The following is a 55,565-nucleotide window of genomic DNA, read 5'->3' on the forward strand; positions in this document are numbered from 1 at the left end:
GCGCGGCTCCAGTTCGGGGTGCGCGAAAGGGCGTCGCGCATCGCCTCGGCGTCTTGGCGGTAGGTCACATCAGGCTCGGCAGGTAGAGGATGAAGGCGGGGAAGGCGATCGACAGGATCACCACGACAAGGTCGGCGCCAAGGAACGGCACCACGCCCTTGAAGATCTGCGTCACCGTGGCGTATTGGCTGGCCACGTTGCGGATGACGAAGACGTTCATCCCCACCGGGGGCGTGATCATCCCGATCTCGAGCAGTTTCACCAGCAGGACGCCGAACCACACCAGGTCGATGCCTTCGGCGCGGAAGATCGGCAGCAGCACCGGCAGCGTCACCATCATGGCGCCGAAGGGCTCCATGAACATGCCGAGGATCAGGTAGATCACCACGACCACGGCCATCAGCTGCCAATAGGGCAGGTCGGCCCCGGCGACGAAGTTGGACAGGAAGCCGGACAGGCCGGTGAGGCCCAGGAAGCGGGTGAACATCGCCGCGCCGACACCGATGATGAACAGCGAGGCCGAGGTCTGCAGCGTCTCGATCATCGAGATGCGGAAGATGCTCCAGGTCAGGCGTTTCGTCACCAGACCGATGACCAGCGATCCCAGCGCCCCGACCGCGCCCGCCTCGGTGGCGGTGAAGGTGCCGGTGAAGAGGCCGCCGAAGACGACGCCCATCAGCAGCAGAACCGGCCAGATGTTGAGCAGCGCCTTCTTCGTGTCCAGCCCCTCGGCATCCAGCGGCCGGGGCGGGGCGATGTCGGGGCGCAGCCAGCAGGTCAAGAGCACGATCACCGAATACGAGATCGCGGTGACGATGCCGATGGTGATGCCGCCGACGAAGACCTTGGTGATCGAGGTCTCGGCGAAGACGCCGTAGACGATCATCAGGATGGACGGCGGGATCAGCGCGCCGATGGTGCCGCCCGCGGCGATGGAGCCCGCGGCGAAGCTGGGCGAATAGCCCGAACGCACCATTTCCGGGATGGCGATCCGGCCCATGGCGGCGGCGGTGGCCAGGGACGAGCCGCAGACCGCGGCAAAGCCCGAACAGGCGAAGATGGACGAGATGGCGAGCGCGCCGGGCACCCGGCGCAGCACCGCCTTTGCGGCCTCGAACAGCCCGGCGGTCAGGCCCGCGTGGTAGCTGACGAAACCCATCAGCAGGAACATCGGCACGGCCGAGAGGGTCCAGTTGGCGATGAACGAGAAGGGCGTGTTCGAGACGATGCCGATGGCGGGCGTCAGCCCCAGCATCCAGGCCACGCCCCCGAACGAGACGCCGATCAGCCCGATGGCCACCGGCACCCGCAGGGCCAGCAGCACGAAGAGGACGGCGACGCCCATGAAACCGACGGTGATGCTCATACGCGCGGATCCTTGAGGGGCGAAACGAGACGGATGAAGGTGACCAGCGCGGCGAGGCCGAAGCCCAGCGGCGGGATCCAATAGGCGGGCCAGGTCAGCACGCGGACGTTATTGGCCATCAGGAAGCTGCCGGTCGCGGAATTGCGGATGGCGACCTGCCAGGTGACATAGGCCAGCACCCCGTAGACGATCATCGAGATCAGCGAGACGATGCGGTCCGACAGGCGCTTGACGAAGGGGCTCATGAAGCCCTCCAGCACCTCGACCTGCACCATGCCGCCGGATTTCTCGACCCAGGCGAGCGGGATGAAGGCGAGCGCGACCATGTAATAATTGGTCACCACCTCGAAGGTGGCGGGGATCGGGCGATTGGTGAGGTTGCGCAGGGTGATGTCGGCGGCGACATGCAACATGAGGGCGATGGTGGCGATCGCTCCCAGCAGCGCGAGCAGCGACAGTGCCGCGTCCTCGATCCGTTCCAGACGGTTCATCGGAAGCTCCGGTTGCCTTGCGGGCCAAGCAGGACAGGGAACCGCCGGGCCCGGAAGGGGCCCGGCGGTCGGGGATCACTGGCCGTAGGTGGCGTAATCGACGTTCGCCCAGACCGCGTCATAGACGCGCTGCGCCATCTGCACCGGGTCGTTGTCGACCTCGATGGCCACGGCTTCCCACTGGGCATAGAGCTCCTGGAAGCGGGCGATGCGCTCGGCGGCATCGGCGATGCCGAAGCGCTCCTGGGCGATGGTCGCGGCGGTCGCGGCCTCGGTGGCGACGAACTCCTGCACGGCGGCGACGAAGGCGTCATCGGCCTGATAGAGCTCGATCCCGGCGGCGCGCGCGGCTTCTTCCGCCTCGGCCGGCATGGTGTGGCCCCAGCGGTTGGTGAAGTCGGCGTTGGCGCGGTTCGCGGCCCGGGCCATGGCGGCGCGGTCCTCGACCGAGAGTTCCGACCAGGTCTGGCCCGAGGTCATGAAGTTCGAGGTCGCCTGATAAAGGCCCAGCGGCAGGAAGGTCACGTGACGGATCACGTCGACCAGCCGGAACGAGATCAGGTCGGCGATCGAGGCCATCGAGCCGTCGACCACGCCCTGGCTCACCGCCTCGAAGGTGTCGTTGACCGAGATCTGCGCGGGCACGGCGCCGAAATGCTCGGCGAAGCGGGCCCAGGGGCTGCCGCCCGAGCGCAGGCGCAGGCCTTGCAGGTCCTCGACCGAATGCACCGGGCGGGTCGAGAGGATCTCGTAGACGTCGGACGCGCCCGAGCCCAGATAGACGAAGCCGAAATCATGCAGCTCCTGCAGGCAGGGCTCGCATTCGACGATCCACTGGGTCATCGCCGCGGCGGCGGCCTGGCTGTTGCCCGAGGTGAGCGACAGCTCGCCCGCCAGCGACATGTGCGGCAGTTCGGCCGGGAAGTAGAGGGGCAGGAAGTTGCCGACCTCGGCCACCTGGCTTTGCAGCGCGTCCTTCATCTGGCCGAGGTTCACCACCTCCGGGCCCAGCATCGTCGTGCCGAGGCGGCCTTCGGATTCCTCGGGCAGGTATTGCGCGAAGTTGGTGTAGAGCACGCCGTTCGCGGGGTGCGCGGGCGGTGCGGCCGGGGCGATGCGAAGGACGCGGTCCTGCGCGGCGGCGCTGAAGGCGAGGACCGACGCGGCCAGCGTCAGCCCGGCAAGTTTCGTGAGTTTCATCATTGGTCTCCTCCCAAGGACGCCCGATTGCTCAGAGGTTCAGCAACCTCTTCGCGTTTTCTTTCAGGATGAGGGGGCGCACCTCGTCCCGAAAATCGGCTTTCTCGAAATCGGCGAGCCACCGGTCGGGGGTGATGGCCGGCCAGTCCGATCCGAACAGCATTTTCTTGCGCAACATGGTGTTGGCGTATTGCATCAGGATCGGCGGGAAATACTTCGGCGACCAGCCCGACAGGTCGATGTAGACATTGGGCTTGTGCGTCGCGACAGACAGCGCTTCCTCCTGCCAGGGGAAGGAGGGATGCGCGAGGATGATCTTCAGGTCGGGGAAATCGACCGCCACATCGTCCAGATACATCGGGTTCGAGAATTTGAGCCGCATCCCCATGCCGCCCCGCATCCCCGATCCGACGCCGGTCTGCCCGGTGTGGAAAAGGGCAATGGCGCCCTCGTCCTGGATCGCCTCGTAGAGGTCATAGGCCATGCGGTCGTTGGGGTAGAAGCCTTGCATGGTCGGGTGGAACTTGAAGCCCTTCACGCCGAAGTCGCGCACCAGCCGCCGCGCCTCGCGCACGCCGACCTTGCCCTTCCAGGGGTCGATCGAGGCGAAGGGGATCAGGATGTCGTCGTTCTCGGCGCAGATCTGGGCGACTTCCTCGTTGTGATAGCGCCGGAAGCCCGTCTCGCGCTCGGCATCGACCGGAAAGATCACCGCGGCGATGCGGCGCTCGCGGTAATAGGCGGCGGTATCCTGCACGGTCGGCAGCATGCCCTCGGCGCCGGCCGGGTTCTTGAAATAGGCGGCCATGCCGGACTGGAACTCGTTATAGCCATCATCCCGGCACGAGTCGCAGGGCTCCTCGGCATGGGTGTGGATGTCGATGGCGATGATATCGTCGAGATTCAGGGGCATTCGGGATCCTCGTTGAAGGACAGTTTCTTGAGCAGCGCCAGAAGCGTTGCATTCTCGGCATCGGTCAGCCCGATGCGTTCGGCGCGGTGGACCGACAGGAACCGCGCGTGATGCCGGTCGACATGGGCCTGGCCCGCTTGCGTCAGCGCCAGCCGGACCGAGCGGCGGTCCTCGGGCGGGACCGTGCGCTTGAGGTATCCCGCGCGGACCAGTCGCTGCACCAGCTTGGTCATATGCGCGGGCTTGATGTTCAGCGTCCGGGCCAGCGAGCCCTGTTTCAGCCCGGGGTTCATGCCCACGACCTGAAGCACGGTGTATTCGCCGGGCCGGACATCGGTCCCGGCGAAATCGCGGAAGAACTGGTCATAGGCCCGGGTCTGGGTCATGCGCAGCATGAAGCCCACCGACTCGTTCAGCGCGCCCAGCTCGACCGTTTCCTCGTCCGTCAGGGGGAAGGGCGCGTTCATCGCCTCACCCGTTCGGGTTGGTGACCTTGCCTGCCTTTTTCGACAGGAAGGCATTCAGCCGCGCTTCCGCCTCGGGCGAGGTTGCCGTGAACGAGGCGATGAAACTTTCGACAAACAGACCGTCTTCCGAGCCCATGTCATTGATCCGCGGCAGGGCGTGGATGATGGCATAGGTCGAGATTTCGGCATTGGTGGCGGCATGCTTGGCCAGCTCGATGGCCTTGGCCAGCGCCTCGCCCGCATCGACCACGTAATTGGCGATGCCCCAGCGTTCGGCGGTGTCGGCATCGACCGAGCGGCCGGTGAGCATCAGGTCGGTCATCCGCGACACGCCCATCAGCCGCGCCGAGCGCACCGAGGCGCCGCCGCCGACGAAGATCCCGCGCTGCCCCTCGGGCAGGGCGAAGAACGCCGTCCGGTCCGCCACGCGCACATGCACCGACGAGGCCAGCTCCAGCCCGCCGCCGACCACCGCGCCGTGCAGCGCCGCGAACCACGGCAGCTTGCCGCGCTGGATGCGGGCGAAGACCTCGTGCCAGCGGCGCGAGCCGTGCACGCCTTCGAACGGGGTCTTCTTGACGTGTTCGGCCAGATCGAGCCCGGCGCAGAAATGCGGGCCATGGCCGTGGATCACCGCGGCTTTGGCGCGCGCCTCGACCTCGGTGATGACGTCGTTCAGTTCTTCGATGAACGCGTCCGAAATCGCGTTGCGCTTCTGCGGACGATTCAAGCCCACAACGGCGACATCGCCGTTATACTCAAGTGTGAGGTATTCCATGTCGTGCCCTGTCGCCCTGACGTGTCTGTGGTGGCGAACCGCTCCCCCCGGGCCGATTCCCGAGGAAGTATCCGCGCAAAAAGTATCCGTGTAAACAAACATTCGCTATCCGGGGAAATTGTATCCATGTAAACTTTCTCTCGGGAGGAAGGCATCATGACAGAATCACCCTTGCGCGCCGTCAGGCTGTGGCAACCGGATATCGACTGGGAGCGCCGGGACGACGGCTCAATCCTGATCTGGCAGAACGGCAAGCTGGGCGCGTATCCGCACCGGATCTCGGACCGCATTCATCACTGGGCCGAGCGGACGCCCGAGCGTACCTGGATGGCCGAGCGCGGCGCCTCGGGCGATTGGGAGCGGGTGAGCTTCGCCGAAATGCTGGCGCGGGTGCGCGCCATCGGTCAGGCGCTGCTCGACATGGGGCTGTCCACCGAGCGGCCGCTCATCATCCTGTCGGCCAATTCCGTGGCCCATGCGCTGATGGCGCTGGGCGCGCAATATGTCGGCATCCCCTCGGCCGCCATCGCCCCCGCCTATTCGCTGGTGGCGGGCGAGTTCGGCAAGCTGATCTCGATCCGCGAACAGATCACCCCCGGCGCCGTATTCGTCGAGGATACCGCCCCCTTCGCCCGCGCCGTGGGCGAGGTCTTCGGCGATCTGCCGCTGCTGGCGGTGCGGGGCGCGGGCGTGACGCTCGACTGGGCCACGCTCAATGCCACCCCGGTAACGCCCGCCGTCGACAAGGCCAATGCCGCGACCGGGCTCGATACGGTGGCGAAATTCCTCTTCACCTCGGGCACCACGGGCAGCCCCAAGGCGGTCATCACCACGCAACGCATGCTCTGCGCCAATATGGAGCAGGTGGTCGATTGCTACGCCTTCCTCAAGGACGAGCCGCCGGTGATCCTGGACTGGGCGCCCTGGAACCACGTTGCGGCCGGGAATCTGGTGTTCAACGCGGCGATCTGGAACGGCGGCACCTTCTATATCGACGGGGGCCGGCCCACGCCGCAGATGATGCCCGAGACGATCCGCAACCTGCGCGAGGTCGGCACCAACTGGTATTTCAACGTGCCCTTCGGCTACGAGATGCTGGTCGAGGCGATGGAGGACGATCCCGACCTCGCCCGCGCCTTCTTCTCGAAGCTGAAGTTCAAGTATTACGCCGGCGCCGCCATGGCGAGCCACACCTGGGAGGCGCTGGAGCGTCTGGCCCAGAAGGCCACCGGCGAGCGGATCCAGCTGGGCACCGGGCTCGGATCGACCGAAACCGCGCCCTTCGCGCTTTTCAACACCGATCCCGATGCGGCCCCCGGCAATCTGGGCGTGCCCGCCAAGGAGATCTTGCTGAAACTGGTCCCGACCGAGGGCAAATGGGAGGCCCGCGTCAAGGGCCCGAACGTGACTCCCGGCTATTGGCGCAATCCCAGGCTGACGGCCGAGGCCTTCGATGACGAAGGCTTCTATTGCCTCGGCGACGCGCTGCGTTTCGCTGATCCCGAGGATCCCTCGAAGGGCTTCTTCTTCGACGGCCGCGTGGCCGAGAACTTCAAACTCTCGACCGGGACCTGGGTCGGCGTCGGTGCGCTGCGCGCCAAGCTGACCGACGCGCTGGGCGGCTATGCCCGGGACGCGGTGATCGTCGGCGAGGGCGAGGATTGGCTGGGCGCGCTGCTGGTGCCCTTCCGCCCCGCCATCGAAAAGCTGGTGCCGGGCGGCGAGGCGATGGCGGATGCCGATCTCTTCACCCATCCGACGCTCAGCGCCGAACTGGCCAAGCGGCTCGCGGCCTATAACGCCACCGCCACCGGCTCGTCCCTGCGCGTGCCGCGGGTCATGATGATGGTCGATCCCCTCAGCATCGACCGGGGCGAGGTGACGGACAAGGGCTCGGTCAACCAGCGCGCCGTGCGGGCGCATCGGGGTGATCTGGTGGCGGCGATCTACGCGGGCGATGCGCGGGTGATCGAAAGCGGAAAGGCATAAGCGATGCAGATCGAGGGAATATCGGCGCTGGTCACCGGCGCGGGCTCGGGCCTCGGCGAGGCGACGGCGCGGATGCTGGCGGCGCGGGGCGCGAAAGTCTGCGTGCTGGACCGCGACGCCGGGAAGGGCAGGGCGGTGGCCGAAGCCATCGGCGGGATCGCCGCGGCCGGGGACGTGACCTCCGAGGGCGACGTGAACGCCGCGCTCGACGCGGCGGGGGCGGCGCATGGCGTGCCGCGGATCGTGGTGAATTGCGCCGGCATCGGTACGGCGGGCCGGGTGCTGGGCCGCGAGGGGCCGCTGGCGCTGGAGGTCTTCCAGCGCACCATCACCGTCAATCTGGTGGGCAGTTTCAACGTGCTGCGGCTTGCCTCGGCGCGGATGGCCACGGCCGACCCGCTGGAGGATGGCGAGCGCGGCGTGGTGATCAACACCGCCTCGGTCGCGGCCTGGGACGGCCAGATCGGCCAGGCCGCCTATGCGGCATCGAAGGGCGGGATCGTGGCCATGTCGCTGCCCATCGCCCGTGAACTGGCGCGGGTCGGCGTCCGGGTCAACGTGATCGCGCCGGGGATCTTCCTGACGCCCTTGCTCTACACCCTGCCCGAGGAGGCGCAGAAGGCGCTCGCCGCCGACATCCCCTTCCCGCAGCGGCTGGGCGATCCGGCGGAATTCGCCGATGCGGTTTGCTTCATGGCCACCAACCGCTACGTCAACGGCGAATGCCTGCGTCTGGACGGCTCGGTCCGGCTGAAGGCGAAATGACCTTGCCGCGCCGTCGCGCGGGTTGAGAGACCCGGGAGGGTTTTCCACCCTCCCCCAGCCGCGCCACGGGCGCGGCCTTCTCGGCTGAAACGTGCCACTGGCACGTTTCCGAGACGCCGATCACCCACCCGGAGGATATTTAGGGAACAAAGATGCGCGGTTAAGAGGTCCTTAACGCCCCATCTTCGTTCTGCAAATATCCTCGGGGGTGAATTCGGCGTAGCCGAAGAGGGGGCAGAAGGCCCCCTCACGCCCTCACGCCCCGCGCGCCGGAAAGGGTTTGCGGCGCCTTCGGGAATGTATACATTCACTGTATACACCGGGGGGAACCATGGCCGAATCCAAATCCGTCAACCTGACCAAGCGCGCGACCTACGAGCTGCGCCAGCGGATCATCCACGGCGGATTGCCCGGCGGCACGCGGCTTTACGAGGTGGCGCTGAGCGAGGATCTGCAGATCTCCCGCACCCCCGTGCGCGAAGCCATGTCGCGGCTGGCGGAGGAAGGCCTGCTGGAGCGCGCGCCCGGCGGCGGCTTTCAGGTGCGCAGTTTCACCCTGCGCGATGTGACCGACGCCATCGAACTCAGGGGCGTGCTGGAGGGCACCGCCGCCCGCCTCGCCGCCGAGCAGGGCGCCGAGCCCCGCGCGCTGGCCGAGATCGGGGCGATCCTCGACCGGCTCGACGCCTGTTTCGCCACCGGCACCGTGGGCGCCATCGATTTCGACGGCTACAGCGAGCTGAACGCGCAATTCCACACCCGGCTGGCGGAATTGTGTCAGAGCCCGGTGATCCTGCGCGAGCTGGAGCGGGTGAAATCGCTGCCCTTCGCCTCGCCCTCGGCCTTCGTGCTGGGCTCGAACGAGAACGCGCGCTCGTTCCATTCGCTGGTCGTGGCGCAGGTGCAGCACCGGGCCATGGTCCAGGCCATCGAACGGCGCGAGGGGGCGCGGGCCGAGGCCATCGCCCGCGAACACGCCCGCATTGCCCGGGCGAACCTGGAATCGACCTTCGTCACCGATGCGCAGACCCCCGAGGCGATGCCCGGGATCGCGCTGATCGTGCGCGAGGGGCGGCCGGGGTGATGCATACAAATTGATGCCGATCCGCCGCGGATCGGTCGAATCCGCTTGCAAAGGCGGCCCCCTCTGAGCAATGTGTATACATTCTTGCCTTGGGAGGAGAATCGAGATGGCTGCTACCAGCCTTGAAGCCCTGATCGCGGAGAAGGGCGGCAACCCCGTCGACATCCTGCGCAACTCGAAGATCGGCATGTATGTCTATCCGGTCGTCGCGCCTGAATTCTCGAACTGGCGTGTCGAACAGGAAGCCTGGCGCCACAGCGCGGTGCTGTTCGACCAGTCGCACCACATGGACGAGGTCATCGTCGAAGGCCCGCAGGCCACCGAATTCCTCGCCTATCACGGCATCAACGCCTTCGGGAATTTCGGCCTGAACCGCGCCAAGCACTATGTGCCCGTGACCCCCGCCGGCCATGTCATCGGCGACCACATCATTTTCCGCGAGCGTGAGGACAAGTACGTTCTCGTCGGCCGCGCGCCGACCTCGAACTGGCTGATGTTCGCCGCCGCCTACGGCAAGTGGAACGTCCGCCTGCGCTATGACCCCCGTTCGCCGAGCCGCCCCGAGGGCGAACGCGTCCTGCGCGAGCATTACCGCTTCCAGATCCAGGGCCCCGATGCGGGCGCGATCTTCGAGAAGATGAACGGCGGCCCGATCCCGGACATCAAGTTCTTCCACGTTGACTGGATCAACATCGGCTCGAAGAAGGTGCAGGCGCTGCGTCACGGCATGTCCGGCGCGCCGGGTCTGGAGATCTGGGGTCCCTACAAGGACAAGGATTACATCCACTCGACCGTGATGCAGGCCGCCCGCGACGCCGGCGTGAACCTCGTGCAATGCGGCTCGCGTGCCTATTCGACCAACACGCTGGAATCGGGCTGGATCCCCTCGCCGCTGCCCGGGATCTACACCGGCGACGGCATGACCAAGGCCTTCCGCGAATGGCTGGGCACCGATATGTACGAAGCCGCGGGCGCCATCGGCGGCTCGTATGTCTCGAACAATATCGAAGACTATTACGTCAACCCGTTTGAGCTGGGCTACGACTTCTACATCGGCTGGAAGAAAGACGATTTCGTCGGCAAGGCCGCGCTGGAGAAGATCAAGGCCGAGGGTCCGAAGCGCAAGAAGGTCACGTTCGAATGGAACCGTGACGATGTGCTGAAGGTCATCGCCTCGTCCTTCGAGCAGGGCACGCCCTACAAGTGGATCGACTTCCCGCAGCCGAACTACGCCTCGTCCTCGGCCGACATGGTCTGCAAGGAAGACGGCTCGATGGTCGGCATGTCGATGTTCAACGGCTATTCGTTCAACGAACGCTGCCTGCTGAGCCTCGGCGTCGTGTCGACCGACGTGCAGGTCGGCGACGTGCTGACGCTGAAATGGGGCGAGCCCGAGCCGACCGGCAAGACCTCGACCGAGAAGCACAAGCAGGCGGATATCCGCGTTCGCGTCTCGCCGACGCCCTATTCGGCGGAAGCGCGCACCAACTACGCCGACAGCTGGCGGACCCGCAGCTAAGACCGGACAGGACGGCGGCGGGTCACCCCGCCGCCGTCTCCGCTTTGGCCGGGCGGCGTTCTGCGCCGTCCACGCCGCATCGGGCGGGCGCCCTGCCGGGGAGGCAGGTATAGCCCGGTCTTATGCCCGGTGCCGCGAAATCGATTTTGTCGCGCGCCGTTTCCGGTGATAGTGGCGCGGACGCACGTCGAACCGGGGCATCGAGGCCCCGAACCTGGGAGGAACTGCCATGCTTGACTTCACCACCCTGCGCACCGCGGGTGCGGCGCTGGCCGCTGCCGCCGTCCTGGCCGCCCCGGCCACCGCCACGACCCTGCGCCTGGCCCATTGGGTGCCGCCGCAGCACACGCTGACCGCCTCGACCATCGAACCGCTGCAGGCGGCCGTGTCGGGTGCCGGCGTCGAGATCCAGGTCTATCCCGGCGGCGAACTGGGCGCCGGTCCCCTGGAGCAATATGTCCGCGCCGTGACCGGCGTTGCCGACATCGTCTGGGGGCTTCAGGGCTATACCTCGTCGCAATTCCCGCGCACCATGATCTCGGAACTGCCGGGCGCGCTGCCCGAGGGCGTGAACGGCTACGACATGCTGTGGAACGCCCAGGAAGCGGGCCTTCTGGACGGCGAGTTCCCCGGCACCCGGCCGCTGGCCCTGTGGCTCAGCGAACCCAACGTCTTCATCATGCGCGACCATGACATCCGCACCCCCGCCGATGTGGCCGGGCTGAAGATCCGCGTCTCGGGCTCGGCCGCCGCCGCCGCCGTCGAGGCGCTGGGCGCGACCCCGGTGCAGATGCCCGCGGGCGAGATCTACAACGCCCTGCAGACCGGCCTGATCGACGGCGTCATCACCGGCGCCTCGGCGATCGGTGATTTCCGTCTGGACGAGGTGGCGAACAGCTACACGCTGGGCGCGCCGCTCGGCCGCATCTCGTTCTATCTGGTCATGAACCAGGGCGCCTATGACGGGCTATCGGATGACGAGCGCGCCGCGCTCGACGCCATCGCCGGCCGTGCGCTGTCGCAATCGGCCGAGGAAGGCTGGAACGCCCGCGCCCAGCAGGTGATCGACCAGATCAGCGCCACCGGTGACAACACCGTCTACACGCTGACCCCGGAAGAGGCCGAGGCCTTCGCCGCGCTGACCCTGCCGGTCCGTGACGCGGTCGTCGCCACCGTCGATGGCGGCGCTGAAGTCCTGAGCGTGATGCAGGGCCAGTAAGTGCTTCGCACTCTTGACACTTTCGCGGGCAGGGTCATCGCCCTGTCCGCGATCCTCGGCACGCTGGGGCTGATCGGCGAAGTCGTCGTGATCCTGATCGACGTGGCCGGGCGCTATTTCGGCTCGCCCCTGAGGGGCGCGCAGGATCTGACGCAGATGGGGATGGTGGTCCTTGTCTTCGGCGGCATGGCGCTGTGCGACCGCCAGGGCGGGCATATCGCCGTCGACCTGTTCGAGCGCAAGATGCCCGATTGGATGATCCGTCTGACCGACCTGCTGGCCGCGGGTGCCGGGGCGCTGATCTTCTCCGGCATCGCCTGGCAGATGTGGAAATCCGCCGCCATCAGCCGGATGCTGAACCTCGCCACCAATATCATCTACCTGCCGAAGGCCTGGTTCCAGTACTACATCGTCGTCTGCTGCATCATCACCGCCGTCGGGATGCTGCTGCGCGTGGTGTCGCTGCTGATGGGCGGGCCGATCCGGCGCTCGGAAGGTCACCAATCATGAGCGAACTCGCCATTGGCATCATCGGCATGGCGAGCCTCTTCGTCCTGCTGGGTTTCCGCATTCCGGTCGCCTTCTCCATGTTCGTGGTGGGCTTTCTGGGCATTGCCGCGATGCGCGGATTCAATGTCGCGGTCAATTACCTCGCCTCCGAACCCTTCACGCTGGGCGCCTCGGCCGAACTGGTCGTCGTGCCGCTCTTCATCCTGATGGGCAATGTCGCCACCGAGACCGGCATGAGCCGCCGGCTCTATGACGCGGCCTATGCCATCATCGGCTCGGTCCGGGGCGGGCTTGCCTCGGCCACGATCATCGGCTGCGGCGGCTTTGCCGCGCTTTCCGGCTCGTCGGTCGCCTCGGCGCTGACCATGGGCCGGGTGTCCCTGGGCGAGATGGAGCGCTTCGGCTACGACAACCGCCTCTCGACCGGCTCGGTCGCCGCGGGCGGCACGCTGGGCATCCTGATCCCGCCCTCGACCGGCTTCGTCATCTACGCCATCCTGACGCAGGAATCGATCGGGCGGCTGTTCCTGGCGGGCGTGCTGCCGGGGCTTCTGCTGCTGGCGATGTTCGTGCTGACCATCATCCTGATGTGCTGGATCTGGCCCGAGATGGGCCCCGCGGGTCCGCGCACCACCCTGACCGAGAAGATGCGCGCCATGATCGGCGCGGTGCCGATCCTGTCGGTCATCGTCGTCACCATCGGCGGCATCTATACCGGCATCTTCTCGCCGACCGAGGCCTCGGCCGTCGGCGCGGGCCTGATTATCGCCATCGGCCTCATCAGCCGCACGCTGACGCTCAGGGTCTTCTGGAACGCGGCCAAATCCTCGGTCACCACCACCGCCACGGTGATGCTGATCCTGATCGCGGCCCATATGATTATTCCCTTCCTGGCGCTGACGCATATCCCGCAGCAGCTGGGCGCCTTCCTCTCGGGCCTCGACGTGCCGCCGCTGGTGGTGCTGGGTCTGATCCTGTTCTGCTACCTGATCCTGGGCTGCTTCCTGGAAGGCTTCGCCATGCTGGTGCTGACGATGCCGATCTTCTTCCCGGTGATCCAGCAACTGGGGCTCGACCCGATCTGGTTCGGCGTCCTCGTGGTGCTGACGCTGGAAATGGGGCTGATCTCGCCTCCCGTCGGGGTCAACGTCTTCATCGTCAAGTCGCTGGTGCCGCATGTCACGCTGGGCACGATCTTCCGCGGCGTGGTGCCGTTCTGGATCGCCATGATGGTGACGCTGGGCCTGCTGGTGGCTTTCCCGCAGATCGCGCTCTACCTGCCCAACACGATGATCAACTGATGAACGTTCTGCTGATACCCGGCCTCCTGTGCGATTCCTATTGCTGGGGGCCGGTCGTTTCGCGTCTGCCCGGGGCCCGCGTCGCTGATCTGTCCAGCCAGGACAGCATCACAAGGATGGCCGAGGATCTGCTGGCGCAAAACCCCGGGCCTTTGCGCGTGGCCGGGCATTCCATGGGCGCGCGCGTCGCCATCGAGATGACCCGCCTCTCGCCCGAGCGGATCGAGCGGCTGGCGCTGCTGGATACCGGCATCCACCCGCTGAAACCCGGTGAGCCCGCCAGCCGGGCCGAGATCGTGCGCTATGCCTATGACCACGGGATGCAGGCGCTGGCCGCGCGCTGGCTGCCGCCGATGGTCTGGGAGGGCAACCAGTCGAATGCGCAGCTGATGGCCGACCTCACCGCCATGGTCCTGCGCATGGACCCCGACCTGCACGCCCGCCAGATCAAGGCGCTGGTCGAGCGCCCGGATGCCGAGGCGGGGCTGGCGCGGGTCGCCTGTCCGGTTCTGCTGATGGTCGGCCGTCAGGACCAATGGTCGCCCGTGTCGCAGCACGAGGACATGCTGCGCCTCGTCCCCGGCGCGCGGCTGGAAATCATAGAGAACGCCGGCCATTTCGCCCCGGTCGAACAGCCCGAGGCTGTCGCCGACCGTCTGGTCCCCTTCCTGTCGGAGTAACCCCATGTTCTTCCTGATGGAATGCCTGCACAACGAGGGCGTCGCCGAGGCCCGCGACCGCCTGCGCCCGGTGCATCGCGATTGGGTGAAATCGGGGGGCGCGGGGCTGGCGTCGGTCCTGATCGGCTCGGCACTCTGGGCCGATGACGGCAGCGCCATCGGCCATTGGGGCATTCTGGAGGCCGAGACGCCCGAGGCCGCGCGCGCCTTTGCCGGGGGCGATCCCTTCGCCCTTGAGGGCGTGGTGCGCGAAATCAAGGTCACGCGGCTGGCCGACACCTTCATGGCCGACCGGGTGAGCCCCCGGATGACCCTCTAGACCAGCCCGAGCGCCGCGATATGACGCCTCAGGCATGCCACGAACACCTCGACCGCCGCCGGGTTGGGCGTGTCGGCGCGGCGGGTCAGGCCGATGGGCACCCGGGGATCGGGCAGGGCCACGTCGAGGCGCTTCAGATCGGGATTGAGCCGCGCCAGACGCTCGCGGCTGTAGCACAGCATCGCCACGGATTCGCTGCCGAGGCTCATTTGCTCGGCATTGGCGAAGGAAAAGATCTCGACCGACTGGGTTTGCGGCGGGCGGGGCGCGTCCAGAAAGAACGCCTCGAAATAGCGCCGGACCGGCGTGCCATGCGGCGCCACGCTCCAGTTGAGCGCGGCCAGCGCCTCGCGCGTGAAGGGGCCGGCGTGGCAGGGATGGTCGCGGCGCGCGATCATCACGTATTCCTCGTCATAGAGCCATTCCTCGGTCAGGCCGGGCGGCGGCGGGACGCGCAAGGTGCCCATGATGAGGTCGATCTCGCCCCGCAGCAGGGCGTCGACCAGCATGGAATAGCCCCCCGGCACCGCCACCAGCCGCAAGCGCGGATGGTCGCGCGTCATCTCGGCGAAAGCCTCGACCACCAGATTCTGCCCGGAAAACGGCAACATGCCGACCGCGACCCGCCCGCTGAGGCCGGTGGTGCTGCTGTCCAGAAGCCCGGCCAGCGCGCCCAGCTCCTGAGCCACCTCGTGCCACAGGAAGGCCAGATCCCGCGCCACCGGCAGGGCCTGCAACCCGTCGGGGCGCCGGGCGAAAAGCGGCTGTCCGGCATAGCCCGCGACCTCGCCCAGGGCCTGGCTGACGGCGGGCTGCCGCATCCCCAGCGCCTGCGCCGCGGCCGAGGCGCTGCCCGCCCGGACGCAGGTAGAGACGGCGCGCAGATGGCGCCAGCGGGCCAGCGCCGCCAGCCGGGCCGGGGGATGGGCGGCATCAAACGCCTCGATCCGGTTCAGCACCCGCTGGCATTGCCGCGCCACCACATCGCCCGCCGCTGTGGTGTCGGTCCCCGACCAGCCGCGCTGGAAAAGCGTGACGCCCAGCCGTTCCTCGGCGGCGCGGACATGGCGCGACAGCGCCGACTGGCTGAGGTTCAGCGCCTCGGCCGCCTGCGCGGTGCGGCGGTGCTCGGCCAGCGCCCGGACGGCGCGGATCTCGGCGGCGGAAAGGGGCAGGGCGGGGTTCATGGCGCGGATATAAGCAAAGTGACGGGTGATATTCAAATCGAACATAAGCGGGTCGGCGCGCGCCCTGCTACTGACGGGTCACAGGTTTCGCAAGGGAGGATTCCGTGACCGTCAGATCGCTCACCGACAAGCTCAACGCCGAGGGCAACCCGGCCCGCATGATGTACAACGCCCCGACCGGGCGCTACGCCTTCCCCATCGCCTCGGAATTCACGCATTGGGCCGAAGAGCAGCGCGCCTGGCGCGAGGGCGTGGCGCTGATGGACCAGTCGTTCCACATGACCGACCTCTATGTGTCGGGGCCCGATACGATCCGGCTGCTGGAACACCTCGCCGTCAATTCTTTCAAGGGCTTCGGGCGCAACAAGGCCAAGCAGATCGTCTGCTGCAACGAGGACGGCTACCTGATCGGCGATTGCATCGTCTTCGGGCTGGAGGACGATTCGGTCAACATCGTCGGCCGCCCGCCGGTGCCGAACTGGGTGCAGTTCCACGCCGAAACCGGCGATTGGGATGTGACGATCACCCGCGACCAGCGCAGCCTCGACGATCCCGACAAGCCGCGCCTCACCTACCGCTACGAGGTGCAGGGCCCGAAGGCGCTGGACCTGCTGAACGCGGTGAACGAGGGCGGGCCGCTGACCACCAAGTTCTTCAACATGGGCGAGATCACCATCGCCGGTTGCGTCGGACGGACGCTGTCGCACGGCATGGGCGGCTCGCAGGGGTTGGAGATCTTCGGCCCGGCGGCGGATGGACCGAAGGTCAAGGCGGCGCTCCTGAAAGCCGGTGAGGCGTTCGGGCTGCGGCAGGTCGGCTCGCGCGCCTATGCCTCGGCGGCGGCGGAATCGGGCTGGGTGCCCTCGCCCCTGCCGGCGATCTACACCGGCGACGGCACGCGCGCCTATCGCGACTGGCTGCCCGCGCAAGGCTTCGAGGGGATGAGCACCATCGGCGGCAGCTTCGTCTCGGACCGGGTCGAGGATTACTACTTCACGCCCTGGGACCTCGATTACGGCCGGGTGGTGAAATTCGACCACGATTTCATCGGCCGCAAGGCGCTGGAGGCCATGGCGCCGGGGCCGCACCGGCAGAAGGTGACGCTGGTCTGGAACCCCGACGATGTGGCGGACCTCTTCCGCGGCCTTCAGGATGCCGAGGGGCTGGCGCCCAAGATCATGGAAATGCCCGCGGCGCATTACGCGGCCCATCCCTATGACCGGGTGGAAAAGGACGGCGCGCTGGTCGGTGTCTCGATCACGCCGATCTATTCGGCCAACGAACGGGCCTTCCTGTCGCTGGCCATCGTCGCGCCGGAACAGGCCGTGACCGGCACCGAACTGTCCGTGGTCTGGGGCGAGCCCGATGGCGGCAGCCGCAAGCCGGCGGTGGAGCGCCACCGGCAGGTCACGCTGCGCGCCACCGTCCACCCCTGGCCCATTCACGAGGCCTCGCGCCTCACCTACCGAAACCAGAACTGAGGAGATCCGAGATGGCCCTGTTCAACCTGCGCCCCACCAAGGGGACTGCACCCAAGTCCGACGCGCTGGCCGCGCTCTTGGACGGGGCCTCGCTCGAGGTGATGCCCCGCACCGCCGCCAAGATCGACAGCTTCGCCGAGATCCTGCCGGCGGGCACGCGGGTCTATGTCGCGCATATCGAGGGCACGCCCATCGACGAGATGGTGGCCACGGTGAAGCGGCTGACGGACGAGGGCTTTGCGGCCATGCCGCATGTCCCCGGCCGGATCATCGACAGCCGCGCCACGCTGGAAACCTGGCTGAAGCGCTACCGCGAGGAAGCGGGCGCCGAGCAGGCGCTGGTTCTGGCGGGCGGCGTGCCGACGGTGGCGGGCGAATTCACCTCGGCCATCGATCTCTTGAAGACCGGGCTTTTCGACCAGCTCGGCTTCAAGCGGCTGCATGTCGCGGGGCATCCCGAGGGCAACAAGGACATCGACCCGGCGGGCGGGACGAAGGTGGTGGACGAGGCGCTGATGTGGAAACAGGGATTTTCCCAGCAGACCGACGCCGAGATGGCGATCGCCACGCAATTCGCCTTTGAATCGGGTCCGATCATCGCCTGGGCCGAGCGGCTGGCGGCGATGGGCATCACCCTGCCGATCCATCTGGGCGTGGCGGGGCCGACGAAGCTGCAGACGCTGATCAAATTCGCCATCGCCTGCGGGGTGGGGCCGTCCTTGAGCGTATTGCAGAAGCGGGCCATGGATCTGACCAAGCTGCTGGTGCCCTTCGAGCCCACCGACCTGCTGACCGAGATCGCCGCCTACCGCGCGACGAACCCGGACAGCCTTTTGCAGAAGGTGCATCTGTTCCCGCTGGGCGGGATCAAGACCTCGGCCGAGTGGCTGGGCGAGCATAAGTAAAAGGGCGGGGGGCTGCCGCCCCCCGCACCCCCTGCTTCAAGGGGGGAGCAGGCTCCCCCCTTGAAAATCCCCCCTGCGTATTTGGAGCAGAATGAAACCTGCGGGCGGTCGGGGCGGGCTGCGGCAGGTGGAGCCCGAAGAGCGAGGGCATCGCTGCGGAAAGCGGGAGACAGGGCGTATTTTCAACAAGATGATAGGCGGGTGAGCCAGTCGAGCGAGGCCTCGGTGGCGCCGTTCGGGCGGTATTCGGCGCCGATGAAGCCCGGCCAGTCGAGCTGCGGCAGGAGGCTGGCGTAATCGACGCTGCCGTGATCGGGCGGGCCGCGATCCGGGACGGCGGCGAACTGCACATGCCCGATGCGGGTGCGGTGGGCGCGGAAGGTGGCGGCGATATCGCCCTCGGTCCGGCCGACATGGTAGCAGTCGAACATCTGTTTCAGGTTGGGGCGGTTCAGGGCGGCGAGGGTTTCCGCCGCCTGCGCCTGGCTGGCGAGGTGGTAGCCCGGCACGTCATGGGCGTTGATCGCCTCGATCAGGATGGTGACGCCGGGCGGCGCCCGGTCGCAGGCATGGGCGAGATTGGCGCGGAAGGTGGCCTCGTCGCCGTGCCGGCCTGCCATGACATGCACGGCGCCAGTCCCGGTCGCCGCGGCATAGGCCAGCGCGTCGTCGATGGCGGCGCGGGCCTCGGCCTCGCGGCCCCTGAGCGCGGCGAGGCCGAACTCGCCCGGGCCGCCGGGACGGGTGTTGAGGCTGACCATGGGCAGGCCGGTCTCGGTCAGGGCGGCGGCGACCTGCGCGGCCGGGATGGCATAGGGGAAATGGCATTCGACCGCGGCGAAACCCGCCGCCTTGGCGGCGCGGATCGCCTCGGGCAGGGGGCGGTCGGTCCAGAGGAAGCCGAGATTGGCCGAAAAGCGCCTCACAGCGTCACGACATGGTTGTCCCAGGCGCGCGGCCGCAGGCCGAGGGGGCGGGCGATGCCGCCCTCGACCCGGAGGATGCCGCCGCCGCCGTCGGTGGTCAGGAACCCGCTCTCGCAGGGGGCGAGGCCGCAGACATCGGCGCGCGTCGTGGCGCCGAGAAACGCGCCCTCCAGCGAGAAGCGGTGCATCCGGCCGCCGCGGGGCGAGGTGATCGCGACCTCCGCCCCCGAGATGGCGACCGAGCCCGCGTAGCCCTGCATCATCGCCTGTTCGGGGCCGGGGGCCATGGCCAGCACCGGCGCCGCGCCCCGGCGGTGCAGGCCGAGGAGGGGGACGGTCCGCGCCGGATCGCCCTCCCATTGCAGGGCGAAGGCGAGCCTGCCCTCGGCATGGGCCAGATGGCGGATCGAGTTGGAATGCAGATCCGCGGGCAGGGTGATCTGTTCGGCGAGGCGGTCGCCCTCGATATAGACCAGCGACGGCGCCATCGTCGGAAGGTTCAGCTTGGTGCGGTCCGTGGGATCGGTGGCGATGCCGCCATTGGCCACGGCGAAGACGTCACCCGGAAGGCGCAGCACCTCATGCGGGCCGATGCCGCCGGTCTCGATCTGGCCGATCCGGCGATAGTCGCTGTCCCAGAGGCCGAGGAAGCCCTGGCTGTCCGAGGCCCGCTGCTCGACCGTGTAAAGGCGGGTGCCGTCCTCGGTGAAGGCGCCATGGCCGTTGAACTGCATGCCCTCGGGCGGGGTCAGCTGCCTGAGCCGCGCGCCCGAGCCGCAATCGAGGACCAGCGCCCAGGCGCCGGGGCGGCGGGCGAAGACCACGGCTTCGGGGCGCGAGGGATGGGCGGCGCCGGCATGGCCGCGCGCGGGCAGCGGCAGGCGGAACGTGTCCGCCCCCGCGGTGTCGAGGCCGAAAAGCGCGTGCCCGCCATCCGCTTCCCGCGCGCAGGCCAGCCAGCGCGGGTTTCCGGCATCGGCCCAGGAGGGCAGGGGCGCGGCGAGGGCCGCGAGCCCGGCGAGGAAGGCGCGGCGCGATCCCATCTCAGTCGCCGTCCAGGGCGTTGAACCCGGGGGCGATGCCCATCGAGGTGCCGATCTCGGAGATCAGCACCTCGCCGATGGTCCGCACCCGCCCCTGCAGCGATTCCAGATGCAGGCGGCCTTGCGGATCGCTGATGTCCTGAAAGGCCGGGTCGGTGATGGCCAGCGAGAAATAGGCGGCGGCGTCGAAGGCGCTGTCCACGGCGTCGACCGGATGACCGGCGAGCGCGGTCGCCATCGCATGCAGCGATTCAAGCGACAGGGTCAGGTTGCGCAGGCTGCGGCCCGAGCGCCAGTTTTCGGCCCGTTGCGGGCGGGGGCGGTCCTCGGTCCCCATCGGCTGGCCGAGGCGCTGGTCGGCGTCGAACTCGACACCCCCGTGCAGCGCGGTGAAAAGCGCGCGCTCGGCCTCGGCCATCGACAGGAAGGTGGCGTTGCCGGGCTGCCCGGCGGTGCGCAGCTCGGGCGCGAATTTCTCGCGCCAGGCCGCGTCCAGCGCGGCGGCCTGGGTGGCGAGGTCATGGGCCATGACCGAGACCAGCGTGCAGGAATAGCTGTCGGGCTCGTACCCGTTGAAATCGGGGTCGTAGAGCAGGGTCTCCAGCGCATAGAGCCCGCGCGCCGCGGCCGAGACCTGGGGGAAGTCGTCGCCATGCACGCCCATCGGGTCCTGCGCGGCGATCATCCGGGCCAGCGTCCGGCGCCCGGCGCTGCGCGCGTCTGGCCAGAAGGCGATGGTCAGCGCCGCCTGTTCCCCGGGGCCAAGCCGCAGATGGCCGATGCGGACCCAGGCATCCATGGCGCTGTTCCACAGCGGCGCGAGGTCCTGCGGCTGGCAGAAGTCGATCGCCTGATCGTCAAGCGCCTGCGTGGCCTGGGCAAAAGCGGCGGTGCCGGGCAGCACGTGATCGTCGAGGACCGCGTCGACACCGGCCAGCGCGGGTGCAGCGACAAGGGTCAGGGCCAGAACGGCGGGGGCAAGGCGCATCACAGGGACTCCAGAAAGCGCAACAGGGCGGCGCGGTCGTCGGGGGCCAGCGCGACGATCTCGTCGCGCGCGGCCTGCGCCTCGCCCCCGTGCCAGAGGATCGCCTCGAGCAGGGTGCGGGCGCGGCCATCGTGCAGGAACTGGGTATGCCCGCTGACCTGCCCGGTCAAGCCGATGCCCCAGAGCGGCGGCGTGCGCCATTCCCGGCCGCTGGCGCGCCCCTCGGGGCGGTCGTCGGCCAGACCCTCGCCCATGTCGTGCAGGAGGAGGTCCGTGTAGGGCCAGATCAGCTGGAACGAGCGTTCGGGCTGGTCGGGCAGGGTGGCGGTGACGAAGGCCGGGCGGTGACAGGCGGCGCAGCCCGAGTCGTGAAAGATGGTGCGGCCGCGCAGGACTTCGGCATCCTCGACCTCGCGGCGGGCGGGCACGCCCAGCGTGGCGCTGTAGAAGGTCACGAGGTCGAGCACGGCGTCGCCCACCTCCAGCCCGCCCTGTTCGGCGTCGGCGCCATCGGGGGCGGCGCGGCAATCGGCCTGCACCACGGTGCAATCGCCCCAGCCCTGGCGGTGGAGCGTGCTGGAGAGGCCCATGTCGCGGTGGAAAGCCGAGGCGACCTGCGCCCGCAGGGTCGGCATGCCCGCCTTGTGGCCGAAGCGTCCCAGCATCGGCGCGTCGAATTCCGCCGACCAGACGAAGGCGGCGCGGCCGGAAATACCGTCGCCATCCGCGTCGTCAGGATCGGCCAGCGCCAGGATCTGGGCCTCGGGGATCGCCTCCAGCAGGCCCAGCCCGATCAGCGGCGGCGCCACGCGCGGGCTGAGCATGGCATCGGCGGCCAGCGGGCCATGGGCCGGATCGGCGACCGACCAGAGGGGGCGGCGCAGGGTCACGGTCTCGCCGCCCGACAGCTCGACCGGGACCTCTTGCCAGGTGACGGCGACCTGACCCTCGGCGGCATGGCCGGGCAGGGCATGGTCCTGCAACTGGTCGCCATAGGTCGGTTCGGGCAGGGTGGCGATCCACTCGGCGATGCCCTGGGGGCCGGAAGTGCCCGAGGGCGCGGGGATCGAGAGGTGCAGCACCAGACCCGAGGGCTGGTCGCTGCCATCGGGCACCTGGCCGCGGCCGTCCTGCCGGTGGCAGAGCACGCAGGCCCGGGCGTTGAACAGGGGCCCCAGCCCGTCCGAGGCGATGGTCGAGGAGGGGGCCGAGACCCAGGGCCGCTGGAACAGCGCCTCACCCAGCACGAAATCCATGCGCTGTTCGGCGCTCAGATTGGCGGCGGGTTGGGAAAAGGCGTCGGCGCCGTCCCGCGCGCGGACCGTGCCCGCCCCGCCCGAACGCAGCTCGAAGCGTTGCGCCTGTGTCGGATCGGATGGCGGGCCAACGACCAGCGCCGCCCGCCGCGCCTCGCGCGGGTCATGCGGCGGGACGGCGAGATGCAGCGCTGACGGCTCTTGCGCGGCGGTGCCGAGGGGAAGGGCGGCCGCGAACAGGGTCGCGGCCGCGAGGACCTTACTCGGCGGCATCCATCGAGGCGGCGTTGAGCAGCGCATAGCGTTCTTCCCCAAGCCGGTCGTGCAGCGCGATCTGCGTCTCGAGGAAGTCGATATGGCCTTCCTCGTCCGCCAGCAGCTCCTGGAACAGCTCCATCGACACGAAGTCGCTGACCGACTGGCAATAGGCGCGGGCCTCGCGATAGAGCGCGGCGGCCTCTTCCTCGGCGGCGAGGTCGGCTTTCAGCGTCTCGATCGGGGTCTCGCCGATGCGCAGCGAATCGAGCTTCTGCAGGTTCGGATGGCCACCGAGAAAGATGATCCGGGCGATCAGCTTGTCGGCGTGCTGCATCTCCTCGATGCTTTCCTCGCGGCTCTTCTTGGCCATCTTGGCCAGGCCCCAGTCTTCCTGAAGGCGGAAATGCAGCCAGTACTGGCTGACCGCGGTCAGTTCCGAGCGCAGAGCGCGGTTGAGATACTCGATGACCTTGGCGTCACCCCTCATGAGCGTTCCTCCTGTGTGGCCGCGCGGCGCAATCCGCGCAGCTGCATGGGAACCTGCGTATGCGGATTCGACCGCAGCGTCGAGAGGAACAGGGACATGCAGCCCCCGCAATCGGCCGATTTCCCCAAGGCGCGATAGACCTTGCCCGGGGTGACGATGGTCATCGGGTCGGCGGCGCGCATCCAGTCGACCGCGGCATGGATGTCGCGGTCGGTGATATGCTGGCAGGAACAGACGATCATCGCCGGGGCCTCACTGGAAGACGGACGAGGGGTTGTCGAGGCTGTCCGACCCTTCGAGCGAGACGCCATCCAGCCCCAGCGCGGTGATCGCGCGTTCGATGTCGCGGGTCTGGGCAACCAGCGCGTTGACGGCCGCCATGATGACCGTCTCGCCCTCGGCATTGCCGGGCGCCAGCATCATGTCATAGGCCATGCCGCCCTCGGCGGTGTCGACCATGGTCTGCAAGGCCGCGACCGAGGCATCGAGCCCGCCGCGCAGCGCCGTATCCAGCGCCGGATCCGCGGCCGCGACCAGCGTATCCAGTCCCGCGCCGCTGACCACGCTGCCGTCGATGCGGGTGTAGGTGCCGACATAGACGTTGCGGATGCCGACGCCGTCGTAGAAATGGCTCCAGGGCGTGTTGTCCGAGAAGCAATCCTGCTCTTCCTCGGGGTCGTTCAGCAACAGGCCCAGCCGGATCCGCTCACCGGCCAGCTCGCCGTAGGACAGGCTGCCCATGCCGGTGAGGATGCTGGCAAGCCCGGCGCGTTCATCGGCCATCAGCGTGGCGCGGGCCTCGCCTTCCTCGGTCCAATGCCCGGCCATCTCGGCCAGATCGGCGACCAGAAGCCCGGTCGCGGCGCGCAGGTATTCGGCGCGGCGGTCGCAATTGTCGTTGGTGCAGGCCTCGCCCTGGGCGTAATCGGTCCAGGGGCGGTCGCCGGCGCCCGGCCCGGTGCCGTTCAGGTCCTGACCCCAGAGCAGGAATTCCACCGCGTGATAGCCGGTCGCCACATTGGCGTCGACGTCATCGGCCTCGTGCAGGACATCCTGCAACAGCGCCGCGTCGATGGTCGCGGCATCGACCGTCTCGCCGCCCAGCGTGAAGCTGGGATTGGCGACGACGTTGAGGTCCGCCAGCCCGTTGTCGTCGCCGCCGACATAGCCGCGCGCCACATAGTCGATCAGCCCCTCGTCCAGCGGCCAGGCGTTCACGCGGCCTTCCCAATCGTCGACGATGGCATTGCCGAAGCGGAACACCTCGGTCTGCATGTAGGGCACGCGGGCGGCGCGCCAGGCGGTGCGGGCGGCCTCGAGCCCCTCGGCCGAGGGGGCGGCGAGGAAGGCCTCGATGGCGGCCTGCAGGGTCTCGGCGCTGCTGTGGGCGTCGGCATAGGCGGCCTCGGCGATATCGGCATAGGTGGTCAGCACCTCGCCCGGGGTGGCGGCCTGTGCCGTCAGGGGCGCCGAGACGGGCAGGGCGATGGCGGCGGCAAGAAGCAGGGGCGAGATCGGGCGCATGGGATCCTCTGGCTGGCACCGCGCGGGGCGCGGAAGGGCATGCCGGGCTGGCCATCGCAACGAGAAAACGGCTTGGCTTGGCGCGGGCACCATGGCGCCGGTCAGGCCGAAAGTCAATCCCGATATCTTTAGTTGGGTATTCCGGGCGGGCCGCCGCCGCCGCGTCTTTCCGCCGCGCGTCTCCCTGCTATGCTGGGCGCAAGCAGGCGCAGGGGGAGCCATGACATCCTATCAGATCGAGCCCGTCGGCCATGTCCGGGGCGGCCGCACGCTGCCCGAGGACGACGCCTGGGGCCCCAGCCGCGCGGTGATCGAGCTGGACGCAAGCCGCTTCGGGCCCGAGGCGCTGGCCGGGCTCGACGCCTTCAGCCATGCCGAGGTGATCTTCCTGTTCGACCGCGTCCCGCCCGAGAAGATCGAGACCGGCGCCCGCCATCCCCGCAACCGCGCCGATTGGCCGCTGACCGGGATCTTCGCCCAGCGCGGCAAGAACCGGCCCAACCGGCTGGGGGTGACGATCTGCCGGATCCTGGGGGTCGAGGGGCGGGCGCTTAGCGTCGAGGGGCTCGACGCCATTGACGGGACGCCGGTGATCGACATCAAGCCGGTGATGCGGGAATTCCTTCCGCGCGGCCGGGTCGAACAGCCCGACTGGGTGACCGAGATGATGGCGCGCTACTGGTAGGGGGGCTCAGCCCAGCAGATGCGCCATGTGCCGCATGGCCAACACATAGCCATGCACCCCGAACCCCGCCATCACCGCATCGGCCCGGTGGCTGACATAGGAATGGTGGCGGAAGGCCTCGCGCTTGTGGACCTGGCTGATATGCACCTCGATCACCGGGCCTTCGAAGGTGTTCAGCGCATCCAGTACCGCCACCGAGGTATGGGTCAGCGCCGCCGGGTTGATGATGATCCCCGCCGCCGACTCGCGTGCCTCGTGGATCCAGTCGACGATCTGCCCCTCCCAGTTGGATTGCAGAAGTCGTGTCTCCAGTCCCGCCTCGGCGCCGATCGCGGCGCAGGCGGCGGCCACGTCGTCCAGCGTCTCGCGCCCGTAGATCTCGGGCTGGCGGCGGCCCAGCAGGTTCAGGTTGGGACCGTTGAGGATATGGATCATGGGGGTCATTGCGAAAGCGCCTCTGCAGCCCGGTTCGGTTTGCAGCCAGCTTAGGCAAGGCCCGCGCCCCATGCCAGAGCACTTGCCCGCGCGCAGGCCGCTGCTCGCACGTTTTTGTGCGCCTCGGAACGCTACCCGGACGGGCAGAACGCGGCTAGGATGGTCCGAGGCCAGCGCCGCCGCCGGAACCGGAGCCCCGCATGCGCGATATTGCCAGTTTCATCGCCCTCAACCGCTTCGGCATGGGCGCCGGGCCGGAGGATGGCGCGCGCCCGGGCGATGACCCGCGCGGCTGGCTGAAGGCGCAGATCGGCCCGCTGGCGCCGGTCCCGGGCGATTTCCGCTCCTCCGAGGCGATCATCGCCGGGATCTTTGCCGCCCGGCTCGAACGGCCCAACCGGCAGGCCGAGGCGGTACGCGAGGCGATCCGGGACGATTTCCGCCCCGCGGTCCAGGCCCGCACCGCGCTGGCCATCGCCACGGCCCGGCCGCTGCCCGAACGCATGGCGCATTTCTGGTCCAATCATTTCACCGTCTCGACCACGCGCCGGATCACCGCACCCGCGATCCCGGCCTATGAACGCGAGGCGATCCGCCCGCATGTCTTCGGCCGCTTCGCCGACATGCTGAAGGCGGTGACGCGCCATCCCTGCATGCTGACCTATCTGGACAACATCGCCTCGATGGGGCCGGACTCGCCCGCCGGCCGCAACCGGCGCGCGAACCGCGGTGTCGAGACAACGCTGAACGAGAACCTCGCGCGTGAGATCCTGGAACTGCACACGCTGGGCGTCGATGGCGGCTATGGCCAGGCGGATGTGATCCAGCTGGCGCTGGCGCTGACCGGCTGGAGCCATGGCGGACTGCGCCGGGGGGGCGAGGACGATCCGGTGCACGGCCGCTTCCAGTTCTTCCGCCGCCAGCACCAGCCCGGCGCCAAGACCGTCCTGGGACGCCGCTACGACGAGGCGGGCGCGGAGGAGGGGCTGGCGATCCTCGACGATCTGGCGCGGCACCCGGCGACGGCGCGCCATCTCGCCACCAAGCTGGTGCGCCATTTCGTGGCCGACGACCCGCCCGCCGCCGATGTGGACCACATCGCCCGGGTGTTTCAGGACAGCGACGGCGATCTGGCCGAGGTGACGCGGGCGCTGATCGACCTGCCCTCGGCCTGGGCCGAGCCGCTGGCCAAGGTCAAGACGCATTACGAATTCATCATCGCCGTGCACCGCGCCATCGGTCCTGATGTGCCCCGGGCGCGCAACCTGTTCCGCCCGTTGCGGATGATGGGCAACGAGCCCTTCACCGCCCCCTCGCCGCAGGGCTGGGGCGACCGGGCGGGCGACTGGATCAGCCCCGAGGCGCTGATGCTGCGCCTCGAATGGGCGCAGCAATACGCGGCCGGATTGCCGGGCGGCTATGTTCCCCGGGCGTTGTTGCAGGCCACCATCGGCCCGGTCGCGCGGCCGGTGACCGAGACCTGGCTCCTGCGTGCCCCCTCGGGCGATCAGGCGCTGACGCTGCTGTTCGGCAGTCCCGAGTTCCAGAGGAGATGAGCATGCTCAACCGCCGCCTCTTCCTGCAGATGTCGGGCGCGAGCCTGGCCGCGACGCTTGCCGCCTCGGGCGTGGCCTTCGCGGGCGCCCCGACCGACAGCCGCTTCGTCTTCATCTTCCTGCGCGGCGGGCTCGACGGGCTGCACGCGCTGATCCCCTATGCCGACAGCGATTTTCAGCGCCTGCGGCCCCGGCTGGCCCCGGGGGCGGAGGATCGGCTGGACCTCGACGGTTATTTCGCGCTGCATGCCGCGCTGGGCGGGCTGATGCCGCTGTGGCAGGCGGGTGAACTGGCGCTGATCCCGGCCGCGACCACCCGCTACCGCAACCGCTCGCATTTCGACGGCCAGAACCTGCTGGAGAACGGCACCGCCCGGCCCTTCGGCGCCCGCGACGGCTGGCTGAGCCGGGCGATCCTGGGGCTGAACGCGGGCGACCGGCGGCTGGGGCTGACGCTGGGCCCCTCGCTGCCGCTGATCTTGCAGGGCGGCGCGCCGGTGCAGGCCTGGACCAACGCGCAACTGCCGGATCTGGATGAGGATTTCCTGACCCGGCTCGCCATCGTCTACCGCGACGATCCCTTGTTCGCGACGGCGCTGGGCAATGCCGCCAACTCGCCCGAGCCGATGATGGGGGCCAATCCCCCCGACAACGGCTTCCTGCTGTCGGCCACCGCCGCCGCCGACCTGCTGTCGCGCGCCGAAGGCCCGCGGATCGCGGTGATGGACCTGAACGGCTGGGACACGCATGCCAACCAGACCGGCCGCCTGCGCGGGCTCATGAACCTGCTGGCGCAGGGCATACTGACCCTGCGCGAGGGGCTGGGGGCGGAATGGTCGCGCACCGTGGTCATGGTCGCCTCGGAATTCGGGCGCACCGCGGCCGAGAATGGCGCCGGCGGCACCGACCACGGCACCGGCGGGCTGGCGCTGCTGGCCGGGGGCGCGGTACGGGGCGGACGGATCCTGGGCGACTGGCCCGGCCTCAGCCCGACGGCGCTGAACGACGAACGCGACGTGCGCGCGGTCAATGCCTATGAGGCGATCTTCAAATCGGTGCTGATCGGGCATCTGGGCCTCGACCCCGGCTATGCCGAGCGCGTGGTCTTCCCCGACAGCGGCGGGCTGGAGCCCTTCACCGGCCTGTTGCGCGTCTAAAGCGCGTCGAGCCCCGCCAGCCCGCCCGGCACCAATGCGCTGAACTCCGCCACCACCTTCTGCGCAGCCGACAGATCCGCGCCCTGCGCGTAGATCCCGGGCGAGGCGACGACCCGCAGCCCCGCGCCCCGGGCCGAGGCCACGCCCATCGGCGTATCCTCGAAGGCCAGCGCCTGCTCCGGTCTGAGCCCCAGCCGCGCCAGCGCCAGAAGGTAGACATCGGGCGCCGGTTTCTTTGCCTTCACCTCGTCCCCGCAGGCCAGCACGTCAAAGACCTCGGCCGCGCCCCGCCCGAAGGCCGCCTGTGCCAGGGCTTCGACATTCGGGCGGCTGGTGGTGGTGGCGACAGCCAGCCCGAGGCCGCCCTCGCGCGCCATGGCGATCAGCGCCGCGATCCCCGGCCGCAGCCGGAGGCCCCCCGCCGCCACCCAGGCCGTGTAGCGCGCGGTCTTGTCGGCATGCAGCGCCCTGATGTCCAGCGGCCCGGCCCCGACCTCATCCCCATACCGCGCGATCCGCTCCTTGCCGCCGGTGGTGGTCAGGAGCCGGGCGTAATCCGCGACCGACCAGTGCCAGCCCAGCCCCGCCGCCCGGAACGCCGCGTTGAAGGCGGCACGGTGGCCCTGCTCGGTCTCGGCCAGCGTGCCGTCCACGTCGAAGATCAGCGCCTTCAGTCGCATCGTTCCGCCGCCAGCAGCCCCGGCAGCGCCGCGTAATCGTCGAAGGCGAAATCATGCGGCAAGCCATCCACCGGCGTCTTGCGATAGCCCCGGGTATAAAGCCCGAAGCGGACCCGCGCCCGCACCGCCGTCTCGGCATCGACCTCGCTGTCACCGATATAGAGCCCCGGGCCGCCCAGCCCCTCGAAAGCGGCCAGCAGCGGGGCCGCATCAGGCTTCTTGGTCGGCATGGTGTCGCCGCCCACCACCGAGACGAAGAACCGCTCCAGCCTCAGCGCCGACAGGATCCCCAGCGTCGGCGCCTCGGCCTTGTTGGTGCAGAGCCCCAGCTTTGCCCCCTGTCCCACCAGCCGTTGCAGCGTCGGGATGACATGCGGATAGGGGCGGGTCAGATCGGCGGGCGCGGCGGTGTAATGGGCGAACATGCGCGCGGTCATCAGCGGCTGTTCCTCCAGCGGGATGCCGCGCGACTGCCGCGCCAGACTGACCAGCGCCGGGATGCCATTGCCGATGAAGCGGGTGAGGGTGGACAGGTCCAGCGGCTTCGCCCCCCATTCCCCCAGCACCCGGTTGATCGCCACATGCAGGTCCGGCGCGCTGTCGATCAGCGTGCCGTCCAGATCGAAGACGATCCTCATGCCACGGCCCTGAGGACCGAGTCCCGGATCGCCCGCATGTTGGCGCCATAGGGGGCGGGGTTCGCGACCGAGCCGCCCTTGAACACCGCTGATCCCGCGACCAGCACATCGGCGCCCGCCGCGACGACCTTGGGCGCGGTCTCCGGCGTGACGCCGCCGTCGATCTCGATCTGCACCGGCCGGTCGCCGATCATCGCCCGGAGCGCGCGGATCTTGTCGGTCATGTCGAGGAACCTCTGCCCGCCGAAGCCGGGGTTCACGGTCATCACGCAGACCAGATCGGTCAGGTCGAGAAGGTGCTGGACCGCCTCGGCCGGGGTCCCCGGATTGAGGGCCACGCCCGCCTTTTTCCCCGTTCCGCGAATGGCTTGCAGGGTGCGGTGGATGTGGGGTCCGGCCTCCACATGCGCTGTGATCACATCGGCGCCCGCCTCGGCGAAGGCCTCGATAGAGGGGTCCACGGGCGCGATCATCAGATGCACGTCCATCACCGTCTTCACATGCCGGCGGAAGGCGGCCACGGCCGGCGGGCCGAAGGTCAGGTTCGGCACGAAATGCCCGTCCATGACATCGACATGCACCCAATCGGCACCCTGCGCCTCGATCGCCTCGATCTCCCGCCCGAAATCGGCGAAATCGGCGCTGAGGATCGAGGGCGCGATAATCAGGGGCCGCCTCACAGCGTGCCCGCCTTGTAGCGCTTGGCCATGTCATCCATCGGGATGACCTTGATCTTGTGGGCCTTTCCGGCGGTGCCGAAAGCCTCGAACCGGTCGCGGCAGAGGTCGCGCATCGCATCCATCGCCGGTTTCAGGAATTTCCGCGGATCGAACTCGCGCGGGTTCTTCTGCGCCACTTTGCGGAACTGCCCGGCCATCGCCATCCGGCAATCGGTGTCGATATTGACCTTGCGCACCCCGTGGCGGATGCCGCGCACGATCTCCTCGACCGGCACGCCGAAGGTCTGGGGCATCTCGCCGCCATGGGCGTTGATGATGTCCTGCAAGTCCTGCGGCACCGAGGACGAGCCATGCATTACCAGATGCGTGTTCGGCAGCCTTTTGTGAATGGCCTCAATCACCCCCATGGCCAGAATGTCCCCATCCGGCTTGCGGCTGAACTTGTAGGCCCCATGCGAGGTGCCGCAGGCAATGGCCAGCGCGTCAACCCGGGTTTCCCTCACGAAATCAACGGCCTGGTCGGGGTCGGTCAACAGTTGCGCATGGTTGAGCGTGCCGACCGCGCCATGCCCGTCCTCGGCCTCGCCCTCGCCGGTTTCCAGTGAACCCAGCACCCCCAACTCGCCCTCGACCGAGGCGCCGACCCAATGCGCCATCCGGCTCACGCGCTCTGTGATCACAACGTTATAGGCGTAATCGGCCGGGGTCTTGGCATCTGCCTTGAGGCTGCCGTCCATCATCACGCTGGTGAACCCGTGGCGGATGGCGCTCATGCAGGTGGCCTCGTCGTTGCCGTGGTCCTGATGCATGCAGAGCGGGATCTCGGGATAGATCGCGGCCAAGGCCTCGATCATCTTGGCCAGCATGATGTCATTGGCATAGGTCCGCGCGCCGCGGCTGGCCTGGATGATGACCGGCGCATCGGTGGCGCGGGCCGCCTCCATGATCGCCAGACCTTGCTCCATGTTGTTGATATTGAAGGCGGGAACGCCGTAGCCATGCTCGGCGGCATGGTCCAGAAGCTGGCGCAGGGTGATGAGGGCCATGGTGTTCTCTCCTCAGATCAGGCGGCCGAGTGCGACGGCGGTGTCGGCCATGCGGTTGGAAAAGCCCCATTCGTTGTCGTACCAGCTGAGGATGCGGACCATGCGGCCGTCCATCACCCTGGTCTGGTCCATGTGAAAGACAGACGAATGCGGATCGTGGTTGAAGTCACTGGAAACATTGGCTTTGTCGGTATAGCCGAGGATGCCTTTCAGCGGCCCGTCGGCGGCCGCGCGGATTGCGGCGTTGACCTCCTCGGCGCTGGTGTCGCGGGCGGCCTCGAACACCAGATCGACGACCGAGACATTGGGCGTCGGCACCCGGATCGCCACGCCGTCGAGCCGCCCTTTCAGCTCGGGCAGCACCAGCCCCACCGCCTTCGCCGCCCCGGTCGAGGTCGGGATCATGCTCAGCGCCGCGGCGCGGGCGCGGTAGAGATCCTTGTGCATCGTGTCCAGCGTCGGCTGGTCGCCGGTGTAGGAATGGATCGTGGTCATGAAGCCCTTGGCGATGCCGATGGAATCGTTCAGCACTTTGGCGACCGGGCTCAGGCAATTGGTGGTGCAGGAGGCGTTCGACACCACCAGATCCTGCGGCGTCAGCGCCTGGTGGTTGACACCGTAGACCACGGTCCGGTCAGCATTTTCCGCCGGGGCCGAGACCAGAACGCGCTTCGATCCGTTCTTCAGATGCAGCGCGGCCTTGTCGCGGGCGGTGAAGATGCCGGTGCATTCCAGCGCCACGTCCACATCCGCCCAGGGCAGATCCTCGGGGTTGCGCAGCGCCGTGACCCGGACCTTGCCGCGGCCCGCGTCGATCCAGCCGTCGCCATGGCTGACGCTGCCCGGGAAGCGTCCGTGGACGCTGTCGAACTGCAACAGATGCGCGTTGGTCTCGACCGGGCCCAGGTCGTTGATGGCGATGACCTCGATGTCGGTGCGACCGGATTCGGCGATGGCGCGCAGCACATTCCGACCGATACGGCCGAAGCCGTTGATGGCAACCTTGATTGTCATACGTTATCCTCAGATCAGGGATTTGGCCGTTTCGACAACGGCTTGCGGCGTGATGCCGAAATGCTCGTAAAGCGCGGGCGCGGCGGCGGAGGCGCCGAAGCCATTCATGCCGACGAAAGCATCCGTGCTGCGCAGGAGGCTGTCCCAGCCCATGCGGATCGCCGCTTCCACGCCGATCCGGGGCGCCTGACCCAGCACGGCGGCGCGGTAGGCGTCGGATTGGCGCGCGAAATGCTCGAAGGAAGGGGCGGAGACGACGGCGGCGCGGATGCCCTCGGCCGCCAGCGCCTCGGCGGCTTTCACCGCGAGGTCGACCTCCGAGCCGGTGGCGATCAGCGTCACCTGCCGCTCGCCCGGGTCGCGCAGCAGATAGGCGCCGCGGGCGGTCAGGTTCTCGCCCGCCTCGGCCCGGAGGAGGGGCAGGTTCTGGCGGCTGAGCGCCAGCAGCACCGGGCCGTCGGTTGCCGCGACGGCGATCTCCCAGGCCTCGGCGGTTTCCACGGCGTCGGCGGGGCGCAGGACGGTCAGGTTGGGTATGGCCCGCAGCGAGGCAAGGATTTCAACGGGTTGATGCGTCGGCCCATCCTCACCCAGACCGATGCTGTCATGGGTCATGACAAACACTGTCGGCACGCCCATCAGCGCCGCCAGCCGGATCGCCGGCCGGGCGTAATCGGCGAAGGCGAGGAAGGTGCCGCCATAGGGCCGGAACAGCCCCGCCAGAGCGATGCCGTTCATCGCCGCGGCCATCCCATGCTCGCGCACCCCGTAATGCAGGTAGTCGCCGGTGAAATCGCCGGGCCGGACCGATGTCTGACCTTTGGTCCGAGTCAGGTTCGAGCCGGTCAGATCCGCCGATCCGCCGATCATAAGGGGCAGGGTGCCATTGACCACGCCCAAAGCCATTTCCGATGCCTTGCGGGTGGCGACTTTCGGTTTGTCTGACAATAGGCGTTGCTTGTAGTCGGCCATCGCCGCCGTGAAACCCGTCAGATCTTTCCCCCGCAACGCGTTGAACTCGTGACGGTCCGGGGCCGAGGCCAAGCGAGCCTCCCAGGCGGCGCGGGCTTCGGTCCCCCGGCGGGCAACCCGGGCCCAGGCGGCGTAGACGCTGGCCGGGATCTCGAAAGGCGCGTGGGTCCAGCCGAGATGGGCGCGGGCGGCGGCGATCTCCTCGGCCCCCAAGGGCGCCCCGTGCACGTCATGGCCCCCCTGCTTGTTCGGCGCGCCGAAGCCGATCACGGTGCGGCAGGCGATGAGCGAGGGGCGGGGGTCCTTGCGCGCCGCCTCGATGGCGTCGGCGATCTCGGTCGGTGTGTGCCCGTCGCACGAAAGCACATGCCAGCCCGAGGCCGCGAAGCGCGCCAATTGGTCGGTCGAGGTCGCCAGATCCGTGTCGCCGTCGATGGTGATCTTGTTGTCGTCCCACAGCACGATCAGATGGCCGAGGCCAAGATGCCCGGCCAGATCAAGGGCTTCCTGGCTGATCCCCTCCATCAGACAGCCGTCCCCGGCGATGACATAGGTGAAATGGTCGATCAACCCGGGGAAGCGCGCATGGCCCAGCCGCTCGGACAAGGCCATGCCGACGGCGGTGGCGATGCCCTGACCCAGCGGGCCGGTGGTCATCTCGATCCCCTTGGCGTGGCCGTATTCCGGGTGGCCGGCGGTGCGGCTGCCGAGCTGGCGGAAGGCACGAAGCTGGTCCATCCCCATGTCGTCATAGCCCAGCAGGTGATGGATCGCGTAGAGCAGCATCGATCCATGCCCGGCGGACAGCACGAAGCGGTCGCGGTTCGGCCAGTCTGGTGCCGTGGGGTCCAGCGTCACGAAGCGGTTAAAGAGGACGCTCGCCACATCGGCCATGCCCATCGGCATGCCGGGATGGCCGGAATTGGCCGCCTGAACCGCGTCCATGGCCAGGGCGCGGATGGCGTTCGCCATGGTGCGTTCGTCAGCAATCGGGGTGTGCAGGATCATGAAACCCTCCTCAGGCGCGCAGCTTGCGCGCGGTCGAGACCAGCCGCTCGATCAGCGGGGTCAGGATCAGTTGCATCGCCAGATCCTGCTTGTTGCCGGGGATGACGATGGAATTGGCGCGGGTCATCCACGAGCCCTGGATCATCGCGGTCAGATACGGAAAATCGATCCCGCGCGGGTTCTTGAAGCGGATGACGACCAGGCTTTCGTCGGGCGTCGGGATCCAGCGGGCGACGAAAGGGTTCGAGGTATCGACCACCGGCACGCGCTGGAAATTGATATCGGTTTCAGTGAATTGCGGCGTGATGCAATGCACATAGGCATGCATCCGGCGCAGGATCACATCGGTCACGGCCTCGGTCGAATAGCCGCGGGTGGCGCGGTCGCGGTGGATCTTCTGGATCCATTCGAGGTTGATGACCGGCACCACGCCGATCTTCAGATCCGCCAGCGCCGGCAGGTTGACCTGATCGTTGACCACGGCGCCATGCAGCCCTTCGTAGAAGAGGACGTCCGAGCCATCGGCAAAGGGTTTCCAGGCGGTGAATTCGCCGGGGGGGACGCCGTGCCGTTCGGCCTCGGCCGCGTCATGGACATAATGCCGGGTGCGGCCCTTGCCGGTCTCGCCATAGTCGCGAAAGACCCGCTCCAGTTCTCCCAACTCATTGGCTTCATAGCTGAAATGGGAAAAGGTCTGGTCGCCCTCGGCATAGCGCCGGGCCAGTTCGTCCCGCATCTCGGCCCGGTTGAAGCGGTGAAAGGCGTCGCCTTCGATCGCCACGGCGGTGATGCCCTCGCGGCGGAAGATCTGGTCGAAGGTCGCCTTGACGGTCGAGGTCCCCGCGCCGGACGAGCCGGTGACGGAAATGATCGGATATTTGCGGCTCATTGGGGGCTCCGGAACAGGCCACGCTTGCCGAACAGCGCCGAGGTCTCGGCCGCGGGCAGGTCGTGGTAGGTGGCGACGCGGGCGACCTTGTTGGCCGACCCGAAGACGAAGGGGATGCGGGCGTGCAACTGGCCGGGGATCGCGTCCAGCACCGGGTCGACGCCATCGGTGGCCCGCCCGCCGGCCTTTTCGACCAGAAAGGCGATGGGCGCGCATTCGTAGACCAGCCTCAGGCGCCCCGCGCGATAGCCGGGGCGCGCGTCGCCCGGGTAGAGAAAGATGCCGCCCCGGGTCAGGATGCGGTGCGTCTCGGCCACCAGGGACGCGATCCAGCGCATGTTGAAATTGCGCCCCGCAGGCCCCTCGGCGCCCGCCACGCGGTCGTCGATATAGGCGCGGATCGGTGCTTCCCAATGGCGGTAGTTCGAGGCGTTGATGGCGTATTCGCTGGATTCCGGCGGCAGGACGGGCAGGGGGCCCAGCAGGCGGAAGCGGCCGGTGTCGGGGTCCAGCACATATTTCACCGGCGCGTCGCCGACGCTGACGACCAGCGCGCATTGCGGGCCGAAGATCGCATAGCCCGCCGCACGCAGGTCGCGGCCCGGGCGCAGGAAGCTGGCCTCGGGCGTGGCGGCGGCGGGGTAGAGGCCGAAGATCGTGCCGATCGAGACATTGGTGTCGATGTTGGAGGACCCGTCCAAGGGGTCGATGGCCAGTGCCAGCGTGCCCTCGGGGTCCAGCGCGACCACGGTTTCCTGCTCCTCCGACGCATAGAACCGCACGCCCGCCCCGGCCATGGCCGCCCGGAAGGCATCGTCGGCGATCACGTCCAGCGCCTTTTGCGCGTCGCCGTCGCTGTTGGTGCCGGCGCTGGCCCCCAGCGCCTCGTCCAGACCGCCGCGCTGGATGCGCCGGGCGAGCGTCGCCGCCACGCCGGCCAGACGGTCGACCGCCAGCGCGAGGTCATCCGGGGTGCCCAGCGGCACCCGGTCGAGGCTTGTCAGCATGATGATGGATCCTCCCAGATGGGCCGGGCTTGGGGCCTCAGGCTTGACAGCACCATGCGGCAGGGTCAGATTTGAGGAAATTTAAACTTTCGGAATGGATATTCAGGTTTTTGGAATGGCCCGTCTGGACGCCGTGACACTGAAGCAATTGCGCGCCCTGATCGCCGTGGCCGAGCATCGCTCGCTGACCGAAGCGGCCCATGCGCAACACCTGTCGGCGCCCGCTATTCACAGCCAGATCAAAGGGTTGGAGGAGGCGGTGGGGCGCCCCTTGCTGACCCGCCCCGCCGATGGCGCGGCCTTTCTGCCAACCCCCGAAGGCGCCGCGATGCTGGAGGCCGCGCGCCGGATGATGGCGCTTTTGTCGCAGGCGCGGGATCAGATCCGGGCCTTGGGCGCCGGTCACGCCGGGCATGTGACGCTGGGCACCGTCTCGACCGCCAAGTATTTCGCGCCGCATCTGGTGGCGCTGCTGCAACGCGCGTCCCCGGATATCGAGATCGCTTTGCGGGTCGCGAACCGGGGCGAGACGCTGGCCGAACTCGGCCGGGGCGAATACGATCTCGCCATCATGGGCCGGCCGCCGCGCGAGTATCTGCAAGGCGCGGTGCCGCTGGGACCGCACCCGCATGGCGTGATCCTGCCGCCGGGCCACCCGCTCGCCGCGGCCGAGGGCTTCGACGCATCGCGCCTGATGGCCGAGACCTGGCTGGTGCGCGAGGCCGGGTCGGGGACGCGGATCCTGATGGAGCGCTTCCTCGACCGGACGGGCGAGGGGCCGCCCGCGCGGATCGTGACGATGGATTCGAACGAGACGATCAAGCAGGCGGTGATCGCCGGGCTGGGCGTCGCCTTCCTCAGCCTGCACACGGTGGTCGAGGAATTGCGCGCCGGTCGGCTGACGCTGCTTCGCGGGCTGGGGCTGCCGCTGATGCGGCACTGGTATCTGATCGTGCCGCCGCAGCCCTCGGGCGTCGCGCGGCGCATCGCCGACCAGATCGTCGGGTTGAACGGCGCCTATTTCCCTGATCCGCCGCTCAGCGGGTAAGGGCGGCGTAGAGCTGCGGCAGACGCTCGGGCAGGCGGTCGACGCGGTCCAGAACCAGCGCGTTGCGGGGGCCGAAGATGCGCGTGACATAGGCATCCGCCCCGGGGTCGAGCGACAGGCAGAAGGGCGTCACACCCTGCCGCGCGGCCTCTTCGACGGCCCGGCGGGCGTCGGCGCGCAGAGAGAGCGGGTCCTTCACGTCGATGTCGGCGGGGGCGCCGTCAGTCAGCACGATCATCAGCTTGCGGCTGGCTTTCACCTGACCCAGATGGTGCGTCGCGTGGCGGATCGCGGTGCCCATTCTGGTGCTGAGGCGGCCCTCGGCGCCCATCAGGCGGGCCTTGGCCATGGTATCCCAAGGGGCGGTGAAGTCCTTGAAACGGCTGTAGAAAACCTGCTGCCGTCCGTCCGACTGAAAGCCGTGGAGGGCGAAGGCATCGCCGACGCGGTGGATCGCCTCGGCCAGCAGGACGCAGGCGGATTGCGTGAGGTCCAGGACCGTCTCGCCGCCCGCCGTGGGGTCGTTGGTGGATTCGCTGAGGTCGAGCAGCACCATCACCGCCGTATCGCGGATCTTGCGGTCGAGCCGCATCATTACCCTCGGGTCGGGCTGCCGGCGAAGGCGCGTGTCGATGGCGGCAGAGACGGCGGCGTTGAGGTCCAGCTCGTCGCCGTCCTCCAGCTTGCGCACCCGGATTGTGCCCTGCGGGCGCATCGCATCCAGCCGGTGGCGCAGGCTTTCCATGACCTTGCGGTGGCGGTCGAGGATCGCCTCGGCCTTGGTGGGATCGCCCAGCCGGGGCCGTTTTTCCAGCACGTTCGCCCAGGCCGGGCGCATCAACTGGATCTGGTGGTCGAACTCGTCATAGGGGATGGGCGGCGAGAGCGGTTCCTTGCCCTCGCGGTCGTTGACGCTGCTGCCGTCATCGTCGAAAAGCTCGTGCGCCTGGACCCAGATTTCCTGGGCATCGGCGCCGGCGGTCTCGACCTCGACCTCGTTCACCATCTCCATGATCGAGACGTATTTGCGCAGTTGCGGCGTCTGGGCGGGGGCGCTGTCGATCTCCAGTTCTTCGAAGGTCCAGAGCACCCGGTTGTCGCAGCGGTAGGGGCATGAGGGCCGATCAGCCCAAGCAGAGAAAGTCTGACCTTTAAGGCGGTCGGCGAGGCGCAGCCCCAGATCGCGCGACTGGTCAGGCGATTGAAGGTCAGACGTCTGGAAGAGGTCCAGAATCCAGCGCTCTAGCGGGGCATCCTCAGATGCCTGTCCCAGCAATAGCGCCCGGGCGATCCGGTCGACCTGACCGCCAAGGCCCGGGCCTTCGCCCTGGTGAAACGGCGCCCAGAGGTCGCGCAGTCGGGGGAAGCGGGCGATGGCCAGCGCCTCGGCGCGGGCGTCCTCGATCAGGCCGATGCAGAGGCTCTGCAGGGCGCTCAGCCCTTCGCCTTGAAAGGGCTTTCGCAGGCAGCCGAGATGCGCGGCCAGATGGGCGACCTGCGCGCGGTAGAGGTCCAGCGCCGGCAGGTCCTGCCAGTCATCCAGCGCGTCGGGCAGGTGCAGGGCGGGGCCTTCGATAAAGGGTTGGAGGCCGGCGCGGGTCTCGACATCGCCCGCGGTCGGCACCAGCAGGAAATCCCGGCCCCAGAGGGCGCGCAGATACATGCCGAGGCGGCGCTGCACATCGACCAGCAGCACCCCCTTGCGTTCGCGCTGCAAGACCGCCTTCGACTCGGCCGAGACCAGCGAGAAATAGCGGTCGAGCTCGCGGTAATCGGTGCGATGCGCCTCGGCCCCCCAATCGGCCCAGCGGCGCAGGCCGCCGAGGGTGAGGACGTCCAGCAGCGCGCCCAGATGGTCCAGCATCGGGCGCAGCGCGCGGGGGGCGCGGGACAGGAGGTGGTCGAGAAACCGCAGGTACGAGCGGAACAGGCCGGCATCCCCCAGCCGCCGCGCGGCCAGCGGCGCGGTCGCCAGAATCCGTTCGATCACCGCGCCCGAGGTGCGCGAGGCAAAGGTCAGACAGGCGGGGGCGAGGTCGGCCAGGACCTCCTCGCCGATCTCGCGCGCGATCTGCGGCGCGGCCTCGATCCAGGCCAGAACCACAGCCTCGCCGCGGCCCATCTGGGTCAGCGCCTCGGCACCCTTCTGCCAGATTTCCAACCCTCGGGGCGAGAGGCGGCGGATCGCCTCGGGCCGCGCGGCCTCGAGCGCCGCCGCGAGGTCAGAACCAGGTGGCGACGGCGGCATCGAGCGCGTCCCGCATGTCCGGATCGTCGGTGATCGGGCGGACCAGGGCCATGGAACAGGCGGCACGGGGGGCGACACCGCCAGCAATCAGCCGGCCCGCGTGGATCAGCATCCGCGTGCTCAGCCCCTCGTCCAGACCATGGCCCTTGAGGTTGCGGGCGCGGGTGCCGATCTCGACCAGCCTCCCCGCCGTCCCGGCCTCGACGCCGCTTTCATGGGCGACGATCTCGGCCTCGATCCCGGGCTCGGGCCAGGTGAAATCGAGCGCGCCGAAGCGTTGCTTGGTCGATTGCTTGAGGTCCTTCATCAAGGACTGGTAGCCGGGGTTGTAGCTGATGACGAGCAGGAAATCGGCATGCGCGCGCAGGAGTTCCCCTTTCTTTTCAAGGGGCAGGGCGCGGCGGTCATCGGTCAGCGGGTGGATCGCGACGGTCGTGTCCTGCCGCGCCTCGACCACCTCATCCAGATAGCAGATGGCGCCATGGCGGGCGGCAAAGGTCAGGGGGCCGTCCTGCCAGCGCGTCCCCTCGGCATCGAGGAGGAAGCGGCCCACCAGATCCGAGGCGGTCATGTCCTCGTTGCAGGCGATTGTCACCAGGGGCCGGCCCAGCGCCCAGGCCATGTGTTCGACAAAGCGCGTCTTGCCGCAGCCGGTCGGGCCCTTCAGCATGACCGGCATCCGCGCGGTCCAGGCGGCGGTGAAAAGCGCGACCTCATCGCCCTGGGGCTTGTACCAGGGTTCGGCCGCGACGCGGTGCTGGTCGAGTGTGTCTTTCATCGGAGCCTCCGCAAAAGGCGCGGCCCGCCGGAGAGGGGGCTCGGCGGGCCGCAGGTCTCAGACCGGGATGCCCCGGTAGACGACCATGTTGGCACCCTGCGACTGGGTGAAATTGTTGTAGCCGACGAAGCGGACATGGTTGCCGGGATTGGCCGCGTGGCAGGCGTCAAGCTCGGCGATGATGGCGTCGACATCGATCTCGCCGAACATCGGCAGCTTCCACATGTACCAGTAGTTCGACATGGCGAATTGCGGCTCGGTGTGTTCGATGGCCGGGTTCCAGCCGTGCTTGACCACCCATTCCACCTGTTTGCGGATCTGGTCCTTGGTCATCTCGGGCAGGTAGGAAAAGGTGCCCATCTTGCGGCTGGCGGGGTCGGAAAGGCGGGAGGTGTAGTCCTGGACGCTCATGCGTTGGTCCTCGTGGCGGCCGGGAGCCGGGGGTTTCACCCCCGGACCCCCAGCGTATTTGGGGCAGAATGAAAGGGCGGTCAGCGGTGCTGGACGTCGAGCTTGTCGACGGTGTCGAACTCGAACTTGATTTCCTTCCAGGTTTCCATGGCGATCTTCAGCTCGGGCGAGTGCCGGGCGGCCTTCGTCAGGATGTCCTTGCCTTCGCGTTCCAGCTCGCGGCCCTCGTTGCGGGCCTGGACGCAGGCCTCGAGCGCGACGCGGTTGGCGGCGGCGCCGGCGGCGTTGCCCCAGGGGTGGCCCAGCGTGCCACCGCCGAATTGCAGGACCGAGTCATTGCCGAAGATCGAGACCAGCGCCGGCATGTGCCAGACATGGATCCCGCCCGAGGCGACCGGGAAGACGCCGGGCATCGAGCCCCAGTCCTGATCGAAGAAGATGCCGCGCGCGCGGTCTTCCTTGACATAGCGGTCGCGCATCAGGTCGATCCAGCCCAGCGTCGCCTCGCGGTCGCCTTCGAGCTTGCCGACCACGGTGCCGGAATGCAGGTGGTCGCCGCCGAGAAGCCGCAGCAGCTTGGCCAGCACCCGGAAGTTGATGCCGTGATTGGGGTTGCGGTCGAGCACGGCGTGCATGGCGCGGTGGACGTGCAGCAGCATGCCGTTGTCGCGGCACCACTTGGACAGCGAGTTATGCGCGGCCCAGCCCAGCGTCAGGTAATCCGACATGATGATCGGCGTGCCCAGTTCCTTGGCGAATTCGGCGCGCTGGAACATGTCCTCGATGGTGGGCGCGGTCACGTTCATGTAGTGACCCTTGCGCTCGCCGGTCTCGGCCTCGGATTTCTCGATGGCCTCCTGGCAGAAGAGGAAGCGGTCGCGCCAGCGCATGAAGGGCTGGGAATTGACGTTCTCGTCGTCCTTGGTGAAGTCGAGCCCGCCGCGCAGGCATTCATAGACGGCGCGGCCGTAGTTCTTGGCGGAAAGGCCGAGCTTCGGCTTGATGGTGCAGCCCAGCAGGGGGCGGCCGTATTTGTCCATCTTGTCGCGTTCGACATGGATGCCGTGGGGCGGGCCGAAGCAGGTTTTCACGAACCAGATGGGGAAGCGGACGTCCTCCAGGCGCAGGGACCGCACCGCCTTGAAGCCGAAGACGTTGCCCACCAGCGAGGTGAAGACGTTGACCACCGAGCCTTCCTCGAAAAGGTCGGCGGGGTAGGCCACGAAGGCATAGAAGGCGTCGTCATGGCCTGGCACATCCTCGACCCGGTAGGCGCGGCCCTTGTAGAAATCGAGGTCGGTCAGCAGGTCGGTCCAGACCGTGGTCCAGGTGCCGGTCGAGCTTTCGGCGGCCACCGCCGCGGCGGCTTCCTCACGCGGGACGCCGGCCTGGGGGATGACCTTGAACACGGCCAGGATGTCGGTGTCCCTGGGGGTGTAATTCGGTTCCCAATAGGTCGAGCGGTATTCCTTCACCCCGGCGTCATAGCGCTTGCTGGTTTGCATGTTCATGCGGGTCTCCTCCCCTTGCTGGGGGGAGTAAGCGGGATTTGTGGAATAAAGAAAAATGAATAGTTTTTAGTCAAAGAATAGGGTTTGATCTGTTCATGCGCTATTCCCTCCGGCAATTGCAGATCTTTCAGGCGGTGGCCGAGAGCCTGTCCTACACGCGGGCGGCCGAGGCCCTGAACCTTACCCAGCCCGCCGTTTTCGCCCAGGTGCGCGAATTGCAGGGGCAACTCGGCCAGCCGCTGATCGAGCGGCTGGGCAAGCGGCTCTATCTGACCGAGGCGGGGCAGGAGGTCCTTGCCTCGGCCCGCGCCATTCTGGCCGAGGCCGAGGCGATGGAGATGCGTCTGGCGGAACTCGGCGGGCTGGCGCGGGGGCGGCTGCGGCTTGCCGTGGTCTCGACCGCGAAATACGACCTGCCGGCGGTGATCGGTGCCTTCGGCGCGGCGCATCCGGGGATCGAGGTGGCGCTGACCGTCGGCAACCGGCAGGAGCTGCTGGCGCGTTTCGCGCAGAATGCCGACGACCTCTATATCCTCGGCCAGCCGCCCGAGGGGATCGACGCCGGGGCCGAGGTCTATGCCGAGAACCCGCTGGTGGTGATCGCGCCGCCGGGGCATCCGCTGGCCGGGCGGCAGTCCCGCATCGCCGATCTGGCGGGCTATCCGTTCCTGACGCGAGAGGAGGGGTCGGGCACCCGCCGCGCGGTCGAGGCGGCCTTTGCCGCGGCCGGGGTGGCGCCGAAGGGGCGGATGGAGCTGGGTGCCAACGAGGCGGTGAAGCAGGGGGTGATCGCCGGGCTGGGGCTCAGCGTTCTCAGCCGCGGCACCGTGGCGCTGGAACTGCGCCACGGCTATCTGGTGGAACTGGCGGTCGAGGGCTTCCCGCTGATGCGCCACTGGTACGTGGCCTGGCCCCGCGCAAGGCGGAAATCGCTGGCGGCCGAGGCGTTCCTCGACCGCCTGCGGGCCGGTCAATGACGGCTTCGGTGGTGGCTTCAGTGACGGCGGTGCGCCGCCAGCGTGTCGCTGCCGAAGACCTTTGACAGAAGCCAGCGCAGCCGGTCCTTCAGCCCCTCCATCACGCTGAACAGCGAGGGGACGAAGACCAGCGACAGCGCCGTTGACAACAGGAGCCCGCCGATCACCGCGATGGCCATCGGAGCCCGGAACTCGCCCCCCGTCGAATGGGCCAGCGCCGAGGGGATCATGCCCGCGGTCATGGCGATGGTGGTCATGATGATCGGGCGGGCGCGCTTGTGGCCCGCGTCGATCATGGCGGCGGCGCGGTCCTTGCCGTCCTTGATCCCTTCGAGCGCGAATTCGACCAGCATGATCGCGTTCTTGGTCACGATCCCCATCAGCATGAGGAAGCCGATCACCACCGAAAGCCCGATCCCCGCGCCATAGAGATAGAGCGCGAAGATGGCGCCGCCGATGGCCAGCGGCAGGGACAGCATGATCGTCAGGGGCGTGACGAAGCTGTTGAACAAGAGGACCAGCACCACATAGACCAGCATCAGCCCCGCGCCCATCGCCAGCCCGAACGAGGCGAAGATCTCGCCCATCACCTCGACATCGCCCGAGGGCTGGATCTGGGTGCCGGGGGGCATGTTCAGGGCGGCGGGAAGCGCCTCGATGGCGGCGGTTGCCGGGCCGAGATAGGCGCCGGGCGCCAGATCCGCCTGGATCGAGACACGGTAGCGGCGGTCATACCGCTCGATCACCGAGACGCCCGAGGCGAGGTTCACATCGGCCACCGCAAAGAGCGGCACCATCGTGCCCTGCGACGAGGGCACGCGGAACCCGGCCAGCCGAGAGATGTCGCTGCGGGCCTCCTCGTTCAGGCGCACGCGGATCGGGATGCGTTCGTCATCGACGCTGAATTGCGCCAGATTGGCGTCGATGTCGCCGATCGTGGCCACCCGGATCGCCGAGGCCAGCGTCGCCGCCGTCACGCCCAGCTGCGCGGCGCGCTCGGGATCGGGGACGATCTGGATTTCGGGACGCAGAAGCGCCGCCTCGGACGAGGGATGGCGGATCAGCGGCACCTCGCCCATCTGGTGCAAGAGCGCGGTCGCCGCCTCGGTCACCCCGGCCTCGGTATCGGCCAGCACGTTGATGGTGATGTCGCGCTGACCCTCGGCGCCCAGCACGAAGACGCGCAAGTCGGGCAGATCGGCCAGCCGCTCCTCGATCTCGGCATTGATCGCGGTCCACGGGCGCTCGCGGGTTTCCTTGTCCCCGTAATTCACCTGGATGCTGAGCGTGGTCGCGGACGAGCCGTTGACGAAGACGCGCTGCACCTCGGGCACCTGCTGGATGCGTTCGGAAACCTGCTGCGCCACGACCCGCGCCTCGCGCAGCGTGGTGCCGGGCGGCAGTTCGACCGAGACGACCGACCGGCCAGCATCCGAGGGCGGGATGAATTCCTGCGGCAAGAGAGTGGCGGAATAGATCGAGACGCCGAAGATCAGCACCCCCGCCAGCAGCGTCACCAGCCGGTGGTGCAGGGTCCAGGTCAGCATGCGCAGATAGCCCCGCATGAGGAACCCGTCCTTGACCTCATGGTCGCCCGCACCGGGCTTCGAGCGCATGAAATGCGCGGCAAAGAGCGGCGTGATGAGCCGCGCGACGGTCAGCGAGAACAGGACTGCCACCGCGACCGTCAGGCCGAATTGCTTGAAGAACTCGCCCGCGACCCCGCCCATGAAGCTGACCGGCGCGAAGACCGCGACGATGGTCAGCGAGATCGCAATCACCGTGGTGCCGATTTCGGTCGCCGCCTCCATCGCCGCCTCGTAGGCGGGTTTGCCCATGTGGATATGTCGGTCGATGTTCTCGATCTCGACGATGGCGTCATCCACCAGGATGCCGACCACCAGCGTGATCCCCAGAAGGCTGATCGTGTTGAGCGAGAAGCCCAGCAGATCCATGACGATGAAGGTGGGGATCGCCGAGAGGGGCAGGGCGATGAAGGCCACCACCGTCGCCCGCCAGTTCCTGAGGAACAGGAAGACCACGAGGATCGCCAGCGCCGCGCCCTCGTAAAGCGTGTTCATCGCCGAGTCGAAGGTCGCCTCGGTGGTGATGGTCGCGTCGTCGATCAGCGAGAAGACGGTGTCGGGATATTGTTCCTGCAACTCGGCAAGCCGGGCCCGGGCGGAATCAGCCGCCACCAGATCCGAGGCGCCGGTGGCGCGGAACACGCCGAAGGCCACGACCGGGCGGCCGTTGAACAGCGCGAAGGTCTCGGCTTCGCCCGCACCGTCGGTGACGGTGCCCAGCTGGTTCAGGGGCACGGTCTGGCCGCTGGGCAGGCGGATCGGCGTGGCGGCAAGCTGGGCCAGCGTCGGCGCCGACCCCAGCGCCCGGATCACGTATTCCGAGCCGAAAAGGTCGCCCTGGCCGCCGCCCTGGTCAAGGTTGGTCTGGGCCAGTTGCTGGCTGATGCTGGAGGCCGAGAGCGTCAGGGCGAGCAGCCGGTCGGGGTCCAGATCCACCCGGATCTCGCGCTCGGCGCCGCCCAGGCGGCTGACCGATCCCACCCCTTCGGCGCCCTGCAGCGAACGCGCCACCACGTCGTCGACGAAGCTCGACAGGTCCTCGATGCTGCGGGTCCGGTCGGCCACCGCATAGGTCAGGATCGGCCGCCCGGTGAAATCCAGCCGCTGGACTACGGGGTCGGTCGCGGTATCGGGCATCGACGAGCGCGCCGCCGTGACCGCGTCCTTGACATCATTCAGCGCCCGGTCGGTGTTGGTGCCGAATTCGAATTCGACGACCAGCTGCGCGCTGCCGTCGCGCGCGGTGGCCTGGATATGCCTGAGGCCCGCGATGTCGCTGACCTCGTCCTCGATGGGCTGGATCACCTGGCTGGCGATCTCGGAGGGGGCGGTGCCGGGCGCGCTCACGTCGATGGTGATGACCGGCAGGTCGACGTTGGGCATCTCGGTGACCGGAAGCCGGGCGAAGCTGACGAGCCCCGCGATGCAGAGCACGACGAACAGCGCGATCGGCGGGACCGGGTGCCGGATCGACCAGGTTGACAGGTTCATTGATCGGCCCCGGTGCTGGTCGTGGTTTCGGTCCCGCTCTGGCCTTCGGCCCGGATCGGCCGCACCACATCGCCTTCGCCGAAGAAGGCACCGGCGCGGGACACGACTTCGTCGCCCTCGGCCAGGCCCGAGGTCACCTCCTGCCAGCCGTCCCAGGCGATCCCGGTCTCGACGCCGCGCCGTTCCAGCGTGTCGCCCTCGCCCAGCCGCAGGACATAGGCCCCCCGCGCGTCACGCAGCACGGCCGAGACGGGCACGGCCAGCCCCTGCCGGTCCTCGGCGATGATCTGCCCGCCGACATAGAGCCCGGGCCTCAGCCCCTCGCGCCCCTCCAGTGCGATCCGCACCTCGCCCAGCCGGGTCGTGGCGCTGACCGTCGGCGCCACCAGCCGCACCTGGCCGGTGACCGGCGGCAGCCCGGCGATCTGCAGGGACGCCGGGTCGCCGGGGCTGAGCAGCACCAGTTCCGTCTCGATCACCTCGGCGACGGCCTCGACCGTGCCTTCCTCGATGATGCGGTAGATCGGCTCGCCCCCGGTCGAGGCGATGGCGCCGATCTGGCCGTTGCGGGCGCTGACCACCCCCGCCACCGGCGAGGTGATCCGGGCATTGGCGTAATCGAGCTGCGCCACGTCGAGCGAGGCCTGCGCCTGTTGCAACGCGGCGCGGGCGGCCTGGACCCCGTCCAGCGCCGATTGCGCGCTGGCCGCGGCGCCCAGCTGCGCGGTCTCGGCCTCGTCCAGCGCCGATTGCGTGGCGGTGCCGCTCGCGCGCAGGCTGCGCAGCCGCTCCTGCACCTGATTGGCCTGCCTCAGCTGCGCCGAGGTGGCGTTGACCTGACTCTCGGCTTGGGCAAGCCCGGCGCGGGCATTGGCCAGAACCGCCTCGGCCTGGGTGACCCTCAGCCTGAGCGTCCGGTCGTCGAGCCGCGCCACGGTCTCGCCCGCTGTCACGCTGTCGCCCACTTCGGCGGCCAGCTCAGTGATGGCGAAACCGCCCGAATGCGGGAAGACCAGCACCTCGTTGCGCGCCACCAGCGAGCCCGACACCGGCACCACCTGCATCAGCGGCTGGATCGAGGCCGCGGCGACGGTGACCGCCGGCGTGGCCTCGTCGGCAAGGGCGGGGGCGGTCGTGAGGGCAAGCGCCAGCCAGAGGCCCGCGGTGGAGAGTGGGGGTCTCGGCATTCCTGGCCTCCGCATGCGGCACCGTCCGGTGCCGGGAATGTTCAGTTTTGATTGAACGCAGATAGGAATATGGGGTAGGCCCGTCAAGAAGCGTTCAGTCTTGAATGACGTATTGTGCCCGCCAAGACTAGCATGGTTCACGGAAGAGATCATGACCCCGCCGATTTCCCGCACCCGCGCCGATTTCATCGCCTATATGGGCCAGGCACTCGAGGCGAAAGGCCTGTCGCCGATCGCCGGGCGGATGCTGGGTCTCCTGATCTTCGACGGGGCGCCGCGCTCGTTCAGCGACCTGGCGACGGAGCTCGGGGTCAGCCGCGGCTCGATCAGCGCCAATGCCCGCCACCTGCTGGCCCGCGGCGCCATCGTCAAGCAGAACCGCCCCGGCGACCGGCAGGATTACTTCTGCGTGGCCGAACAATCCCTGGACCAGATCCTGACCGAGCTGATCGCCCGGATGACGGAAACCTCGGAGGCGGTGCGCGGCTTTGCCGAAGCGCTGCCGTCTGACGAAGGCGCCCGGCGTCGGCTTTGCGGGCTGGCCGATTTCTACGCGGCGATGGCCGGGGGGGTGACCCAGGCCCTGCAGCGGCTGGGCATGAGGCGCTGAAGCGGCGGGAGGCACGCTCCCACCCGCCCACCCCGCGCGCCTCCCGCCGCGGAGAGGTCAGCGCGCGTGGAAGCCCCGGGGGGCCATCCCCCCGGACCCCCCGGGATATTTCAGGAACAAAGATGAATATTAAGGGGGCGTTAAGCCGCCTTCTTTGCGCTTCAAATATCCTCGGGGGGTGAATTGGCCGCAGGCCAAGAGGGGGGCAGACGGCCCCCCTCCTTCGGCGCCGCGGAACGCGGCGCCGCCGGTCGCCCGAGGCGCTCGTGCCGGAGGCGCGGGCAACGAGGGCGAAACCCCTCCTATTCCGCGGCGACCGGCCGGGCTTCGACCAGGCCTACGATATCCATCATGATCCGGTTCAGCTCGAAATCCTTGGGGGTATAGACGGCGGCCACGCCCATGGCGCGCAGGGCGATCGCGTCTTCCTCGGGGATGATCCCGCCGACGACCACCGGCACGTCCGACAGCCCCGCGGCCTGCATCCGTTCCATCACCTCGGCCACCAGCGGCACATGGCTGCCCGACAGGATCGACAGGCCGACCACATGCGCCGCTTCCGCCTCGGCGGCCGAGACGATTTCGGCGGGGGTCAGGCGGATGCCCTCGTAATGGATGTCCATGCCGCAATCGCGGGCCCGCGCCGCGATCTGTTCGGCGCCGTTGGAATGCCCGTCGAGGCCGGGCTTGCCGACCACGAATTTCAGCTTGCGGCCCAGCTGGCTGCTGACCGCATCGACCGCGGCGCGGATCTCCTCCAGCCCCTCGGTGCGGTTCGAGGGGTTGCGGCTGACGCCGGTCGGCGCGCGGTATTCGCCGAAAGCCTTGCGCACGACAAGGCCCCATTCGCCGGTCGTGGCCCCGGCCTTCGCCGCCTTGATCGAGGCCGGCATGACATTGGCGCCCGACAGCGCCGCCTCGCGCAGCTCGGCCAGCGCGGCCTTGACCGCGGCCTCATTGCGGGCGCCGCGCCAGGCGGTCAGGCGGGCGATCTGGTCGGCCTCGGCATCGGCATCCGCGACCATGATCGAGCCGTCGCCGGTGGTGAGCGGCGAGGGTTCGGTCGTGGTGAAGCGGTTGACGCCCACCACCACCGTCTCGCCCTGTTCGATGCGGCCGATGCGTTCGGCATTGGCCTCGACCAGACGGCCCTTCATGTAATCGATGGCCTGCACCGCGCCGCCCATGTCGTCAATGAGCGCCAGTTCGGCCCGGGCGCCCTGTTTCAGCGCCTCGACCTTGGCTGCGACCACCGGGTTGCCGTCGAAAAGGTCGCCGTATTCCAGGAGATCCGTCTCATAGGCCAGGATCTGCTGCATGCGGAGCGACCATTGCTGGTCCCATTTGCGGGGCAGGCCCAGCGCCTCGTTCCAGGCGGGCAATTGCACGGCGCGGGCGCGGGCGTTCTTCGACAGGGTGACGGCCAGCGCCTCGATCAGGATGCGGTAGACGTTGTTTTCCGGCTGCTGCTCGGTCAGGCCCAGGCTGTTGACCTGCACGCCATAGCGGAAGCGGCGGTAGCGCGCGTCCTCGACGCCGTAGCGTTCCAGACAGATCTCGTCCCAGAGTTCCGAGAAGGCGCGCATCTTGCACAGTTCGGTGACGAAGCGGATGCCGGCGTTCACGAAGAAGGAAATGCGCCCGACCATCTCGGGGAAATGCTGCGCCGGCACCTTGCCCTTCAGGTCATCCAGCACCGCGATGGCCGTGGCCAGCGCGAAGGCCAGCTCCTGCTCGGGCGTCGCGCCCGCTTCCTGCAGATGGTAGGAACAGACGTTCATCGGGTTCCACTTCGGCAGATGCTCGCGGGTATAGGCCGCGACATCGGTAATCATCCGCAGCGAGGGTTTCGGCGGGCAGATATAGGTCCCGCGCGAGAGGTATTCCTTGATGAGGTCGTTCTGCACCGTGCCCTGAAGCTGGGTGACATCGGCGCCCTGTTCCTCGGCCACGGCGATATAGAGCGCCAGCAGCCAGGGCGCCGTCGCGTTGATCGTCATCGAGGTGTTCATCTGCTCCAGCGGGATCTGGTCGAAGAGCGCCCGCATGTCGCCGATATGGCAGATGGGCACGCCGACCTTGCCCACCTCGCCCCGCGACAGTTCGTGGTCGCTGTCATAGCCGGTCTGGGTCGGCAGGTCGAAGGCGACCGAGAGGCCCGTCTGACCCTTGGACAGGTTGGTCCGGTACAGCTCGTTCGAGGCCTTGGCGGTGGAATGGCCGGCATAGGTGCGGAAGAGCCAGGGCTTGTCTTTCTTGACGGTGTCTTGGGTCATCGGAGCCTCCGCTATGGATGCAGTCGCAGCGCAACTTTCTTACCCGAAGGGAATAGGCACACGAAAGATAATGTCAAGGCGGGAATCGCTGCGACGCGGCGGCGGGGCTGGCGCAAGGTCCTGCAACGCGAAACGCCGCCCCGGAGGGCGGCGTTGCAGGGCTTGGGTCGGGTGGCTCAGCGCTCTTCGACTTCGGAATAGTCGCGGCGCGGCGCGCCGGTATAGAGCTGGCGCGGGCGGCCGATCTTCAGTTCCGGATCGCCGATCATCTCTTTCCACTGGGCGATCCAGCCGACCGCACGCGACAGCGCGAAGATCGGCGTGAACATCGAGGTGGGGAAGCCCATCGCCTCGAGGATGATGCCCGAATAGAAGTCGACGTTCGGATAGAGCTTCTTCTCGACGAAATAGGGGTCTTCGAGCGCGATGCGCTCCAGCTCTTTCGCGACTTTCAGCGTCTCGTTGTCGTGGATGCCCAAGAGGCCCAGAACCTCGTCCGCCGATTCCTTCATGACCTTCGCCCGCGGGTCGAAGTTCTTGTAGACGCGGTGGCCGAAGCCCATCAGGCGGAACGGGTCGTTCTTGTCCTTGGCGCGGGCGATGAACTCGGGGATCCGGTCCACGGTGCCGATCTCGCGCAGCATTTCCAGGCAGGCCTGGTTGGCGCCGCCATGGGCCGGGCCCCAGAGACAGGCGATGCCGGCGGCGATGCAGGCGAAGGGATTGGCGCCCGAGGACCCCGCCAGACGCACGGTCGAGGTCGAGGCGTTCTGCTCGTGATCGGCGTGCAGCATCATGATCCGGTCCATGGCCTTGGCCAGGATCGGGTCGACGACATAATCCTCGGCCGGGACGGCGAAGCACATGTGCAGGAAGTTGCCGGCGTAATCGAGCGAGTTCTTCGGATAGACGAAGGGTTGGCCGATCGAATATTTGTAGGCCATGGCGGCGATGGTCGGGATCTTGGCGACCATGCGGATCGCCGCGACCTCACGCTGCCAGGGATCGTTGACGTCGGTCGAATCGTGATAGAAGGCCGACATCGCGCCGACCACGCCGACCATGGTGGCCATCGGATGCGCGTCGCGGCGGAAGCCGCGGAAGAAATAGTGCATCTGCTCATGCACCATGGTGTGACGGGTCACACGGGTCTCGAAATCGACCATCTGCTGGGCGGTCGGCAGCTCTCCGTAGAGGAGCAGGTAGCAGACTTCGAGATGGTGCGACTTCTCGGCGAGCTGTTCGATCGGATAGCCCCGATAGAGCAGCTCACCCTTGTCGCCGTCGATATAGGTGATGGTCGAGGAGCAGGACGCGGTCGAGGTAAAGCCCGGGTCGTAGGTGAAAACGTCGCCCTGCGCGTAGAGTTTGCGGATATCCAGCACGTCCGGGCCGACGGTGGGCGAATGGATCGGCAGGTCGATTGCCTTGTTGCCAATCGTGAGTGTTGCACTTCCCTTGGTGTCTGCCATCGCGTCCCTCGCTCCTTATTAACCAGCGTTGGGCGGCCCAGCCCCGGGCCGCGGGGTAGTCAGCCCCCTGCAGCGGCGTCCGAGAGCCGCGCAAGGGTTTCATCACGTCCCAGAACAAGCATCATGTCGAACACGCTGGGTGACACGGCCCGACCGGCCAGAGCCGCCCGCAACGAGGGGGCGATCTTGCCGAGTCCGAGGCCGTGCGTCGCTGCGACGTCGCTCACGATGGCTTCGAGTCTTTCGCGCTCCCAGCTAGCATTTTGCAGATGCGGCGTCAATTCACCCAGTATACGACGGGATACCGCGTCCAGGGATTTTTCCGCTTTCTCGTCGGGGGAGATCGGCCGCTCCGTCAGGACAAAGTGAGCCCGTTCAAGGATTTGGCTGAAATTGCGGGCTTTCTCTTTCAGGGGGCCCATGGCCCGGGCCACGCCTTCGCGCTGCCGCGAGGTCAGTGGCGCGGCCTCGGTGGCCGCCAGATAGGCCTCCAGTTCCTGCAGTGCAGCGCCCTCGTCCATCGCCGTGAAATGCTGCGCCGTCAGGTGGTCCAGCTTTTTCAGGTCCAGACGCGCCGGCGCCTTGCCGATGCCGCCCAGATCGAACCATTCGACCGCCTGCGCGTCCGAGAAGAACTCGTCGTCACCATGGCTCCAGCCCAGCCGGGCCAGGTAATTGCGGATCGCGGCGGCGGGATAGCCCATCTTCTGGTAATCCTCGACCCCCAGGGCGCCGTGGCGTTTCGACAGTTTCTTGCCATCCTCGCCATGGATCAGCGGGATATGCGCGAACCGGGGCACATCCCAGCCCATCGCCTGATAGACCTGCGTCTGGCGCGCGGCGTTGTTCAGGTGGTCGTCCCCCCGGATCACATGCGTGACGCCCATGTCGTGGTCATCGACCACCACGGCGAGCATGTAGGTCGGCGTACCATCCGAGCGTAAACAAACCATGTCATCGAGCTGGTCGTTGCGGAACACGACCCGGCCCTGCACCGCATCCTCGATCACCGTCTCGCCGTCGCGGGGCGCTTTCAGGCGGATCACATGGGGCAGGTCGGGGTGGGTCGCGGGATCGGCGTCGCGCCAGGGCGATTGATAGAGGGTCGAGCGCCCCTCGGCCCGCGCCGCCTCGCGGAAGGCCTCGATCTCGTCCTGGGTGGCGAAGCATTTGTAGGCATGGCCGCGGGCCAGCATTTCCAGCGCGACCTCGGCGTGGCGGGGGGCCTGTTCGAACTGGCTCACCGCCTCGCCGTCCCAGTCGAGGCCCAGCCAGGTCAGGCCGCTGAGAATGGCCGCCGTGGCCTCGGGCGTCGAGCGCGCGCGGTCGGTATCCTCGATGCGCAGCAGGAATTTCCCGCCCCGGCCCCGGGCATAAAGCCAGTTGAACAGCGCCGTCCGGGCCCCGCCGATATGCAGGAAACCCGTGGGCGAGGGGGCGAAACGGGTGACCACAGCGGCGTTCATCTGTTGTTAACCTTTCGGAAACCAAGGGGGAGATAGGCTGGACGAAACCTCTAGGCAATGACGGGGGCGAGAACAAGTGTGGAGCCCCGCCCGAGCCGCCGAGGATCTGCCGCTGCCCGATGCGCGCGGGCTCGGGGCCGGGGCGGTTCGGCGGGTCTCGGCCGCCGTCTCCGCCGCCCGGGGGGCGCTGTTCCCGCTGGCGCCGGTGGCGCTGGGCATCGGCGTCGGCCTTTATTTCGCGCTGAAGGACGAACCGGGCCTGCCGCTCCTGGCCGCCGTCGCGCTGGCGGGCGCCCTCTGCCTGATCGGTGCGCGCCGGGCGCCGGATGGGCTGCGGCCGCTGGCTCTGGCCGGGGCGCTGGTGGCGGCGGGGCTGCTGCTGGCGGCGTGGCGGGCGCAATCGGTGGCGGCGCCGGTGCTGGGCTGGCACCGCTATGGCCCGGTCGAGGGACGGATTGTCGAGGTCGACCGCTCGGTCTCGGACGCGGTGCGGCTGACGCTGGACCGGGTGGTGCTGCCGGGGATCGACCCGGCGCGGGTCCCGCAGTCGGTGCGCGTCTCGGTCCATGGGGCGCTGGATCTGGACCCGGTGGCGGGCACGCGGGTGATGCTGACCGGCCGCCTCGGTCCACCCGGCGGGCCGGTCGAGCCGGGCGGGTTCGATTTCCGGCGGCTCGCGTGGTTCGAGGGGCTGGGCGCGGTCGGCTACACGCAAAGCCCGGTGCTGGCGCTGGAGGATCCCGAGCCGGGCCTCGCGCTGTCGCTGACCCGGCTGCGCCAGCGCCTGGCACAAGGGATCCGCGACCGGCTTCCGGGCGAGACGGGGGGCTTCGTCGCGGCGATCCTGACCGGCGACCGTTCGGGCGTGGGGGTCGAGACGACCGAGGATCTCAGACGCTCGAACCTCGCGCATCTCTTGGCGATTTCCGGGCTGCACATGGGGCTGCTGACCGGGGTGGTCTATGGCGGGCTCAGGGCCTTTCTGGCGCTCTTTCCGGTACTGGCCCTGCGCCTGCCGATCCGCAAGATCGCGGCGCTGGTCGCGCTGGTCGCGGCGGCGGCCTATCTGGCGCTCTCGGGCGGGAATGTGGCGACGCAGCGCGCCTTCGTCATGGTGGCGGTGATGCTGGGCGCGGTGCTGGCCGAACGCCGCGCGCTGTCGATGCGCTCGGTGGCGCTGGCGGCGCTGATCCTGCTCGCCTGGCGGCCCGAGGCGCTGCTGTCGGTCGGCTTCCACATGTCCTTTGCCGCGACCGTGGCGCTGGTCGCGGTGTTCCGGGCGCTGCGCGAAAGGCGGCAGGGCGCCCCGCATCCCCGAGGCTGGCGGCGGGCGCTGGCGCCCTTGGCGGGGGCGGCGCTGTGCTCGCTGGTGGCGGGGCTGGCGACGGCGCCCTATGCCGCGGCGCAATTCCATCGGATCGCCGAATACGGGCTTCTGGCCAATATCGTCAGCGTCCCGCTGATGGGGGCGCTGGTGATGCCCGCGGCGGTGCTGGCGGCGGTGCTCTGGCCCTTGGGGCTGGAGGGCGTTGGCCTTTGGCTGATGGCGCAGGGGACGCGCTGGATCCTGTTCGTCGCCGAATGGGTCGGCGGGCTGGAGGGCGCGGTCCGGCAGGTGCCCGCGCCGCCCGGCTGGCTGCTGCCGGTCTTCACGCTGGGGGCGCTGTGGCTGGTGCTCTGGCCCGGGCGCGCGCGGCTGGCCGGGGCGGCGCTGGCCATTGCGGCGCTCGGGTTCTGGGGGCAGGGCACAAGGCCCGCGCTGCTGGTCGAGGGGGGCGGTGCGCTGGTTGGGCTGATGACGCCCGAGGGCCGGGCGCTGAGCAAACCGCGCGGCGCGGGCTTCGTCGCCCGCAACTGGCTGGAGGCGGATGGCGATGCGGTCACCCAGGACCTCGCCGCAGCGCGGCCCGGCTTCACCCCGGTGCCGGGCGGCGTGCGCTTTGCCTTTGACGGGGGGGAATGGCTGCATCTGACCGGACGGCGCGGGGCGGCGGCGCTGGCGGCGGCCTGCCGCGACGGGGTGGTCATCGTCACGGATCAGCGGCTGGAGGGCCCGCCTGCCGGGACCTGCACGCTCTGGG

At 68.4% G+C, this 55,565-nt stretch carries 51 protein-coding genes (2 of these 51 running past the window's edge); 18 read left to right on the top strand and 33 right to left on the bottom strand.

Features of this window, described 5'->3' with window-relative positions:
• The 7 genes from DDE23_RS02540 to DDE23_RS02570 all read right to left on the bottom strand — a co-directional run.
• A protein-coding gene (locus DDE23_RS02540; protein WP_202863199.1) for an acyl-CoA dehydrogenase family protein crosses the window boundary here: on the bottom strand, positions 1-68 show its start. It extends 1,513 nt beyond the left edge of the window; the window shows 68 of its 1,581 coding nt (coding positions 1-68); it begins with the start codon at positions 66-68; its stop codon lies beyond the left edge, outside the window.
• Positions 65-1,366: a TRAP transporter large permease gene (locus DDE23_RS02545; RefSeq protein ID WP_107749807.1), complete on the bottom strand. Its 1,302-nt coding sequence runs from the start codon at positions 1,364-1,366 to the stop codon at positions 65-67. The genes DDE23_RS02540 and DDE23_RS02545 overlap by 4 nt, the downstream gene beginning before the upstream one ends.
• A complete protein-coding gene (locus DDE23_RS02550; protein ID WP_107749808.1) occupies positions 1,363-1,857 on the bottom strand; it encodes a TRAP transporter small permease in 495 nt (164 codons plus the stop codon). The genes DDE23_RS02545 and DDE23_RS02550 overlap by 4 nt, the downstream gene beginning before the upstream one ends.
• Before the next feature lie 75 nt (positions 1,858-1,932).
• Positions 1,933-3,057, bottom strand: coding sequence for a TRAP transporter substrate-binding protein DctP (dctP, locus tag DDE23_RS02555; protein ID WP_107749809.1), 1,125 nt, complete (start codon positions 3,055-3,057; stop codon positions 1,933-1,935).
• Positions 3,058-3,088: 31 nt separating this feature from the next.
• The gene (locus DDE23_RS02560; protein ID WP_272947866.1) at positions 3,089-3,970 is read right to left on the bottom strand and encodes an amidohydrolase family protein; all 882 of its coding nucleotides are present in this window, start codon (positions 3,968-3,970) and stop codon (positions 3,089-3,091) included.
• A complete protein-coding gene (locus DDE23_RS02565) occupies positions 3,961-4,437 on the bottom strand; it encodes a MarR family winged helix-turn-helix transcriptional regulator (protein WP_157957957.1) in 477 nt (158 codons plus the stop codon). The genes DDE23_RS02560 and DDE23_RS02565 overlap by 10 nt, the downstream gene beginning before the upstream one ends.
• A 4-nt stretch (positions 4,438-4,441) precedes the next feature.
• On the bottom strand, positions 4,442-5,215 hold the full coding sequence (locus DDE23_RS02570; protein WP_107749811.1) for a crotonase/enoyl-CoA hydratase family protein: 774 nt from the start codon (positions 5,213-5,215) through the stop codon (positions 4,442-4,444).
• Positions 5,216-5,371: 156 nt separating this feature from the next.
• On the opposite strand from DDE23_RS02570, the gene DDE23_RS02575 reads away from it, so the two are divergent.
• The 9 genes from DDE23_RS02575 to DDE23_RS02615 all read left to right on the top strand — a co-directional run bounded on the left by DDE23_RS02575 (position 5,372) and on the right by DDE23_RS02615 (position 14,601).
• Positions 5,372-7,204, top strand: coding sequence for a feruloyl-CoA synthase (locus DDE23_RS02575; protein ID WP_107749812.1), 1,833 nt, complete (start codon positions 5,372-5,374; stop codon positions 7,202-7,204).
• Between the two features lie 3 nt (positions 7,205-7,207).
• Positions 7,208-7,969, top strand: coding sequence for an SDR family NAD(P)-dependent oxidoreductase (locus DDE23_RS02580; protein ID WP_107749813.1), 762 nt, complete (start codon positions 7,208-7,210; stop codon positions 7,967-7,969).
• 331 nt (positions 7,970-8,300) lie between these two features.
• Positions 8,301-9,053 (top strand): GntR family transcriptional regulator, encoded by a 753-nt coding sequence (locus DDE23_RS02585; RefSeq protein ID WP_107749814.1) that lies wholly within the window; start codon positions 8,301-8,303, stop codon positions 9,051-9,053.
• A 106-nt stretch (positions 9,054-9,159) separates the two neighbouring features.
• A complete protein-coding gene (ligM, locus tag DDE23_RS02590) occupies positions 9,160-10,572 on the top strand; it encodes a vanillate/3-O-methylgallate O-demethylase (RefSeq protein ID WP_107749815.1) in 1,413 nt (470 codons plus the stop codon).
• Between the two features lie 229 nt (positions 10,573-10,801).
• The gene (locus DDE23_RS02595) at positions 10,802-11,791 is read left to right on the top strand and encodes a TRAP transporter substrate-binding protein (RefSeq protein ID WP_107749816.1); all 990 of its coding nucleotides are present in this window, start codon (positions 10,802-10,804) and stop codon (positions 11,789-11,791) included.
• Complete coding sequence (locus DDE23_RS02600) at positions 11,792-12,301, top strand: TRAP transporter small permease (RefSeq protein ID WP_107749817.1); 510 nt, start codon at positions 11,792-11,794, stop codon at positions 12,299-12,301.
• The gene (locus tag DDE23_RS02605) at positions 12,298-13,602 is read left to right on the top strand and encodes a TRAP transporter large permease (RefSeq protein ID WP_107749818.1); all 1,305 of its coding nucleotides are present in this window, start codon (positions 12,298-12,300) and stop codon (positions 13,600-13,602) included. Before DDE23_RS02600 ends, DDE23_RS02605 begins: the two co-directional genes overlap by 4 nt.
• Positions 13,602-14,282, top strand: coding sequence for an alpha/beta fold hydrolase (locus tag DDE23_RS02610; protein ID WP_107749819.1), 681 nt, complete (start codon positions 13,602-13,604; stop codon positions 14,280-14,282). The genes DDE23_RS02605 and DDE23_RS02610 overlap by 1 nt, the downstream gene beginning before the upstream one ends.
• Before the next feature lie 4 nt (positions 14,283-14,286).
• Positions 14,287-14,601: a YciI family protein gene (locus tag DDE23_RS02615; protein ID WP_107749820.1), complete on the top strand. Its 315-nt coding sequence runs from the start codon at positions 14,287-14,289 to the stop codon at positions 14,599-14,601.
• Here the strand turns inward: DDE23_RS02615 and DDE23_RS02620 are convergent.
• A complete protein-coding gene (locus DDE23_RS02620; RefSeq protein WP_107749821.1) occupies positions 14,598-15,833 on the bottom strand; it encodes a LysR family transcriptional regulator in 1,236 nt (411 codons plus the stop codon). The genes DDE23_RS02615 and DDE23_RS02620 overlap by 4 nt on opposite strands.
• Positions 15,834-15,892: 59 nt before the next feature.
• On the opposite strand from DDE23_RS02620, the gene DDE23_RS02625 reads away from it, so the two are divergent.
• Positions 15,893-17,269 (top strand): aminomethyl transferase family protein, encoded by a 1,377-nt coding sequence (locus tag DDE23_RS02625; protein ID WP_238149877.1) that lies wholly within the window; start codon positions 15,893-15,895, stop codon positions 17,267-17,269.
• A gap of 11 nt (positions 17,270-17,280) precedes the next feature.
• Positions 17,281-18,174, top strand: coding sequence for a methylenetetrahydrofolate reductase (locus DDE23_RS02630; RefSeq protein WP_107749822.1), 894 nt, complete (start codon positions 17,281-17,283; stop codon positions 18,172-18,174).
• 182 nt (positions 18,175-18,356) lie between these two features.
• Here DDE23_RS02630 and DDE23_RS02635 read toward each other — a convergent pair whose 3' ends face one another.
• The 7 genes from DDE23_RS02635 to DDE23_RS02660 are packed head-to-tail and all read right to left on the bottom strand — an operon-like array spanning position 18,357 to position 24,656.
• Positions 18,357-19,100 (bottom strand): hydroxypyruvate isomerase family protein, encoded by a 744-nt coding sequence (locus DDE23_RS02635; RefSeq protein WP_170121768.1) that lies wholly within the window; start codon positions 19,098-19,100, stop codon positions 18,357-18,359.
• A complete protein-coding gene (locus tag DDE23_RS25290; RefSeq protein WP_170121769.1) occupies positions 19,097-20,143 on the bottom strand; it encodes a DUF1513 domain-containing protein in 1,047 nt (348 codons plus the stop codon). Before DDE23_RS25290 ends, DDE23_RS02635 begins: the two co-directional genes overlap by 4 nt.
• 1 nt (position 20,144) lies before the next feature.
• On the bottom strand, positions 20,145-21,131 hold the full coding sequence (locus tag DDE23_RS02640) for an imelysin family protein (protein ID WP_107749824.1): 987 nt from the start codon (positions 21,129-21,131) through the stop codon (positions 20,145-20,147).
• Positions 21,131-22,660: a di-heme oxidoreductase family protein gene (locus DDE23_RS02645; protein ID WP_238149878.1), complete on the bottom strand. Its 1,530-nt coding sequence runs from the start codon at positions 22,658-22,660 to the stop codon at positions 21,131-21,133. Before DDE23_RS02645 ends, DDE23_RS02640 begins: the two co-directional genes overlap by 1 nt.
• Positions 22,647-23,132, bottom strand: a complete 486-nt coding sequence (gene bfr, locus DDE23_RS02650) for a bacterioferritin (RefSeq protein WP_107749826.1) — start codon at positions 23,130-23,132, stop codon at positions 22,647-22,649. The genes DDE23_RS02645 and bfr overlap by 14 nt, the downstream gene beginning before the upstream one ends.
• Entirely contained in the window at positions 23,129-23,374 is a 246-nt protein-coding gene (locus DDE23_RS02655; protein ID WP_107749827.1) for a (2Fe-2S)-binding protein, read from the bottom strand. Before DDE23_RS02655 ends, bfr begins: the two co-directional genes overlap by 4 nt.
• Positions 23,375-23,384: 10 nt before the next feature.
• On the bottom strand, positions 23,385-24,656 hold the full coding sequence (locus DDE23_RS02660) for an imelysin family protein (RefSeq protein ID WP_107749828.1): 1,272 nt from the start codon (positions 24,654-24,656) through the stop codon (positions 23,385-23,387).
• Positions 24,657-24,876: 220 nt separating this feature from the next.
• On the opposite strand from DDE23_RS02660, the gene DDE23_RS02665 reads away from it, so the two are divergent.
• Positions 24,877-25,341 carry an SAM-dependent methyltransferase gene (locus tag DDE23_RS02665; RefSeq protein WP_107749829.1) on the top strand — a complete coding sequence of 155 codons (465 nt, stop codon included), beginning with the start codon at positions 24,877-24,879 and terminating at the stop codon, positions 25,339-25,341.
• A 6-nt stretch (positions 25,342-25,347) separates the two neighbouring features.
• Here DDE23_RS02665 and aroQ read toward each other — a convergent pair whose 3' ends face one another.
• Positions 25,348-25,785: a type II 3-dehydroquinate dehydratase gene (aroQ, locus tag DDE23_RS02670; RefSeq protein ID WP_107749830.1), complete on the bottom strand. Its 438-nt coding sequence runs from the start codon at positions 25,783-25,785 to the stop codon at positions 25,348-25,350.
• A gap of 191 nt (positions 25,786-25,976) precedes the next feature.
• On the opposite strand from aroQ, the gene DDE23_RS02675 reads away from it, so the two are divergent.
• Both DDE23_RS02675 and DDE23_RS02680 read left to right on the top strand, forming a co-directional pair.
• Positions 25,977-27,332, top strand: coding sequence for a DUF1800 domain-containing protein (locus tag DDE23_RS02675; protein WP_107749831.1), 1,356 nt, complete (start codon positions 25,977-25,979; stop codon positions 27,330-27,332).
• A gap of 2 nt (positions 27,333-27,334) precedes the next feature.
• Positions 27,335-28,489 carry a DUF1501 domain-containing protein gene (locus DDE23_RS02680; protein WP_107749832.1) on the top strand — a complete coding sequence of 385 codons (1,155 nt, stop codon included), beginning with the start codon at positions 27,335-27,337 and terminating at the stop codon, positions 28,487-28,489.
• Here the strand turns inward: DDE23_RS02680 and DDE23_RS02685 are convergent.
• Genes DDE23_RS02685 through DDE23_RS02720 form a run of 8 tightly spaced genes read right to left on the bottom strand, consistent with a single transcriptional unit; the run spans position 28,486 to position 36,423 of the window.
• Positions 28,486-29,169, bottom strand: coding sequence for an HAD-IA family hydrolase (locus DDE23_RS02685; protein WP_107749833.1), 684 nt, complete (start codon positions 29,167-29,169; stop codon positions 28,486-28,488). The two genes, DDE23_RS02680 and DDE23_RS02685, sit on opposite strands and share 4 nt — an antisense overlap.
• Complete coding sequence (locus tag DDE23_RS02690) at positions 29,160-29,807, bottom strand: HAD-IA family hydrolase (protein WP_107749834.1); 648 nt, start codon at positions 29,805-29,807, stop codon at positions 29,160-29,162. Before DDE23_RS02690 ends, DDE23_RS02685 begins: the two co-directional genes overlap by 10 nt.
• The gene (rpe, locus tag DDE23_RS02695; protein ID WP_107749835.1) at positions 29,804-30,487 is read right to left on the bottom strand and encodes a ribulose-phosphate 3-epimerase; all 684 of its coding nucleotides are present in this window, start codon (positions 30,485-30,487) and stop codon (positions 29,804-29,806) included. The genes DDE23_RS02690 and rpe overlap by 4 nt, the downstream gene beginning before the upstream one ends.
• The gene (fba, locus tag DDE23_RS02700; RefSeq protein WP_107749836.1) at positions 30,484-31,533 is read right to left on the bottom strand and encodes a class II fructose-bisphosphate aldolase; all 1,050 of its coding nucleotides are present in this window, start codon (positions 31,531-31,533) and stop codon (positions 30,484-30,486) included. The genes rpe and fba overlap by 4 nt, the downstream gene beginning before the upstream one ends.
• Before the next feature lie 12 nt (positions 31,534-31,545).
• The gene (gene gap / locus DDE23_RS02705; protein WP_107749837.1) at positions 31,546-32,547 is read right to left on the bottom strand and encodes a type I glyceraldehyde-3-phosphate dehydrogenase; all 1,002 of its coding nucleotides are present in this window, start codon (positions 32,545-32,547) and stop codon (positions 31,546-31,548) included.
• 9 nt (positions 32,548-32,556) lie between these two features.
• Positions 32,557-34,527: a transketolase gene (gene tkt / locus DDE23_RS02710; RefSeq protein ID WP_107749838.1), complete on the bottom strand. Its 1,971-nt coding sequence runs from the start codon at positions 34,525-34,527 to the stop codon at positions 32,557-32,559.
• Positions 34,528-34,537: 10 nt separating this feature from the next.
• A complete protein-coding gene (locus DDE23_RS02715; protein ID WP_107749839.1) occupies positions 34,538-35,416 on the bottom strand; it encodes a phosphoribulokinase in 879 nt (292 codons plus the stop codon).
• Positions 35,413-36,423: a class 1 fructose-bisphosphatase gene (locus DDE23_RS02720; protein WP_107749840.1), complete on the bottom strand. Its 1,011-nt coding sequence runs from the start codon at positions 36,421-36,423 to the stop codon at positions 35,413-35,415. Before DDE23_RS02720 ends, DDE23_RS02715 begins: the two co-directional genes overlap by 4 nt.
• A 115-nt stretch (positions 36,424-36,538) precedes the next feature.
• On the opposite strand from DDE23_RS02720, the gene DDE23_RS02725 reads away from it, so the two are divergent.
• The gene (locus DDE23_RS02725; RefSeq protein ID WP_107750221.1) at positions 36,539-37,471 is read left to right on the top strand and encodes a LysR substrate-binding domain-containing protein; all 933 of its coding nucleotides are present in this window, start codon (positions 36,539-36,541) and stop codon (positions 37,469-37,471) included.
• Here the strand turns inward: DDE23_RS02725 and DDE23_RS02730 are convergent.
• From DDE23_RS02730 to DDE23_RS02745, 4 genes are all read right to left on the bottom strand, one after another.
• The gene (locus DDE23_RS02730) at positions 37,461-39,719 is read right to left on the bottom strand and encodes a vWA domain-containing protein (RefSeq protein WP_107749841.1); all 2,259 of its coding nucleotides are present in this window, start codon (positions 39,717-39,719) and stop codon (positions 37,461-37,463) included. The genes DDE23_RS02725 and DDE23_RS02730 overlap by 11 nt on opposite strands.
• On the bottom strand, positions 39,694-40,497 hold the full coding sequence (locus tag DDE23_RS02735) for a CbbQ/NirQ/NorQ/GpvN family protein (RefSeq protein WP_107749842.1): 804 nt from the start codon (positions 40,495-40,497) through the stop codon (positions 39,694-39,696). Before DDE23_RS02735 ends, DDE23_RS02730 begins: the two co-directional genes overlap by 26 nt.
• A gap of 57 nt (positions 40,498-40,554) precedes the next feature.
• Complete coding sequence (locus tag DDE23_RS02740) at positions 40,555-40,908, bottom strand: ribulose bisphosphate carboxylase small subunit (RefSeq protein WP_107749843.1); 354 nt, start codon at positions 40,906-40,908, stop codon at positions 40,555-40,557.
• An 80-nt stretch (positions 40,909-40,988) separates the two neighbouring features.
• Complete coding sequence (locus tag DDE23_RS02745; RefSeq protein WP_202863200.1) at positions 40,989-42,419, bottom strand: form I ribulose bisphosphate carboxylase large subunit; 1,431 nt, start codon at positions 42,417-42,419, stop codon at positions 40,989-40,991.
• Between the two features lie 95 nt (positions 42,420-42,514).
• On the opposite strand from DDE23_RS02745, the gene DDE23_RS02750 reads away from it, so the two are divergent.
• Positions 42,515-43,396, top strand: coding sequence for a LysR family transcriptional regulator (locus DDE23_RS02750; RefSeq protein WP_107749844.1), 882 nt, complete (start codon positions 42,515-42,517; stop codon positions 43,394-43,396).
• 17 nt (positions 43,397-43,413) lie between these two features.
• On the opposite strand, the gene DDE23_RS02755 is transcribed toward DDE23_RS02750, so the two are convergent.
• Positions 43,414-46,473 (bottom strand): efflux RND transporter permease subunit, encoded by a 3,060-nt coding sequence (locus DDE23_RS02755; RefSeq protein WP_107749845.1) that lies wholly within the window; start codon positions 46,471-46,473, stop codon positions 43,414-43,416.
• Complete coding sequence (locus DDE23_RS02760; protein ID WP_107749846.1) at positions 46,470-47,660, bottom strand: efflux RND transporter periplasmic adaptor subunit; 1,191 nt, start codon at positions 47,658-47,660, stop codon at positions 46,470-46,472. The genes DDE23_RS02755 and DDE23_RS02760 overlap by 4 nt, the downstream gene beginning before the upstream one ends.
• Before the next feature lie 151 nt (positions 47,661-47,811).
• On the opposite strand from DDE23_RS02760, the gene DDE23_RS02765 reads away from it, so the two are divergent.
• Entirely contained in the window at positions 47,812-48,270 is a 459-nt protein-coding gene (locus tag DDE23_RS02765; RefSeq protein ID WP_107749847.1) for a GbsR/MarR family transcriptional regulator, read from the top strand.
• A gap of 302 nt (positions 48,271-48,572) precedes the next feature.
• On the opposite strand, the gene DDE23_RS02770 is transcribed toward DDE23_RS02765, so the two are convergent.
• The 3 genes from DDE23_RS02770 to gltX all read right to left on the bottom strand — a co-directional run bounded on the left by DDE23_RS02770 (position 48,573) and on the right by gltX (position 53,484).
• Complete coding sequence (locus DDE23_RS02770) at positions 48,573-50,546, bottom strand: methylmalonyl-CoA mutase family protein (RefSeq protein WP_107749848.1); 1,974 nt, start codon at positions 50,544-50,546, stop codon at positions 48,573-48,575.
• A 176-nt stretch (positions 50,547-50,722) separates the two neighbouring features.
• On the bottom strand, positions 50,723-52,018 hold the full coding sequence (gltA, locus tag DDE23_RS02775) for a citrate synthase (protein WP_107749849.1): 1,296 nt from the start codon (positions 52,016-52,018) through the stop codon (positions 50,723-50,725).
• 59 nt (positions 52,019-52,077) lie between these two features.
• Positions 52,078-53,484, bottom strand: a complete 1,407-nt coding sequence (gltX, locus tag DDE23_RS02780; protein WP_107749850.1) for a glutamate--tRNA ligase — start codon at positions 53,482-53,484, stop codon at positions 52,078-52,080.
• 76 nt (positions 53,485-53,560) lie between these two features.
• Here gltX and DDE23_RS02785 point away from each other — a divergent pair, with 76 nt between their 5' ends.
• On the top strand, positions 53,561-55,565 hold the 5' portion of the coding sequence (locus DDE23_RS02785; protein WP_238149879.1) for a ComEC/Rec2 family competence protein. Its footprint extends 125 nt past the window's final position; only the first 2,005 of its 2,130 coding nucleotides appear in the window; its start codon is at positions 53,561-53,563; its stop codon lies beyond the right edge, outside the window.

The organism is Pararhodobacter aggregans (assembly GCF_003075525.1).
Classification (GTDB): Bacteria; Pseudomonadota; Alphaproteobacteria; order Rhodobacterales; family Rhodobacteraceae; genus Pararhodobacter; species Pararhodobacter aggregans.

Excerpts from the sequence above, each read along its gene's own strand:
- DDE23_RS02665 (WP_107749829.1), top strand. The coding sequence starts at position 24,877 with ATGACATCCTATCAGATCGAGCCCGTCGGCCATGTCCGGGGCGGCCGC.
- DDE23_RS02760 (WP_107749846.1), bottom strand. The coding sequence starts at position 47,660 with ATGCCGAGACCCCCACTCTCCACCGCGGGCCTCTGGCTGGCGCTTGCC.
- DDE23_RS02750 (WP_107749844.1), top strand. The coding sequence starts at position 42,515 with ATGCGCTATTCCCTCCGGCAATTGCAGATCTTTCAGGCGGTGGCCGAG.
- gltA (WP_107749849.1), bottom strand. The coding sequence starts at position 52,018 with ATGGCAGACACCAAGGGAAGTGCAACACTCACGATTGGCAACAAGGCA.
- DDE23_RS02640 (WP_107749824.1), bottom strand. The coding sequence starts at position 21,131 with ATGCGCCTTGCCCCCGCCGTTCTGGCCCTGACCCTTGTCGCTGCACCC.
- DDE23_RS02720 (WP_107749840.1), bottom strand. The coding sequence starts at position 36,423 with ATGCTGACAAGCCTCGACCGGGTGCCGCTGGGCACCCCGGATGACCTC.
- DDE23_RS02680 (WP_107749832.1), top strand. The coding sequence starts at position 27,335 with ATGCTCAACCGCCGCCTCTTCCTGCAGATGTCGGGCGCGAGCCTGGCC.
- DDE23_RS02615 (WP_107749820.1), top strand. The coding sequence starts at position 14,287 with ATGTTCTTCCTGATGGAATGCCTGCACAACGAGGGCGTCGCCGAGGCC.
- dctP (WP_107749809.1), bottom strand. The coding sequence starts at position 3,057 with ATGAAACTCACGAAACTTGCCGGGCTGACGCTGGCCGCGTCGGTCCTC.
- DDE23_RS02610 (WP_107749819.1), top strand. The coding sequence starts at position 13,602 with ATGAACGTTCTGCTGATACCCGGCCTCCTGTGCGATTCCTATTGCTGG.
- gltX (WP_107749850.1), bottom strand. The coding sequence starts at position 53,484 with ATGAACGCCGCTGTGGTCACCCGTTTCGCCCCCTCGCCCACGGGTTTC.
- DDE23_RS02660 (WP_107749828.1), bottom strand. The coding sequence starts at position 24,656 with ATGCGCCCGATCTCGCCCCTGCTTCTTGCCGCCGCCATCGCCCTGCCC.
- gap (WP_107749837.1), bottom strand. The coding sequence starts at position 32,547 with ATGACAATCAAGGTTGCCATCAACGGCTTCGGCCGTATCGGTCGGAAT.
- DDE23_RS02770 (WP_107749848.1), bottom strand. The coding sequence starts at position 50,546 with ATGACCCAAGACACCGTCAAGAAAGACAAGCCCTGGCTCTTCCGCACC.
- DDE23_RS02735 (WP_107749842.1), bottom strand. The coding sequence starts at position 40,497 with ATGAAAGACACACTCGACCAGCACCGCGTCGCGGCCGAACCCTGGTAC.
- DDE23_RS02630 (WP_107749822.1), top strand. The coding sequence starts at position 17,281 with ATGGCCCTGTTCAACCTGCGCCCCACCAAGGGGACTGCACCCAAGTCC.
- DDE23_RS02620 (WP_107749821.1), bottom strand. The coding sequence starts at position 15,833 with ATGTTCGATTTGAATATCACCCGTCACTTTGCTTATATCCGCGCCATG.
- DDE23_RS02565 (WP_157957957.1), bottom strand. The coding sequence starts at position 4,437 with ATGAACGCGCCCTTCCCCCTGACGGACGAGGAAACGGTCGAGCTGGGC.
- DDE23_RS02715 (WP_107749839.1), bottom strand. The coding sequence starts at position 35,416 with ATGAGCCGCAAATATCCGATCATTTCCGTCACCGGCTCGTCCGGCGCG.
- DDE23_RS02580 (WP_107749813.1), top strand. The coding sequence starts at position 7,208 with ATGCAGATCGAGGGAATATCGGCGCTGGTCACCGGCGCGGGCTCGGGC.
- DDE23_RS02570 (WP_107749811.1), bottom strand. The coding sequence starts at position 5,215 with ATGGAATACCTCACACTTGAGTATAACGGCGATGTCGCCGTTGTGGGC.
- fba (WP_107749836.1), bottom strand. The coding sequence starts at position 31,533 with ATGGCCCTCATCACCCTGCGCCAGCTTCTGGACCATGCCGCCGAGCAT.
- DDE23_RS02550 (WP_107749808.1), bottom strand. The coding sequence starts at position 1,857 with ATGAACCGTCTGGAACGGATCGAGGACGCGGCACTGTCGCTGCTCGCG.
- DDE23_RS02765 (WP_107749847.1), top strand. The coding sequence starts at position 47,812 with ATGACCCCGCCGATTTCCCGCACCCGCGCCGATTTCATCGCCTATATG.
- DDE23_RS02740 (WP_107749843.1), bottom strand. The coding sequence starts at position 40,908 with ATGAGCGTCCAGGACTACACCTCCCGCCTTTCCGACCCCGCCAGCCGC.
- DDE23_RS02745 (WP_202863200.1), bottom strand. The coding sequence starts at position 42,419 with ATGAACATGCAAACCAGCAAGCGCTATGACGCCGGGGTGAAGGAATAC.
- DDE23_RS02645 (WP_238149878.1), bottom strand. The coding sequence starts at position 22,660 with ATGCCGCCGAGTAAGGTCCTCGCGGCCGCGACCCTGTTCGCGGCCGCC.
- DDE23_RS02675 (WP_107749831.1), top strand. The coding sequence starts at position 25,977 with ATGCGCGATATTGCCAGTTTCATCGCCCTCAACCGCTTCGGCATGGGC.
- ligM (WP_107749815.1), top strand. The coding sequence starts at position 9,160 with ATGGCTGCTACCAGCCTTGAAGCCCTGATCGCGGAGAAGGGCGGCAAC.
- DDE23_RS02755 (WP_107749845.1), bottom strand. The coding sequence starts at position 46,473 with ATGAACCTGTCAACCTGGTCGATCCGGCACCCGGTCCCGCCGATCGCG.
- DDE23_RS02575 (WP_107749812.1), top strand. The coding sequence starts at position 5,372 with ATGACAGAATCACCCTTGCGCGCCGTCAGGCTGTGGCAACCGGATATC.
- tkt (WP_107749838.1), bottom strand. The coding sequence starts at position 34,527 with ATGATCCTGCACACCCCGATTGCTGACGAACGCACCATGGCGAACGCC.
- DDE23_RS02690 (WP_107749834.1), bottom strand. The coding sequence starts at position 29,807 with ATGAGGATCGTCTTCGATCTGGACGGCACGCTGATCGACAGCGCGCCG.
- DDE23_RS02730 (WP_107749841.1), bottom strand. The coding sequence starts at position 39,719 with ATGCCGCCGTCGCCACCTGGTTCTGACCTCGCGGCGGCGCTCGAGGCC.
- aroQ (WP_107749830.1), bottom strand. The coding sequence starts at position 25,785 with ATGACCCCCATGATCCATATCCTCAACGGTCCCAACCTGAACCTGCTG.
- DDE23_RS02545 (WP_107749807.1), bottom strand. The coding sequence starts at position 1,366 with ATGAGCATCACCGTCGGTTTCATGGGCGTCGCCGTCCTCTTCGTGCTG.
- bfr (WP_107749826.1), bottom strand. The coding sequence starts at position 23,132 with ATGAGGGGTGACGCCAAGGTCATCGAGTATCTCAACCGCGCTCTGCGC.
- DDE23_RS02560 (WP_272947866.1), bottom strand. The coding sequence starts at position 3,970 with ATGCCCCTGAATCTCGACGATATCATCGCCATCGACATCCACACCCAT.
- DDE23_RS02655 (WP_107749827.1), bottom strand. The coding sequence starts at position 23,374 with ATGATCGTCTGTTCCTGCCAGCATATCACCGACCGCGACATCCATGCC.
- DDE23_RS25290 (WP_170121769.1), bottom strand. The coding sequence starts at position 20,143 with ATGGGATCGCGCCGCGCCTTCCTCGCCGGGCTCGCGGCCCTCGCCGCG.
- DDE23_RS02595 (WP_107749816.1), top strand. The coding sequence starts at position 10,802 with ATGCTTGACTTCACCACCCTGCGCACCGCGGGTGCGGCGCTGGCCGCT.
- DDE23_RS02605 (WP_107749818.1), top strand. The coding sequence starts at position 12,298 with ATGAGCGAACTCGCCATTGGCATCATCGGCATGGCGAGCCTCTTCGTC.
- DDE23_RS02685 (WP_107749833.1), bottom strand. The coding sequence starts at position 29,169 with ATGCGACTGAAGGCGCTGATCTTCGACGTGGACGGCACGCTGGCCGAG.
- DDE23_RS02725 (WP_107750221.1), top strand. The coding sequence starts at position 36,539 with ATGGCCCGTCTGGACGCCGTGACACTGAAGCAATTGCGCGCCCTGATC.
- DDE23_RS02585 (WP_107749814.1), top strand. The coding sequence starts at position 8,301 with ATGGCCGAATCCAAATCCGTCAACCTGACCAAGCGCGCGACCTACGAG.